Genomic DNA, 54986 nt, shown 5'->3' on the forward strand with positions numbered 1-54986 from the left:
CGGTCAGCGCCCCAAGCAGCATCTTGTGGTCGTCGACGAGAGCGAGTCGAATTCGGTTGTCTATGTCCGGCACTGGTAATCCCATCCTGTGAACTGCTTGGTGTGCATGCTATTGGTCTGCCGGGTTCGCTACGACGCACTCTATCTCGACCCGCAGGCTCGAGTTCTGCGTCGAATCGATGAAACGCCCCACCTTGCCGATCGCGTCCCAGGTCGCCGGGTCGACCCGGTTCCGGGAGACGCCGGTGGTGGTGATCACGAGCGGCACCGTGATCGTCTTCGAGCCCGGCTCCCGCGGAGCGGTGACGGGGCCCAGGGTCAGCTGCGCAGTCGGACTCGCCTTGCCCTGATCGTTGACGAGAAGCCACACCGCGGCGAGGAGTCCGTCCCGCTGCTGCGGGCCGAGCAGACCGGCCAGGCTGCCGCGGTCGGCGAGCGTGACCGACTTGCCCAGCTGCTCCGACTCCGTGATCGCGTGATACAGCCAGGTCTCCCGGCGGCCCTCGATGAGGTGAAGCCGCAGTTCCGTGGCGAGCGACGCCGCGATCGACGCCGTCTTCGGGCCGAGCGGGAGGGGGATCCGCCCGTTGGAGACGGAGTCGAGCAATTCCTCCGCGGCGAGGTCGAGTCTGGCGAGCTCCTCCGACGCGAGCATCCCCACGGCGAACCGCGGCGCGGACACCGTGCTCTGCACGAGCACCCGGTCGAGCTCGAGCTGAACTATGCGTCGGAATCGGCGGATCACGAACACCCCGAAGAGGGCGGGCATCACGGCCACCGCCACGGCGATGATCTGCGCCGGTGTCGTCAGCGGGGTGAGCTTGGTGGTGAGCAGGATGGCGGCCACGAGGCAGAGCCCGAGCAGGGCCGCCGCGGCGAGGATCTCCCGAGCCCGCCGCAGGGTCAGCGCCGCCAGCAGGCCGAACCCGGCGGAGATGGATGCCGTGGCGAAGGTGCCGACGTCGTGCAGTGGCCAGATGGCGACCAGGTCGAGGCCGACGACGGCGGCGAGCGAGAGAAGGTAGGTGCCGAACATCCAGTTGGGCATGCGTTCGCCCCGGGTCGAGATGGACACGGCCACCGCGATGATCGCGATCGCGTAGATGATCCACGCGGCGGCGACCGGCAGCACGTTGGGGTAGTCCTGGAGACGCAGCACGAACATGCCGACCCCGTACAGTCCCTGCAGCCCGGCGAGTGCCGTCGCCCCGATGCCGAGGTAACCCGTTCCGAGACTCGCCCCGCGCGCGCTCGCCTGGCGCATGGCCCGACCGGCCGTCGAACCGGCCGGTACCCCGCCGCGATTGCGCCTGCCGAGGATGATGCCGAGGGTGTTCTCCTCCGGCCGCGCGTACTCGCTCACTTAGGCACCTCGAGGACGACGGTCGTTCCGGCCCCGGGTGACGAGAAGAGCCGCGCGTTGCCACCCACGTCCTTGAGCCTGCCGACCACCGAGTCCTTGAAGCCGAGGCGTGCCTCGTCGATGTCCTTGAGATCGAAACCGACGCCCGCGTCGGTCACCATCGCCCGCACCGTGAATTCGTCGTCGGTGATGGTGACGTGGGCGTCGGTGACGCCGGAGTGCCTGCGCACGTTCTCGAGGCACTCGGCGAGTGCGAGCAGAAAGGCGTCGAGCACCTCGCTCGGCAGCAGCACCTGGCCGGTGCCGTGCCAGCTCACCTCGAGGCCCATGCGGCCGAACCGTTGCTTCACCGACTCCAGGGTGGTGCCGAGCGCGCTCTCCTCGACCGGTTCGAGGTTGTAGACGCCCGACGACTGCGGAACGGGGCTCGCGCCCAGCCTCAGCTGACGGAGCAGTCGCGCATCCTCTCCCGCCTGCTGCTGCAGGGCAGAGGCGGCGACTCCGACCCCCGAGTGGGCGAGCAGGGTGAGCGTGGCGAGCACGGTGTCGTGCAGCAGGCGCGCGCCCTGGCGACGCTGGGCCTCGGTCTCGCTGGCCTGGCGCTCCGCGCGATGAGCGCGGCCGATGCTGTAGATGCGGCGGGCCGCTCGGGGCACGCTCGCACCGAGCCAGTAGCCGAACACCGTGGCGAGCAGCCAGCCCAGCAGGATCGCGGCGAGCTCGGGCGAGAAGAAGTTCGGGGCATCGATGAGTAGCCCGGAGAGGGTGGCCGTGGCCACGAACGACAGCACGAGCAGGCCGAGGCGTCCGATGCCGTTGACCAGCACGATCGCGAACGAGGCGATCGCGCCGGCGGCGAGCGGCACGATGGCCGTTCCGATCGACGCCGCGGGCGGCGCGCCGATCTGCAGTTGCACGACGATCAGGATCGCGAGCCCCGAGGCCACGCCGAGCAGCACCCAGACGACTGACTGGTTCACGCCGACTCGGTACTGGCAGAGCGCGAGCAGCAGGAAGAACGGCACCACCGCGATGTAGGTGGGCAGATCCAGGATTCCGGGAACGCTGAAGCACAGCAGGGCGACTGCGGTCGAGCCAAGGCCGATTGCCCGAGCGGCACGCTGTAAAAGGCGATCGCGCTCTTTGGCGATGAGTTCCACGTAAGCAATAGTCACACACTGGCACCTAAAGTGGGGGTTAGACACCGCTCGGCACGGCACGCAGATCGCGCTACTTTTGCCTAAGTAACAAGTAAGGAACAAGAGGGGCTCAGCCGAGACATCGGACACCACGGTCACAGCCAGACCGTCCCGGGGGATGCGCCGGGGGGAGCCGCGGGAGACCGTGGCCCCCTCGAGCCGGCATCCGGCTACTCCGGGGTGAGCCAGCCTTCGCGGATTCCGTGGCGGCGGAGCAGGATCTTGGTGCCGAGATCCACGCCGATCTCGCGGTATTTCCTGCGCCCGCGCTTGATGTAGGACTTGACAGTCTCTTCCGTGGTCCCCATGTCGCTCGCGACCTCGCGGATGGACCGGCCGGAGGCGTAGAGAGTGAGGGCCAGGTGCTCCTGCTTGCCGAGGCCCGGGTCGTCCGAGGTGGAGATCTCGGCGAGGGCACCGGTGAGGTGCGAATTGCGGAACTGCTTGCCGTCCGCTGCCGAGCGGATGGCGGCGATGAGCTCGTCGGCGGATTCGGTCTTCGGCACGAAGGCGAGGGCACCGGCCCTGATGGCGCCCTGGATGGACGACGAATCGGCGTGCCGGCTCATCACCACCGTTCGGGTGCCGGCGGCGCTGAGGGCGCGCACCTTGGTTCCGATGGCGATGCTGTCGTCGAGGTTGAGGTCGAGCACCGTGACGTCGGTGGGGAAGGCGGGATGGGACAGCAGTCCGGACCAGGTCGACTCGCTGATGACCACCGTGATGCCGAGCCGGCGGGCGGCGATGTGCGCGGCGATCCCGTCCACCACCAGCCGGTGGTCGTCGACGATGGCGACACTGATGGCGGAGGGCACTTCCCGCCTGGTCGTGACAGCCAACGCTTCCTCCCGGCGGTCCGTGTGATCGGGTAATGCCACAGACCGCTCTGTACACCGAGCATAGTCAAGGTGATAGGAACTCGCTTGTACCCCGTTCAGGAGGCGAGCAGCCGCGCGACTTCCGTTCCGACGAGGTCGTCTTCGATGAGGAAGCCGTCGTGCCCGAATTCGGAGTGGATGACGACGGCCGTGCCGCCGTCGATGTTGTTGGTGAGACGGCTCGCGATCGCCACCTGGTCGGCCACGGGGAAGAGCCGATCGCTGTCGATGCCCAGCACGAGGCTCTTCGCGGTGACCGCGGCCAGTGCCGCGGCGCTGCCTCCGCGGTCGCGCCCGATGTCGTGCGAGTTCATCGCCTGCACGAGAAGGATGTAGCTGTTGGCGTCGAAGCGACGGGTGAACTTGTTGCCGTGGAAGTCGAGGTAGCTCTCCACCGCGAACTTACCCTCGGCGCCGAGCGGACTGATGCTTGACTGCCAGCTGCGTTGGAACCGGTCGTTGAGCTCGGTGGGGGAGCGGTAATTGAGAAGCGCCATGCGCCGGGCGAGCGCCAGGCCACGGTACGGGCCATCGCCGTCCGCCGCCTCGTAGTATTCGCCATCCGCGAAACCGGGGTCCATGTGGATCGCCTCGATCTGCACCGAGTTGAGCGCGATCTGGTCGGCGCTGCTCAGGATGGGGGCGGCGATGATCGCCACTCGCTCGAGCCGATCCGGATGCCCGATCGCCCACTCGAGGGACTGCATGCCGCCCATCGACCCGCCGATCACCGCCGCCCACCGGTCGATGCCGATCGCGTCGGAGAAGGCGACCTGGGCCGCGACCTGGTCGCGGATGGTGAGGTAGGGGAAACGAGGTCCCCATTCGCGGCCGTCCGGGGCGAGGGACGCCGGGCCGGTGCTGCCCTGGCAGCCGCCGAGCATGTTGGGGGCGACGACATGCCAGCGGTCGGTGTCGATGTACTTGCCCGGACCGATGATGCCGGACCACCACCCAGCGGTGGGGTGGCCGTGGCCGGGGGCGCCGAGCACATGGCTGTCTCCGGTGAGGGCGTGCAGCACGAGGATCGCATTGCTGCGGTCGGCGTTGAGTTCACCCCAGGTCTCGTAGGCGATCCTGGCGAACGGCAGAGATCCGCCGCGCTCGAGCTTCTGCTCGCCGATCGACACGAACTGGCGATCGCCGGGCGCGTCGCCCTCGCGCCAGGCCCCGGTCGCCGACGGCTTGCCGATGATGGCCCTCACGTTGGCCTCGGTGACGAAGCTCGATGGGACCGTGTCCTCGGGTGTCTGCCAATCCATGTCTAGGCAAGTATCCCCAATAGCGCGGGGCCCGATGTCATTGTTACGACATCGGGCCCCGGCAGGGCGGGCGCGTGGCCCCTCGGTCAGGCGATCTGGGAGGAACTCGTCGCGGTCCGTGCCGCGGCGAATCCGGCGCTCAGATCGGCGATGATGTCGTCGATGTTCTCGAGGCCGACCGACAGGCGCACGAGGCCCGGGGTGACGCCCGAGGTGAGCTGCTGCTCCGGGGTGAGCTGCGAGTGGGTGGTGGACGCCGGGTGGATGATGAGGCTGCGCACATCACCGATGTTGGCGAGGTGGCTGAACAGCGTCACGCTGTTGACGAGGGCGCGGCCGGCCTCCACCCCACCCTTGAGCTCGAACGACAGAACGGCACCGACGCCCTTGGGGGCGTACTCGTTGGCCTTGGCGTACCACGGGCTCGATGGCAGTCCCGAGTAGTTGACCGAGGCCACGTCCGGGTGGTCTTCCAGCCACTCGGCGACGGTCTGCGCGTTCTCCACGTGACGCTCGATGCGGAGGCTGAGCGTCTCGATGCCCTGGATCAGCTGCCACGCGCTCGCCGGGGCGATGGCGGAGCCGAGGTCGCGCAGCAGCTGCACGCGCGCCTTGATGATGTACGCGATTCCGTCGCCGAGCACCGTCGTGTAGCTCGCGCCGTGGTACGAGGGGTCCGGCTCGGTGAGGCCCGGGAACTTCTCCACGTTCTTCGACCACTCGAACTTTCCGCCGTCGACGATCACGCCGCCGATGACCGCACCGTGGCCGCCGAGGAACTTGGTGGCCGAGTGCACGATGATGTCCGCGCCATGCTCGAACGGACGGATCAGGTAGGGGGTGGCGATCGTGTTGTCCACGATCAGCGGCACGCCGGCGCCATGGGCGATGTCGGCGACGAGCCGGATGTCGAGGATGTTGACCTTGGGGTTGCCGATGGTCTCCGCGAAGAAGAGCTTCGTGTTCGGACGAACGGCGCGCGCCCACTCGTCGGCGTCATCCTGGTTCTCCACGAAGGTGGTCTCGATGCCCAGCTTGGCGAGGGTGTACTTGAAGAGGTTGTACGTTCCGCCATAGATCGACGAGGACGAGACGATGTGGTCGCCGGCCTGGGCGATGTTGAGCACCGCGAAGACCTCGGCGGCCTGGCCGGAGGAGACGAGGAGGGCCGCGGTGCCTCCCTCGAGCGCCGCGACGCGCTCCTCGACGACGGCCTGGGTGGGGTTCTGGATGCGGGTGTAGATGTTGCCGAACTCGGCGAGGGCGAAGAGGTTCTGGGCGTGCTCCGCGCTGTTGAACACGTAGGAGGTGGTCTGGTAGATCGGCGTGGCGCGAGCATTGGTGGTCGGGTCCGGCGAGGCTCCCGAGTGGATCTGCTTGGTCTCGAACTTCCAGTCGGCGGCGTTGTCGCTCATGTCGGGTGCTCCTTGGTCGGTGTGCGGCGCTGGTCGCGATTCTCTGGCAAACAAACGCCTCGTGGCATGCAGCCTAGGAAGCATGGCTGGGAGACGGCAATGGGCGCGACACACGGCGTAATGATTTCGGCCGACCGAATTGTTCGACGCGACTAGTCGTGCGAGAGTAGTCGCGTGTCATCCATCCGCCTCTTCATCCTGGGCTCGCTCGCGCAGCGCGGACCCATGCACGGGCACGCCCTGCTCCTGCTCGCCGAGGAGGAACACATCGACGAATGGACAGACTTCGCGGCGAGCGCCGTCTACGGGGCCATGAAACGCCTCGCGGCCGAGGGGCTCATCGAGGGCGAGCGGCTGGAGAAGCAGGGGAACTACCCGGAGCGGCAGGTCTACCGCATCACGGTCGACGGGGTCCGGGCACTCGACCAGCTCCGGCTGCACGGGCTCACCGAGATCGTGATCAAACCCGACCCCCTCGACCTCGCCCTCGCACGGCTCGACCCGGAGCGGCTCGATCGGCTGCCGGCGCTGATCGAAGAACGCCTCGGTCGCCTGCGCGCCACCGCCGAGACGAACGAGGCGCACCTCGAGTCCATCAGGCAGCACCTCACCCTCGCCGAAACCTGGTCCATGCGGCATCAGCTCTCCCGCTGGCGCGGAGAGATCGCCTGGCACGAACAGCTCCTCGCAGCACTACCCGACATCATCGCGGACGAACTGTCCAGAAGGGACGCCCCTCATGAGTGAGACCGCCGCGGCCGGGGCTCCGGCCCTGGCCGTCGCCCCCCGCCGAGCCTGGCAGGCCCTCGGCGTGCTCCTGATCGGGATGTTCATGTCCCTGCTCGACGCCACGATCGTGAACGTGGCCCTGCCGACCATCCGCACGAGCCTCGACGCGAACGAGGCGACCCTGTCCTGGATCATCTCCGGGTACGCCCTCGCCTTCGGACTCGTGCTCATCCCGGCCGGCCGCCTCGGCGACCGGTTCGGCCACAAGTGGATCTTCTTCACCGGTCTCGCCCTCTTCACCGCCGCGAGCCTCGCCTGCGGCCTCGCGCAGGACAGCACCCAACTCGTCGTCGCGCGGGTGATCCAGGGCCTCGCCGGGGGAATCTACCTCCCGGCCGTGACGGCGTTCATCCAGTTGCTCTTCCCGCCGCGAGTCCGAGGCAAGGCCTTCGCCATCATGGGCGCGGTCATCGGTGTCTCCTCGGCTCTCGGGCCGATCGTCGGCGGCCTGCTCATCCAGGCCTTCGGCGAGAAGGAGGGCTGGCGATACGTCTTCGACGTCAACCTGCCGATCGGCATCATCGCCCTTGTCGCGGCCGCCTTCCTGCTGCCGCGGGGCGCCGCGGGCACGAGGAGCTCCGGCGGGGGCGACTGGATCGGCCTGCTGCTTCTCGCCGGCGGCCTAGTGGCCATCCTCGTGCCGCTCATCGAGGGGCAGACCGTGGGCTGGAAGCCCTGGACGTTCATCTCGCTCGGTGGTGGAGTGGCGCTGATCGTGCTCTTCGCGTTCTGGGAGGTCTTCTACACGAAACGGGGCAAGAGCCCCCTCGTACCACCGCACCTCTACAGCCACCCGGCGTTCACGGGAGGCACCATCCTCGCCCTCGTCTATTTCGCGGCCTTCACGAGCATCTTCTTCTCCATCTCGATCCTCTGGCAGTCCGGGCTCGGGCACACGGCGCTCGAGTCTGGCCTCGTCTCCATCCCGTTCGCGATCGGCAGCATCGTCGGCGCCTCGCAGAGCAACCGGTTCGCGGCACGGCTCGGCCGCACGGTGCTGGTGATCGGGGTCGGGATGCTGACCGTCGGCCTGGCCGCGGTGTGGATCATCCTGCTCACCGTTCCGGCCGCGGATCTGACCAACTGGGCGCTGCTGCTGCCGCTCCTCGTCGCCGGGGTGGGAAGCGGCCTGTTCATCGCGCCGAACGCGCAGTTCATCGTCGCGACGGTCGACCCGCAGGAGGCCGGCGCCGCGAGCGGAGTGATCGGCACGATGCAGCGGCTCGGCAGCGCGATCGGGATCGCGGTGATCGGCAGCGTCTTGTTCGGCACCCTCGTGATCGAGAAGCCCACCTTCACGGGTCGTCCGAGCGCCGCCGAGATCAAGGCCGCCGTGGCCCAGAACGTGGCCATCGGTTTCACCGCCAGCGCCGCCTCGGCGATCGCGCTGAGTGCGCTGTTCGCCCTCGTCGCGTTCAGTCTCGTCTTCGCCCTGCCGAAGCGGGTCAACCGCGGCTTCGCGGAGTAGCGGCTACCGGCTGCGCCGCGACCCGGTGGGGTCTGTGCCGTGCGGCAGTCGGGGCGGTCGTCACCCGAGAACCCCAGCCGCGCTACGGTTGAGACGAACCGACCGAGGGAGTGGATGTGGCCGAGCGACGTGTAGTGGTGACCGGGGCGAGTTCGGGCATCGGGGCCGCGACCGTTCGACTGTTCCGCGAACGCGGCTGGAGCGTGGTCGGCGTGGCTCGGCGCACGGACCGGCTCGAGGAACTCGCGGCCGAGACCGGGTGCGACGTCTTCACCGCCGATCTGACGGACCAGGCCCAGGTCGACGCGCTGCGCGACCATCTCGCCGGCCTCGGCGCCGTGCACGCCCTCGTCAACAACGCCGGCGGCGCCTTCGGCATGGCTTCGGTCGAGGCGAGCGAAGCGGAGGACTGGGCGCGGATGTTCGACGTCAACGTCGTCGCCGTCAAGCGCGTCACGAGTGCGTTGCTACCCCTGCTGAGGGCCGCGGCGGCCGCGGACGGCCACGCCGACATCCTCACCGTCACCTCCATCGCCGGTCACGTGGCCTACGAGGGCGGGGGCGGCTACAACGCCTCCAAGTTCGCGGCCCGCGCCCTGGTCGCGGTGCTTCGACTCGAGCTCGCTGGCGAGCCGATCCGCGTGCTCGAGATCGCGCCAGGGATGGTCAAGACCGACGAGTTCTCGCTCGTGCGCTTCGGCGGCGACCGGGCGCGCGCCGACTCGGTGTACGAGAACGTGCCGAATCCGCTCCACGCGGAGGACATCGCCGAGGCCATCGTGCACTCGATCGAGCTGCCCGGCCACGTGAATCTCGACCTGGTGACCATCAAGCCGGTCGCGCAGGCGGCGCCCCACAAGGTGATCCGGGGCGAGCTGCGACCGAAGGGCTACTAGCCCCCGGCGACCTCGTCGAGCCGGGCGAAGGCGAGCGCGGCGAGGTAGGCGGCGGCGGCCGGCAGCACTCCGTCGTCGAACCTGGCGAGGTTCGAGTGGTTGTACGGAGCGGTCGCCGGATCGAGCTCAGGCGGGCACGCCCCCACGAACACGAAGGCCCCAGGCACGGCCCCCAGGATGGCGGCGAAGTCCTCCGCGCCGCCGATCGGGGTCGGCATCTCGCGATAGCCGTCCGGGCCGAACATCTCCACGGCCACGCGCTCCGCGAGCGCGGCGTGTTCCGCGGCGTTGACCACCGGTTCGGTCACCGAAAGGAATTCGACGTCGGCGGTGAGGCCGTGGGCCGCGGCGATTCCCTCGACGAGTTCGCGGCTGAATCGCTCGACGTTGGCCAGGCTCTCGAGCGAGAATGTGCGCACCGTCGCGCCGAACGACGAGGTGCTCGGGATGACGTTGTTGGTTCCCTCCTCGCCGCCGCGGATCCAGCCGACGGTGACGATCACCGGGTCGAAGGCGTTGAACCGGCGGGTGACCATCGTCTGCAGCCCCGTCACGATCTCGGCGAGCGCCTGGTTGGGATCGAGCGCCAGGTGCGGGGCCGAACCGTGGCCGCCGGCTCCCCGCAGGGTCACGTCGAGAATCGCCGATCCTGCCATCAGCGGGCCAGGGCGCGTGGAGACGACTCCGCTCGGCGCCGCGGTGGTCACGTGCACGGCGTAGGCGCCGACGAGTTCGCCGCGTGCGAGCTCGAGCGCGCCCTCCTCGAGCATGCGGTCCGCGCCGTTGTCGCCCTCTTCCCCGGGCTGGAAGAGGAACAGCACCTCCCCGGCGAGCCGGTCCTTGTGGGTCGCCAGCAGATGGATGGCGCCGACCCCGATCGCGGCGTGCAGGTCGTGGCCGCAGGCATGCATCCTGCCGGGGATGTCCGAGGTGAACTCCTCGCCGGAATCCTCGGTGAGCGCGAGCGCGTCGAGGTCCGCGCGAAGCACCACCGTGGGACCGGGCAGGTCGCCGACGATGCGCACGACCGCGGAGGAGATGCTCGGGGACTGGTGGGTCTCGAGCCCGAGTTCGCTGATCGACGCGAGCACCCTGGCGAGGGTCTGCGGCAGGTCGAGTCCGAGTTCCGGCCGGCGGTGGATGTCGCGGCGGATGGAGCGCAACGGCTCCCGGTAGTTGGCGGCCTCGACGGCGAGTTCCCTCAGATCCATGCTGACAGTCTCACTCACCGCGCGTCCCTCACGAAACGCCCGATCACGAAACGCCCGATCACGAAACGCCCGATCACGAAACGGCCGGCCGCCGGCTACGCGACCGGGGGCCGAGAGGCCGTCGGTTCGGTCAGGTCGGCCGCCGAGGCATCCGTCTCGTCGTCGAGCGTGTCGGCGAAGGCGAGCTTCGGCACGAAGAAGAGCAGCACCGCCGCGACGAGCGCCCCCACCCCGCAGATCACCCAAACGGTCATGTAGCCGGCGAGGCTCGACGCGGTGGACCCGACCGCGGTGAGCACCCCGGCGGCGAGCACGATGCCGAAGACCGCGGAGGCGAAGGAGCCGCCGATGGTCTTGGTGGTGTTGGTGAGGGCCGCCGCGATGCCGGTCTGGCCGCGCGGGGCGGCCGCAGCGGCCGCCGCCGGCAACGCGCCGACGAGGGCACCCGATCCGAGCCCGGCGACGCACATGTTGAGGAACACCTGCCAGGTCTCGAGGTGGAACGGCAGGAAGAGCAGGTAGCCGATCGCCACCAGGAAGGCCGCAATGATCAGGGCCACCCGCGGGGAGAGTCGACGGGAGACCACGGGGAAGAGCAGCGCCCCCACGATCATCGAGATGAGGTAGACGCCGATCAGGGTGGAGCGGTCGGCGGCGTCGAGGCCGAGCCCGTAGCCGTTCGCCTGGTTCGTGCCGGCGTAGGCGCTCAGCGGCGCCTGGGCGCCGAGGAGGCTGATGCCGATGAGGGCCGCGGTGAGCTGCACCGGCCACATGTTCGGCTGGCGCAGCACGCGAAGGTCGATCGCGGGGTCCCGGTGCCGCAGCTCGACGATTCCGAAGGGCAGGAACACGAGCACCCCCGCCACGAGGAGCAGGTAGACCCACCAGGTGGCCGGACCGTTGAGCCGGAGGAAGGTGAGTCCGGAGGTGATCAGCAGAAGGGCGATCGTGAGAAGGCTGAACCCCACGACATCGAGGGACCTGCCGGGCAGGGGAGTCGACTCCGGCACGCCGAAGAGGATGGCGAAGAAGACGAGCGTGACGGCGATCGCCGGCACGGACAGCGTGAGCGGCACGTTCTCGCCGAACCAGCCGAAGACGCGGCCACCGAGCAGGGCCCCGACGATGGCGCCGGTCTCGAGCGCCACGACGAGGAACCCGGCCGCCCGACGGGTCTGCGAGGCGCCTCGACCGGTGCGCCGGCCCCGGTCGAAGATCAGGGCGACCTCGAGCGGGAGCCAGACCACGTAGAACCCCTGGAGCGCCCAGGCGGCGAGGAAGGTCCAGAAGTTGTCGGCGAACACGAGCGCCCAGCTCGCGAGTGCCGTGAGCACCGTGGAGACGAGGAGGATGCGCTTGTGGCCGAACATGTCGCCGAGTTTGGCGAGGATCGGCACCACGAGGGCCGAGACCAGCAGTTGGGCGGCCTCGAACCAGTTGAAGTCGGCGTCCCGGATGCCCAGGTACTTGACGAGGTCGCTGATGAGCGGCACGTAGTAGCCCTGCAGGATTCCACTGACGATCTCGACGAGGAAGAGATAGCCGATCAGTCCGAGGGTGATGGCGCCTGACTTGCCTCGAAGGGTGCTCATGAACGGATGCTACTGGCTGGGTCGCCGACGCGGGTGCCGGTAGCGTTGGCACATGGCAAATGTCGAGCGCGAGATTCTGGGTTGGGACGAGTTCGGGGGCGCGGTACGCGAACTCGCGGCGACGGTGCACGGGAGCGGCTTCGCGCCGGACATCGTCGTGGCGATCGCGCGCGGCGGGCTGTTGCTCGCCGGAGCCATCGCCTACGCGCTCGACGTGAAGAGCTGCGGGGCACTCAACGCCGAGTTCTACACGGGCGTCGACGAGCGCCTGGACGAGCCGATCATCCTCGCCCCCATGCTCGACGAGGAATCGATGCGCGGCAAGCGGGTGCTCCTGGTGGACGACGTCTCGGACTCGGGGCGCACCCTCGCCATGGTGCTCGCCCTGCTGGTTCGCGCGGGTGCCGAGGTTCGCACGGTGTGCCTGTACTCGAAGCCGGCGACGGTGCTCGAGCCCGACTACGTCTGGCGCAAGACCTCGCGCTGGATAGCCTTCCCCTGGTCGTCGCTTCCCCCCGTGACCGCGTAGGCGATGGCGCCGCACCCGCTCGCCGAGCTGATCGACCCCGGGTGGGCCGCCGCCCTGCAACCCGTGGCGGGCACGATCGCGTCGATGGGGGAGTTCCTGCGCTCCGAGGACGCCGCCGGCCGCGGCTACCTCCCGGCCGGGGGCGCCGTGCTGCGCGCGTTCGAGTACCCGTTCTCCCAGGTGCGCGTTCTCATCATCGGCCAGGATCCGTACCCGACTCCGGGGCATCCGATCGGCCTGTCGTTCGCCGTGGACCGCGCGGTGCGCCCGGTGCCGCGCAGCCTGCAGAACATCTACCGGGAGCTGCACGACGACCTCGGCATCGTGGCGCCGCCCCACGGCGACCTCACCGCGTGGTCCCAGCGGGGAGTGATGCTGCTCAACCGGGTTCTCACGGTGCGACCGGGGGAGCCCGGGTCGCACCGCCGGCGCGGCTGGGAGGCGGTGACGGAGGCCGCGATCCGTGCCCTCGTGGCGCGTGGGACGCCCCTCGTGGCGATCCTCTGGGGCAAGGATGCGCTCGCTCTCGAGCCGATGCTCGGAGACACTCCCATCGTGAAGTCCGCGCATCCGAGTCCCCTCTCGGCCTCCCGGGGGTTCTTCGGCTCCCGGCCCTTCAGCCGCGCAAATGCCCTGCTGAAGGCCCAGGGCGCCGAGCCGATCGACTGGTCGCTCGGGCCGCAGCCGCCGGTGGCGAACCGGACGTAGGATTTGCTCATGCTCGAGGAGGAATACCAGGCGACCCACCGGCCCAAGGAGGCCCAGCGCAACCTGCCGCCGTTGCAGGTGCCGTTCGAGTACACCATCCGCGACGCCCGCCTGCAGGACCTGCCGGACGTGCGTGAGATCTACAACCACTATGTGGCCAATTCCACGGTGACCTTCGACGAGAAGCCCATGACGCTGCGGGAGATCCGGTCGAAGTTCCAGCACATCGTGAAACTCGGCATGCCCTTCCTGGTCGCGGAGAGCCCGAGCGAGCAGATCCTCGGTTACGCCTACGTCTACCCGTGGAAGGAGAAGGCGGCCTACCGGTTCACGGTGGAGAACTCCATCTACCTGCGCGCGGCGGCAACGAGCAAGGGGCTCGGCAAGGCCCTGCTCGCGGAGCTCATCACGCGTTCCAAGGCGGCCGGCCTCAAGGAGATGATCGCGGTGATCGCCGACAAGGGGGCAGACGCGTCGATCGCGATCCACAAGAACTTCGGGTTCAAGGAGATCGGCCACATGGGTAAGGTCGGCTACAAGTTCGACCGCTGGCTCGGCACGGTCCTCATGCAGAAGTCGCTCAAATAACCGCTAGGAGCACACATGTCTCTCATCGTCGTCGCCACCCTCACCCCCGCGCCAGGACGCACCCAGGACGTGCTCGACGCGTTCAGCGCCGTGTCGCCCCTCGTGCACGAGGAGCCCGGTTGCGAGCTCTACGCCGCGCACACCGACGGCAACCTCGTGATCATGGTCGAGCGCTGGCGTAGCCGGGAGGACCTGGACGCGCACGCGGCCGGCGCGGCTCTCGTGGAGTTGAACCGGCTCAACGAGGGGGCGCTCGCCGCGGAGACCGTCGTGCACGTGCTGCGCAACGTGCCGATGGGCGACCCGGTGAAGGGCACGATTCAGTAGTCGGCGCCCCGCCGCATGACGTGGGCGATCAGTTCGCCCACGAGCATCGCGGTCGCCGCCGGTCCACGCACGGGGGTGTCGGGCAGGATCGAGGTGTCGGCCACCCGCAGTCCGTCGACGCCGTGCACCCGTCCGTACTGGTCGACGACAGCACCCGGGTCGTCCGCGCCGCCGAACCTCGCGCTTCCGCACAGGTGGATGGCGGTGCCGAGGTGGCCGAGCGCCCACGCGTCCAGGCGGGAGTCGTCGTCGAGCGTCGAGTCGTCGAGCTCGGAGAGCCGGCGGAAGAGGCGGGAGAACGCCTCGGTGCGCAGCAGCGCGACGGCCGTGCGGATGGCCTGTCGCATCCGGCGGCGGTCACTCTCGGTCGAGAGGTAGTGGTAGTCGATCCGCGGAGGAACGGCGGGGTCGGCCGACTCGAGGCTGATCCGGCCGCGCGAGGTCTCGGCCTGCACGGCGACGAGCATCGCCAGGTCGCCCTGGTGCGCGACCTGTTCGGCGAACCGTCGGAGTGAGATGCCGCGCAACGCCGAGACCGATCGCCGGGGGTGGCGAAGCAGGGTGCCGAGAGCGCTCGCCGTCGCCGCGCGGCGCCCGGTGAGCAGGTAGCCCATGGGCTTGATGAGGGGCAGGATCTCCAGGTCGCCTGGGCCGCCGACCCCGGCCGTTCCCGATTCGGCCGTCCCGGTCGTGGCCGAGTCGAAGTTGAGGCAGGACGCCATCGACTGGCTCGTGCGGTAGTCCACGACGTGGCGCCGCGGCTGCCAAAGCACCGGGATATCCGGGTGATCGCTGAATCCGTCGCCGACCCCGGGCAGATCCTTCACCACGGTGATCCCGAGCTCCTCGAGGTCGACCCGCGGGCCGATTCCCGAGACGAGGAGCAGGTGGGGAGACTTGACTCCTCCCGCACACAGCACCACCTCGCGGGCGCGGATCACCGAGATCACGCCGGCGGTCTGCACCTCGACCCCCACCGCCCGGCTGCCCTCGAACACGACCCGCCGCACGCAGCTGTCTCCGCGCACGGTGAGGTTTCCGCGCCCCCGGACCGGATTGAGGTAGGCGATGCCGGTGTTGACGCGAATCCCGTCCTCCACGTTCATCGGAAGCGGGCCGACCCCCGGGTCGCCCTGGTCGTTCTTGTCTGGTTCGCGCGCGAAACCGAGCTCCGCGGCGGCGGCCGCGAAGGCGACGGTCACCGGATGGTCCTGCGCCGGCCGAGTCACGGGAATCGGTCCAGACCCCCCGTGCACCGCGGTCTCGCCGAACTGCCGGTCGGCCTCGATGCGGCGGTAGAACGGCAGCACTCGGTCCCAGGTCCACTCGTCGTTTCCGTCGGCCGACCAGCGGTCGAAGTCCTGGCGCCTGGCGCGGATGAAGTACGCCCCGTTGATCGTCGTCGAGCCGCCGAGGATGCGCCCGCGCGCGATCGAATAGGGAAGGCCGGGCGTGAGGTGCCCGAGGAACGACCAGTTGGCCGGATGTCCGGGAGCGGCCCCACGCACGGTTCCGGAGTCGAGGAGGTCCGCCGGAAATTCCTCGGTGCTGCCGGGCACCGGGCCGGCCTCGAGCAGCAGCACGGTGCGCCCGGGGTCCTCGGTCAGCCGCGCGGCGAGCGGCGCCCCGGCGGCGCCCGCCCCCACGACGATCACGTCGAAGGGCGTCATCCGTGCTCGCGGAGCCGGAAGGCGCTGTCGAGGGTGCGGAACGCGGCCGCGAGCAGCTCCAGAAGGTCCGCATCCTCCGTCTTGAGCCATTGCTCGTAGGCCGACAGGGAGACGGCGAGGAAGGCCCAGGCGATGGCCTGCGGTTCGAGGCTGTCTTCCGGCACCTGGAGCCGGTCGGCCACGAACTCGGCGACGACCTGTCGCCAGGAGGCGTACCGCAGAGTCGAGTGGGCGAGGAGCGAGGGTACGTGCAACAGCAGCTCCATGCGCTCACGGTGGTACGGGATCTCCGAGGCCGGTAGTCGGTTGAACTCGATCACCGAGGCGCAGAGCGCCTCGACGAGCGGCAGGTCGCTCGGCAGACTGGCGAGGTGCTCCCTCATGCGCTCGAGCAGTGTCTCGAAGTCGCCCCACGGCAGGTCGTTCTTCGACGGGAAGTAGCGGAAGAAGGTGCGTCGACCGATTCCGGCGGCCGCCACGATGTCGTCCACCGTCGTGCGGTCGAACCCGCGCACGCGGAAGAGCTCGAGGGCCACATGGCTCAGTTCGGCGTGGGAGGTGGACGGTTGCCTGCCCATGCGTGAGGTGGTCTTCAGTTCGCCCGTCGTACTCAACTTCCGCTCACCCCTTCCATTCGGCACTCGGTGTCATTAGTATCATCCACATCACAGGAATTCGCCGTCGTCGTCGGTTTTCTACCATGAGGAGCATCCCATGAGTGTCAGTGAGAATAAGGATTTTGGCGCACGGACTGACGCAAATGATGCGTCGGATGCCGGGGCCGTGATCGAGGCCGATTCGCTCGTCGAAGAGGTATCGATCGACGGCATGTGCGGCGTCTACTAAGTCCGTGACATGTCGTCGATCGATCTCGACACCGCGTGGGACCTCCATCCGAAGGTCTCGGTAAGGCCGGAACCGTTCGGCGCACTGCTCTACCACTTCGGTACCAGACGCCTCTCGTTCCTCAAGGACCGCACCCTGCTGAGCGTGGTGCAGGGGCTGGCCGCCGCCCCCACCGTGCGCGCCGCGTGCGCCGCGGCCGGCATCGACGATCACGACCTTCCGCGCTACCACCGCGCACTCGGCGTGCTCGCCGACTCCTCCATGGTCATCGAGAGGCACCAATGACGCTGCTCCAGCCCGCCACCCGGCCGACCCGCCTGGTCGACCTGTTCGAATATGGGCTCGATGCCCCGATCTGCCTCACCTGGGAGCTCACCTACGCGTGCAACCTCTCCTGCGTGCACTGCCTCTCGAGTTCCGGGCGTCGCGATCCGCGCGAGCTCACGACGGCCGAGGCCAAGGCCGTGATCGACGAGCTCCAGCGGATGCAGGTGTTCTACGTGAACATCGGCGGCGGGGAGCCAACGGTGCGGCCCGACTTCTGGGAGCTCGTCGACTACGCCACGGACCACCAGGTGGGGGTGAAGTTCTCGACAAACGGAGTGAAGATCTCCCCGGAGGTCGCGCGCCGGCTGACGGCGAGCGACTACGTGGACGTGCAGATCTCGCTTGACGGGGCGACCGCCGAGGTGAACGACCACGTGCGCGGCCCCGGCTCCTACGACACGGCCCTGCGCGCCATGCAGAACCTCTTCGACGCCGGGTTCGAGGGGTTCAAGATCTCGGTCGTCTGCACGAGGCAGAACATCTGTCAGCTCGACGAATTCAAGGCCATCGCCGATCGCTTCAAGGCTCAGCTTCGCCTGACCAGGCTGCGGCCGTCCGGGCGGGGCGCCGATGTGTGGGACGAACTGCATCCGCTGCCGGAGCAGCAGCGCGAACTCTACGACTGGCTGGTGCTGCACGGCGAGGAGGTGCTCACCGGAGACTCGTTCTTCCATCTCTCGGCGTTCGGCGGCGCCCTCCCCGGGCTCAACCTCTGCGGGGCGGGCCGGGTGGTGTGCCTGATCGACCCGATCGGCGACGTGTACGCGTGTCCCTTCGCGATCCACGAGGAGTTCCTCGCGGGCAACGTGCGCTCGCCGGGCGGCTTCCAGACGGTCTGGAAGACCTCCGAGCTGTTCCTGCGGCTCCGTAATCCGCAGAACGGCGGCGCATGCAGCTCATGCGCCTTCTTCGACAGCTGCAAGGGCGGCTGCATGGCCGCCAAGTTCTTCACCGGATTGCCCATCGACGGGCCGGACCCCGAGTGCGTGCAGGGCTACGGTGAGCAACTGCTGAAGAACCGCCCGCAGAAGGGCGGGCTTCCCCAGCCGTCTGACGACCACTCCCATCGCACGACGAGGGCGCCTCGGCCGGTTCCGATCACCCTCTCGGTGCGGCGGGTGGACCGACCTCCGGTGAGCGCGTGCGCCGAAGATCCGCTCGCCGGGTTCGAACCCGTCCGGTAGCGGGCCGCGACCGACCAGAACCTCACAAATCCACAACCCGAACAAAGGAGCAGGCAATGGGGCGTGTAGAAGGAAAAGTGGCATTCATCACCGGTGCGGCGAGGGGACAGGGCCGCAGTCATGCGGTGCGACTCGCGCAAGAGGGAGCCGACATCATCGCGATCGACATCTGTGAAGCCGTCCCGGGAGTGGGCTACCCCGCCGCGACCGAGGAAGACCTCGCCGAGACGGTGCGGCAGGTCGAGGCTCTCGACCGACGCATCATCGCCACCAAGGCCGACGTGCGAGATCGCGCGGGGCTCAAGGCGGCCATCGACACGGGCGTCGCCGAACTCGGCCACCTCGACATCGTGCTGGGCAACGCCGGGATCTGCATCCTCGGGCCGTGGGACGAGATCACCCCGGAGGTCTACCAGACCACCATCGACATCAACCTCACGGGCAACTGGAACCTCATCCAGCTGACCGCGCCGCACCTCATCGCGGCCGGCGGGGGATCGATCGTGCTCACCAGTTCCGCCGCGGGGCTCAAGGGTCTGCCCTTCCTCACGCCCTATGTCACCTCCAAGCACGGGGTTGTGGGCCTCATGCGCGCCTTCGCCTCGGAGCTTGCCGAGTACAACATCCGGGTGAACACGGTGCACCCCACCGGCGTCGACACGCCGATGGGAGCCGACCCCAGCATGGGAGAGAAGTTCGGCGAATGGTTCGCGGCCCATCCGAAGCTCGGAGGAATGATGGTCAACATGTTGCCGGTCGAGGTCACGCAGCCGGTGGACATCAGCAACGCGGTGCTCTTTCTCGCCTCCGACGAGGCGCGGTACATCACGTCACTCGCGATGGCGGTCGACGCCGGAAACACCCAGTACTGACCCGACAAGAAGACAAGAGGACGACAGAACGAAGGAGGACACGCAATGGGGCGGGTAGAGGGAAAGGTTGCATTCATCACGGGCGCCGCGCGGGGCCAGGGGCGCAGCCACGCGCTGCGGCTCGCGCAGGAGGGCGCCGACATCATCGCGGTGGACATCTGCGCGCAGATGGACTCCGTGCCGTACGCGATGTCCACGCCGGACGACCTCGCGGAGACGGTGAAGCAGGTCGAGGCCCTCGACCGGCGGATCGTCGCCAGCGAGGCCGACGTTCGGGATTATGGCGCGCTCAAGTCGGCGCTCGATGCGGGGGTCGCCCAGCTGGGCCGCCTCGACATCGTGAGCGCGAACGCGGGAATCGCGAGCTTCGGGATGCTCGAGGACATGAGCGAGGAGACCTGGCAGGAAATGCTCGACGTGAACCTCACGGGCGTGTGGCACGCCGCCAAGGCGGCGATCCCGCACCTCAAGGCGGGCGGCCGAGGCGGGTCGATCATCCTCACGAGTTCGGCGGCCGGGCTCATGGCCTACCCGGGGGCCGGCCACTACGTGTCAGCGAAGCACGGGGTGGTGGGTCTCATGCGCACGCTCGCGCTCGAGCTCGCGCCGGACATGATCCGGGTCAACAGCCTGCATCCCACCCAGGTGGACACCCCGATGATCATGAACGAGGGCGTGTACAAGCTCTTCCGGCCCGACCTCGAACACCCCACCAAGGCCGACTTCGAGCCGGCCTCGCAGGCGATGAACGCCCTGCCCATCCCCTGGGTGGAGGCCGTCGACATCTCGAACGCCCTGCTGTTCCTGGCGTCGGACGAGGCGAGGTACATCACCGGGGTCACCCTGCCCGTGGACGCGGGCGCCGTCATCAAGTAGAGAGCAACAACCCGAGCAGTTCAGAGGTTCAAAGGAGAACGGACATGGGAAGAGTAGAGGGAAAGGTCGCATTCATCACGGGCGCCGCGCGGGGCCAGGGGCGCAGCCACGCGCTGCGGCTCGCGCAGGAGGGCGCCGACATCATCGCGGTGGACATCTGCGCGCAGATGGACTCCGTGCCATACGCGATGGCGACGCCGGATGACCTGGCCGAGACCGTGAAGCAGGTGGAGGCCCTCGACCGGCGCATCGTCGCCGTGCAGGCCGACGTGCGGGACTACGGCGCGCTCAAGTCGGCGCTGGATGCGGGGGTGGCCCAGCTGGGCCGGCTCGACATCGTCTCGGCCAACGCGGGAATCTTCAGCTTCGGCACGTTGGAGGAGCTCTCCGACGAGCAGTGGAAGGACATGCTCGACGTCAACCTCACCGGGGTCTGGCACACCGCGAAGGCGGCGATCCCGCATCTCCGGGCGGCCGGCGGAGGCTCGATGATCCTCACCAGTTCCGCCGCCGGGCTCATGGGGATGGGCAACATCGGGCACTACGTCTCGGCGAAGCACGGCGTGGTCGGACTGATGCGCACCCTGGCCCTCGAGCTGGCGCCGGACATGATCCGGGTGAACAGCATCCATCCGACCACGGTGAACACCGACATGATCCAGAACGCGGCGGCCTACGAGCTGTTCGCCTCCGACCTGCCGGTGGCCGAGCGCACGCGCGAGGTGCTCGCGCCTCGGTTCCAGTCGCTCAACGCGCTGCCGATCCCGTGGGTCGAGCCGGTGGACATCTCCAACGCGGTGTTGTGGCTCGCGTCCGACGAGGCACGCTACGTCACGGGGGTGACGCTGCCGGTCGACGCCGGCGTGCTCGTCAAGTGACCGACATCTCGGACACGCGCGCCAGGGTCGCCTCGCACATCGTCGGCCGCGAGCGTGAGCTCGAACTCACGCTCGCGGCCGTCGCGGCCGGGCGGGAGATCGTGCTCGAGGGGCCTCCAGGCACGAGCAAGACCACCATGCTGAAGGCGATCACCCAGGAGTGGGGCATCCCTCTGCTCTTCGTCGAGGGCAACGCCGACCTCACGCCGGCAAAGCTGGTGGGGCACCACAACCCGGCGCGAGTGCTTCGCGAGGACTACAGCGCGGACAACTTCGTGGCCGGGCCACTGGTCGAGGCGATGCAGGAGGGCGGTTTCCTCTACATCGAGGAGTTCAACCGGGCACCGGAGGACACCCTCAACACCCTGCTCGCGGCGATGGCCGACCGTTCCATCGCGGTGCCGAGGGTCGGCATCATCGTGGCGCGCCCCACCTTCCGGGTGATCGCCTCGATGAACCCGTACGACAACGTCGGAACCACCCGGCTGTCGACGAGCGTGCACGACCGGCTCAACCGGCTGTCGATCGGCTACCAGGACGAGGCGGGCGAGCGCGGGATCGTGGCGCTGCGCACGAGCGTCTCCGGAACGCTCGGCGAACGTTTCATCCGCGACGCCGTCGCGGTGACGCGAGCCACCAGAACCCATCGGGACCTGCGCCAGGGCAGCAGCGTGCGCGGAGCCATCGACTGCGTGCTCATCGCCCGCGAGCTCGCCGCGCTGCGAGGCGTGACGTCTCCGGACGACGACGAATACGCCGCCCTGTTCTACGACGCGATGGTGGTATCGCTCTCCGGCCGGATCCACCTCGACGAGGCGGCGGAGACCACGCCGGAGCGGGTGCTGCGGGAGATCTGGGAAGACCACTTCGTGCTGCAGCCGGCGATCGCCGAACCGGGCTGAAGGGATGTCGAGGCCGACTCGCCGGTGACACGCGAGCCCGCGGTGAGGCGGCAGACCCGCCCGCTGCGGCGCACACCGAAGCAGCTAGAGGAGGAGCCCACCGTGTTCGAACCAGTGGCAGGCACCGGCGGCATGGCACTGCGCGCCGAGGGTTCGGGGCGCGACCGCGCCCGGCCGATGCCGGCGGGCTCGGCGCCCGGCATCACCGACGAGCTCGCCACCCTCGTGGCGGCCGAGGTCGACACGGTGGAGGCGGACCCCACGGTGCGCGCGAGGGCCAGGCAGATCGCGGCGCGGCTCGCCGTGCGCCGCCCCCGCGCCGACGCCTCGGCGCATCGCGGATCGGGCACTCTCGCGAGCGTTCCCTACCGCGGAGGGTCGGACGACATCGATCTGGACCGAACGATCGAGGTGCTCGCCGAGCGACCGCTGCCGGAAGACGAGGACATCATCGTACGGGAGCGCGTGCGCACGAAGCGCTCGGTCGTGCTCGCGGTCGACGTGTCGGGGTCGATGAAGGGGGAGCGCGTGCACACCGCCGCCGCGACCGTCGGGGCGCTCTCCGCCGAGTTGCAGCACGATTCCCTCGCGGTGATCGCCTTCTGGTCGGACGCGGCGATCCTCCTGCGCCTCGGCCAGCCGGTGAAGCCGATGGAACTGCTCGACACCATGCTGCGCATCCCGGCGCGCGGGCTCACCAACGTGGCGTTCCCGCTCGAGCTCGCCGCCCAACAGCTGGCACGGGTGCCCGCCCGCGACGCGCGGGTGCTCCTGCTGTCCGACTGTGTGCACAACGCCGGCCCTGATCCGCGGCAGTTCGCCGCGCGCCTGCCGCGCCTCGACATCCTGCTCGACGTGAGCGGCGAGAAGGACATCGAGCTCGGCCGGGAGCTCGCGAGGGCCGGCCACGGCACGCTGCGCCTGATCCGCACCCATCGCGACATCGCCCCGGCGCTCAGCGCCTTATTCAGCGCGTGATGGCGCTATCCACGAAGAGAGAGGTTACCCCGTGAGCAGGAATGGCTGGTTCGAAACGGTCGCCGAGGCGCAGAGACGTGCCAAGCGGCGCTTGCCGAGGTCGGTCTACGGCGCGCTCCTCGCCGGGTCGGAGAAGGGGGTCACCTACAGAGACAACACCGCGGCGTTCTCGGAGCTGGGGCTCGCCCCGCACGTGGCTGGCCATCACGCGGTGCGGGACCTCAGCACCACGGTGATGGGGGAGTCCATCTCCCTTCCGGTGCTGATCTCCCCGACCGGCGTGCAGGCGGTGCACCCCGATGGCGAGGTCGCGGTCGCGAGGGCGGCTGCCAACCGGGGAACCATCATGGGGCTCAGCTCGTACGCGAGCAAGCCGGTGGAGGAGGTCGTCGCGGCGAACCCGCAGACCTTCTTCCAGCTCTACTGGTCCGGCTCCCGGGACGCCATCGTCCGCCGGATGGACCGCGCAAGGGCCGCGGGTGCGCGGGGGCTGATCGTGACCCTCGACTGGTCCTTCTCCAACGGTCGGGACTGGGGGAGCCCGGCGATTCCGGAACGAATGACCCTCAAGGCCATGGCGACCCTCTCGCCGCAGGTGATCACCCGCCCGCAGTGGCTCCTGGCCTACGCGAGAACGCTCCGCATCCCCGACCTGACGACGCCCAACCTGACCGAACCCGGCCAGGACGCCCCCACCTTCTTCGGGGCGTACGGCGAATGGATGCAGACCCCACCGGCCACCTGGGCGGACGTCGCCTGGCTGCGCGAACAGTGGGGCGGACCGTTCATGCTCAAGGGGATCTCGCGCATCGACGACGCGAAGCGGGCGGTGGACGCCGGGGTGACCGCGATCTCGGTCTCCAACCACGGCGGCAACAACCTGGACTCCACTCCCGCCACCATCCGGATGCTGCCCTCGGTGGCGGAGGCGGTCGGCGGTCAGGTGGAGATCGTGCTCGACGGCGGGATCCGCCGGGGGAGCGACGTCGCGAAGGCCCTCGCCCTCGGCGCCCGGGCGGTGATGATCGGCCGGGCGTACCTCTGGGGGCTCGCGGCGAACGGCCAGGCCGGGGTGGAGAACGTGCTCGACATCCTGCGCGGCGGCCTCGACTCGGCAGTGCTCGGGCTCGGCCATGCCTCGATCCACGAACTCGGTCCTGACGACCTCGTGATTCCGCCGGGCTTCACCCGCACGCTCGGCGCGGCCGCTGCGGTGAAGAATCGACCGCTGCGGTGAAGAATGGGTAGCGCCGTCGTTGACGCGTCGAGGGGAGTGCCGTGACTAATCGGTTGGCCGAGCGGGCGTGGGTCGCCGTGCCCGAGGGTGCGCTCGTGCTGGTGCCCGTCGGGTCGACGGAGCAGCACGGACCGCATCTTCCCCTCGACACCGACAGCCGGATCGCGACGGCCGTCGCGGAGGAGGCCGCCCGGCTCCATCGCGGGGCGGGCCCGGTGCTCGTCGCGCCGGTACTGGCCTACGCGGCGAGCGGCGAGCACCAGTCCTTCCCCGGCACGATGTCGATCGGCCACGAGGCCCTCGAGGTCGTGCTGACCGAACTCGTGCGGTCGCTCTCCCTCTGGGCCCGACGCATCGTGATCGTCAACGGGCACGGCGGCAACGTCTCGACCCTCGCGCGCACCGTCCCCCGACTCGTCGCCGAGGGGCGCGACGTGGCCTGGCTGCCGTGCGCGGCCGAGGGCGATGCCCATGCGGGCCGCACCGAGACTTCCCTCATGCTGCACCTCGATCCCGGAGCCGTGGACCTGTCCGCCGCCGTGGCCGGCAACGTCGTGCCCGTCGCCGAGCTCATGGCGTCTCTGACCGCGCACGGCGTGCGGTTCGTCTCCCCCTCGGGGATCCTCGGAGACCCGACGGGCGCGAGCGCCGACGAGGGACGCGCCATCCTCGAGGCGATGGCGGAGGATGCCGCGCGCAGGATCGACGCGAACAGTGCGGACGCCCAGGGCCGCCTTCGCGACCCGGCGCCCCCGTGACCCAGCCGGCCGCCCCGCCCGATCTCCCCCTTCCCCCCGGATTCACGGTGCGGCTCGGGCGCACTGTGCGGTCCACGGACGGGGGGCGCGCGCTTATCGGCGGGGCCCCCACCCGGGTGCTCTACCTCACCCCCGCCGCGGTGGGGATGATCGAGGATCGGGTGCTGACCGTGACGAGTGCCGCGACGGCCGCCCTGGCCGACCGCCTGCTCGAGACGGGGATTGCCGACCCGGTCGTCGACCGACTGCCGAGGGCCGATGAGAGTCGGCTGACGGTGGTCGTGCCGGTGCACGGGCGGCCCGCCGCCCTCGACCGGCTGCTCGCGAGCCTCGGGCCGAACGCGCGGGTGGTGGTCGTCGACGACTGCTCGCCGGCTCCCGAACCGATAGCTGCGGTGGTCGTCGCCCACGGTGCCGAACTCGTGCGCCTCGAGGCCAACCTGGGGCCGGCCGGCGCCCGCAACGCCGGGCTGGCGCGGGTGACCACGGAGTTCGTGGCCTTCATCGACGACGACGTTGTCGTCGAGCCGGGCGCCCTCTCCACCATGCTCGGCCACTTCGCCGACCCGCGGGTGGCGCTCGTCGGACCCCGCATCCTCGGCACCACCGATGAGGAGCACTCCAACTGGATCGGGCGCTACGAGCAGGCGCGGTCGTCGCTCGACCTGGGCCGCCACCCCGGCATCGTGCGGCCACGCGCCCCCGTGTCCTGGCTGCCCGGCGCCTGCCTGGTCGCCCGGGTCTCGGCCATCGGCGAGGGCTTCGCTCCCGGACTGCGGGTGGCGGAAGACGTGGACCTGGTCTGGCGGCTCGCCGAGCTGGGCTGGCGTGTGCGCTTCGAGCCGGCGGCGAGCGTGCGGCACGAGCACCGGGTGACGCTCGTCGACTGGCTGTCTCGAAAGGCGTTCTACGGAACGGGCGCGCAGGCGCTCGCCGCGCGCCATCCCCGGAGCATCGCCCCGGTGGTGCTCGCCCCGTGGAGCGTCGGCGTGATCCTGGCCCTCCTCGCCCAGAGGCGCTGGTCGATCCCGGTTGCCCTGGGCATCTCGGCCGTCGCTGCGGCGCGCATCGCCCGCAGGCTCGGCCGCAGCGAGCACCCGGCACGGGACGGCGTGTGGCTCGTCTCGAACGGCGTGGTCGCGGCGCTGGCGCAGGGGGCCGCCCTGCTCCTGCGGCACTGGTGGCCGCTCGCCGCGGTGGGCTGCCTCGTCTCGCGCCGGATGCGCCGCGCGGTGCTGGTGGCCGCGATCGCGGACGCCGCGCTCGAGTACCGCCGCACTGACGCGCGGCTCGAGGCGCGGATCGACCCCCTGCGGTTCGGCCTGGCCCGGCGTCTCGACGATCTGGCCTACGGCGCCGGGGTGTGGCTCGGGGCGATCAGGGGCCGGTCGTTCGCGCCTCTCCGCCCCGACATCCGGGTTCGGGACTCACGCTCCGAGGGCTGACGTCGCGCTCTCAGCCCAGCGCGGCGGCGGCCTCGAAGATGTCCGCGAGCGCCGCCTCGATGCCGGCCACCGTGGACGGTTCCCCGCTCCAGAGGATGCGCAGGACGAGCCCGTCGATGGCGAGCGCCGCGACCCGCGACCCGCGCCCGCCGCCGAGCGCGTTCTCGAGGGCGCGGTACCACCGTTCCGCGGCGTCCCGCAGGGCCTCCCGCCGCATGGCGAGGAAGAGCAGTTCGTACTGGGCGATGACCGCGGCGCGCCTCGTGTGCGTCCAGTCGTGCAGCATCCGAGCGACCTCTCCGATGCCGGGGGTCTCGAGGCGGGCGAAGAGCTCGACCTGTTCCTCGGTGGCCTTGAGCAGCGCGCTCACGAGAAGATCGTCGATGTTCGAAAAGTAGTAGGTGGCCGCGGCGAGCGGAACCCCGGCCTCGGCCGCGACGGCCCGATGGGTGACCGCGCCCGGCCCGCCGCGCTCGAGAACGCGAACGACGGCGTCGAGCAGGGCAGTCCTCCGCGCCTCGCCCTTGGCCGTGCTGCCGGCCACGATCAGTGCCTTCCGCCGAGTTCGAGCATCGTGACTCCGCCGACGACGAGCAGCACCCCGCCGATCTGCACGAGGGTGAGGCTCTCGTTGAAGAGCAGCCAGCTGATCAGCACGACGAGAACGACCCCGATCGCCGCCCAGATCGCGTAGGCGATGCCCAGGGGCACGCCGGCGCCGAGGCTCAGGGAGAGCAGGGAGAAGGCCGCGACGTAGCCGACGACCACGACGATGTACGGCACGACCTTGTTCCCCTCGCCGGCCGTGAACCGGAGTGCGGTCGTGCCGATGACCTCGGCGACGATCGCTCCTGCCAGAAACAGGTATCCCATGGGGTTTCCTCTCAATTATGGTACAAATGTACCAGAATGGCGCGGATTAGGCTCGGATCATGACCGAATCCCGCGTGACCCAGCTTCGACTGGTGGCCGAGACCGATGACTACGACGCCACCGTCGCCTTCTATCGAGACGTGCTCGGCCTCACCGAGCAGGAGTCGTACAGCGGCGAGGGCGGCGCGCAGGTGACGATCCTCGGCATCCCGCGGGCGACGCTCGAGATCGCCAACCGCGCCCAGGTGCGACTCATCGACGACGTGGAGGTGGGTCGTCCGGTGAGCCGCCCGCCGGCCCTCAGCATCCGCGTGGCCTTCGAGGTGCAGGATGCCGCCTCGACCACCACCGCGCTCGAGGCGGGCGGGGCCGAGGTGCTCGCCGCGCCGACCCGCACCCCGTGGAATTCGCTCAACGCGAGGCTCGAGGCGCCGGGGGGACTGCAGATCACCGTCTTCCAGGAGCTCGATTCGTGACCGCTACCGTCACGAAAGTTAGCAATCCGTAAAGAAGATCGGGATGTCGTGGGCATTGCCTAGGGTGGCATCACGTCAACCGCGGGCCTCCCATCCGGGTGGTCCCGGCGAGGCGAACGTGTAAGAAAATCGGGGCCGGGCCGGGTGGGTCATCATCACCGGGGCCGGCCTCGTCCACGGGCTTTCGCCTCGCGCGGTGCGCGCGTGCGGTGCGTCCCCCCGGTGCGTGTCCCGGGTGCTCCGGCGCTACAGTCATTGAATGCGAGAAGCCCCGCGCCAACGCCCGGCGAACGCCGAACTGCTCGTCACCCTCGCCGGTCACGTCAAGGCGAGACCCAGGGCCGTCTTCGAGGCCATCGACGCCAGGCTCCGCCCTGCCGAGACCTCGGGCACCCTCTACACCGCAGACCCGTTCGCCTTCCTGATCATCGCGCAGGGCGGCTGGTGGTACCGGGGCGAGTACCGCGTCGTGCCGGACCAGTACGGGTCGCACGTGGAGCACTACATCCTCAACGTTGCACAGAGGGCCCCGCTGCTCGGCCGCCTCACCGGCCGCTCGGTTCTCAGGAACGCCCCCGCCGAGTTCGAGAAGCTGCTGAGGCGGCTGCGCGCCGAGCTCGAGTGACCATTGCGGAGCCGGCGCCGCCGGGGTGATCTGGCGGCTCTAGGCTCGAGGGGTGTTCGAACTCCATCACCTGACCGCTCAAGAACAATGGGACTGGCTGCAGCGCGGGGAGGTGACGCCCGTCGAACTCGCCGAGCATTACCTGGAGCGCATCGAGCGGCTGGACGGCGGCCTCGGCGCCTTCGTGACCGTGACCGCGGATGCGGCGCTCGAGCGGGCGCGCGCCGTCGCCGAGACGGTGCCGAGGACCGCGCAGCTCTGGGGACTTCCGTTCGGTGACAAGGACCTGGTGAACCGCGCCGGTGTCCCCACCGGATTCGGTTCGCGCCTGATGCGCGGCTTCGTTCCAGACACCTCGGACGAGATCGTCGAGGTGCTGGATGCGGCGGGCGGGGTGAGCCTCGGCAAGACGAACGCGCCGGAATTCGGTCTGCCGAGCTACACCGAGAGCCTCGTCGCCCCACCGGCGCGAAACCCGTGGGACCCCTCGCTGGGCGCGGGGGGATCGAGCGGCGGCGCAGCGGTCGCCGTGTCCGCCGGGCTGCTGCCGTTCGCTCCCGGGTCCGACGGCGGAGGCTCGGTGCGCATCCCCGCCGCGGCCTGCGGGCTCGTGGGTCTCAAGCCCTCGCGCGGACTGGTGCCGAGCGGCACCGGCCTCGACAAGCTCGCCGGGCTCGTCGTGCCCGGGCCCCTCGCGCGCACCGTCGCGGATGCCGCCATGATGCTCGACGCGATGGTCGCCGGTGGCGACTACCCGTTCTCCCTCCGCGCGCCCCGCTGGGACGGCGGCGCCCTGCTCAACGCCGCCGTGCGGGGCGAGGGCCGGTTCCAGCTGGGGGTGATGACCAGCTCGCCGTGGGACGACGCCTACGACGTGCGGGTCTCCGTCGAGGCATCCGACGCGCTCGCCATCGCCGTCGCCGAACTCGATGCCATCGGGCATGGAATCGAGGAGATGCGGCTCGAGCCCGACCCGAGCTATGCGCCGAACTTCCGCACCATCTGGCAGGCCGGGGCGTCCGGCATCCCCGCCGAGGGCGCCGAGCTCGACTCGCTCGAGCCCCTCACTCGCTGGCTGGTCGAGCGCGGCCGGGCAATCTCGGCGCGCGAGCTGATCGCCGCCCTCGCCGCCCTGACGACCTTCGAACGGTCCATCATCCGCCAGTTCTCGCGTTTCGACGCCGTGCTCACCCCGGCTCTCGCACTGACACCGCGACCCGTCGGCTGGTACGACGCCGAGGATGCCGAACTCAACTTCGCCCAGCAGGTGCAGTACACGCCGTTCACCTCCTTCGCGAACGTGACCGGACTCCCCGCGATCACGCTTCCCGTCGCCCAGACCGCGGACGGCATCCCGATGGGAGTGCAACTCGTCGGACGGCCGGGCGGCGAGGCGACCCTCCTCGCGATCGGCGCCCAGCTCGAGCGCCGGCTGCTCTGGCAACGGCGGCACCCGCCGCAGTGGTAGCGGGCGTCACAGGGCGAAGTCGGCGAGGGCAGACCCGTCGAGCGCGAAGCGCCAGTTGCCCGGCCGGAACACGTACACGGGCTCGTTGCCCAGGTACTTCTCGGTGTTCGTCGTCGTCCAGCTTTCGCTTCCGTCCGGGGCGACCTTCGCGACCCATCCTTCGGCGGTCAGCCTCTGTTTCTGGGCCATCGCCTGGGCAGCGGTGATGGGCGAATATCCGAGCACCACACTCGCATCGCTCTCGGGGTATCCCCACTGGCACAGGATGCCTCCAAGGTCGAGAAAGGCCGCCAGTTCGTTTCCCTCCTCGCGCATCCTCGTCGCGAAGCCTTCGGTGAACACCGAGCCGCCGGACGTCAGGCGGGAGAGCGCGGTCGGGGTGACGAGGGTGTCGCAGGCCAGCGACGCGGTCGGCGTCGGAGTGAGCGACGGGCCGGGACTCGCGGACGACACCGAGGGCGACGCGGGTGGCGTCGGCGTCTGGGCCGACCACGTGCAGGCCGAGAGGGCGAGTACAGCCAGGGCCACGATCGCCGTGCCGACTCCGCTCCGTCGCATGGTCATCCCCTTACCGTGAGGATGACTCTAGGGAGTGATCGGCCGGAGGGCCAGCTTCGTTACGCAAGCGATAGCGGGTGGCTACACACCGACGAGCGCGGCGCTCTCCTCCCACAGCCGGGCGGCGACGGCGTCGTCCGACGCGAGTCGGTGGGTGCGGCCGTTCGGGGTGAGACCGTCGAAGTAGGTGCCGCTCGGCGCCCCGACGTCGTCGACCGAGGCGAGGTGCACGAGGGGAGCGGCACCCTGCTCGGGGCTGATTCCGAGGCTGCCGCGACTGACGAACTCGCCGAACCGCTTGAACGCCGAATCGCTGCCGAAACTCGTGATCACGTAGCCGGGGTGGAACGAGTACGCGGTGAGGCCGGTCCGGGCGGTGCGGCGGGCGAGTTCGCGGATGAAGAGGATCGTCTCCAGCTTTACCGTGGCGTATTCCTGCCAGCCGCCGAGCCAGGCGCGTCTCTCGAACTGCAGGTCGTTCAGGTCGAGGTGCGCGAACCGGTTCGCGACGCTCGCCGTGGAGATCACCCGCGCACCGTTCTCCACGAGCCTCGGCAGGAGCAGGTTGGTGAGCAGAAAGGGGGCGAGGTGGTTGTGCTGCAGGGCCCGGTCGAGGCCGTCAGCCGACCGGCCGCGCTTCGACACGAGGCCGCCCGCGTTGTTGGCGAGGGCGTCGATGCGTGGATACCGCGCGAGAAGGCTCGCGGCGAGGGCCCGCACCTCGTCGAGGCTGTCGAAGTCGGCGACGAACGGCGCGCCGCCGACGCGGGCGGCGACGGCGTGGGTGCGCTCCGAGTTGCGCCCCACCACGGCGATGTGCGCCCCTCGCTCGGCGAGGGCGATGGCGGCCGCCCGCCCGACGCCGGAACTCGCGCCGGTGATGACGATCGTGCGTCCGTGCAGGTCACTCTGGGTCACCGATATCCGCCATTCTCCAGTCCGGCCTCGATCTCGAAGCGGTTGTCTGCCGCGTCCTGCCCGGCCGCGACGTAGAGCGGAATGAAGGCGCCCGTAGTGCTTCCATTGTGCACGGTGCACCGCCTCGTGCCGGAGCACCGCCGGGCCGACGTGATCGTGGGTGAGGTAGACAGCACCCACCGTGGTGCCGCCCCGGCCGAACGCCCACCGCGGACAGCCCGCGGCCACGATGAGACCGCCCCGGCCGTGCAGCCGACCGCGGCTGAGGATGCCGCCCCAGACCAGCGCGCACCCGGTGGCGAACCAATAGCCCGGCCGCGCGACGACGGGGGAGAGCAGCAGCGCTCGCGCCCCGGGCACGGACCTCGCCCACGCCTCGAGCCGCACGGCCGCCGCGGTCGCTCGCGCCATCATCCGGCTCATCGCTCCTCGGCCCATTCGTCACCCCACCCTAGGACCGCGCGCGCACAATCCGTTCAGCCGGCAGGCAGGGCGAGCCAATACAGTGACAGCATGGCCGTGAAGCTGGAACGCGTGGCGATGGTGTCGATGCACACCTCGCCGATCGCGCCGGCCGGCACCGGGGATTCCGGCGGAATGAACATCGCCATCCTCTCGATCGCGGCCCAACTCGCCCACCGCGGCATCGAGGTGGACCTGATCACCCGCGCGATCGACCGTCCGGCGGTGACCGAGGTCGCCGAGGGCGTCACCCTGCACGAGCTCGCGGCCGGCCCCGTCGGCGAGCTTCCCAAGAGCCGGCTGCCCGAGGTCGCCGACGAGTTCGGCGAGGCCGTGGCCGATCTCGCCGGTCGCGTCGAGGGACGCTACGACGTGGTCCACGCCCACTATTGGCTCAGCGGGCTCGCGACGCTGCCGGTGGCGCTCGAACTCGGGCTCCCCTTCGTGCAGAGCTTCCACACCGTGGCCGCGATGAAGAACCGCACGCTCGGCGCCGGCCAGCCGGCCGAGTCCGAGCAGCGGGTGCGCACGGAGATGTACCTCGCCAATCAGGCGAGCGCGATCGTCGCCTCCTCGTCCGCGGAGGTCACCGCCCTCATCGACGACGTTCGCGCCCCCACCGAACGGCTCTGGGTGATTCCGCCGGGGGTCGACGTCGGGCTCTTCTCTCCCACTCGGACGGATGCCGCCGAGCTCGCGGTGCGTGAGCAGCTCGCGATCGCCCCCGGCCGCCCGATCATCGCCGTGGTGGGCCGGGTGCAGCAGTTCAAGGACCAGGAACTGGCCATCCGGGCGCTCGCCGAACTGCACGCGATGCGCGGCTGGGCACCGGTGCTCGTGATCGCGGGGGACGCGACGCCGGGCGACGAGGGCTACGCGGCCTCTCTGCGGGTGCTCGCGACCGAACTCGGCGTGCGCGACGACGTGCGGTTCGCCGGGGCGGTCTCGCGGGAATGGCTCGCCAACGTGCTCGCGGCGGCGACGGTGACCCTCGTGCCGTCCCGCTCGGAGACCTTCGGCCTCGTCGCCCTCGAGTCGGCCGCGAGCGGCACGCCGGTGGTGGCGTTCCGCGGGGGCGGCCTCGTCGAATCCGTGTCGGCCGGAGTCTCCGGTTTGCTCGTCGACTCCCGCGAGCCCCGCGTCTGGGCGGTCACGATCGCGCAGTTGCTCGATGACGCGGCGGGGCTCGAGACCCTGTCGCTCAGCGCCCGACACTTCGCGGAGGGCTTCACCTGGGCATCGTCGACCACCGCGCTCATCGGAGTGTATGCCGGTCTGCTGTCCTAGGGCCGCTCTGCTGTCCTAGGGCCGACCGTAGGTCTCGAGCAGCCGCAGCCAGATCTCGTTCATCGTGGGGTAGGCGGGAACGGCGTGCCAGAGCCTCGAGATCGGCACCTCCCCGACGATCGCCGTGGTCGCCGCGTGGATCATCTCCGAGACGTCCTGGCCCACGAAGGTCACCCCGAGGATCACCCCGCGCTTCTCGTCGACCACCATGCGGGCCCGACCGGCGTAGTCGTCCGCGTGCACCGAACTGCCGGCGACCCAGCCGAGGTCGTAGTCGACGACGCGGATCTCGTAGCCGGCCTTCGTGGCCGCCGCGGCGGTGAGTCCGGCAGCGGCGACCTCCGGGTCGCTGAAGGTCACCTGCGGAACGGCCTGGTGGTCGGCGGTGGCCACGTGCGTGCCCCATGGCTCATCAGAGACGGGCTGGCCGGTGGCCCTCGCCACGATCACATCGCCGGCGGCCCGGGCCTGGTACTTGCCCTGGTGGGTGAGGAGCGCGCGGTGGTTCACGTCACCGCAGGCGTAAAGCCAGTCGAACCCGGAGACGAGCATGGTGTCGTCCACGTGCAGCCAGTCGCCGGGGGTCAGGCCGATCGTCTCGAAGCCGAGATCCGAGGTGCGCGGCGTGCGGCCGATCGCCACCAGCACCTCGTCGGCGACGAGGGTCGAGCCGTCGCCGAGGGTGAGCTCGACGCCAGACTCTGTGCGCCGAACCGAGCTCACCGACGCGTCCAGGCGCACGTCGGCGCCGAGCGCCGCGAGGCTCTTGGCGACGATCTCCCCGGCGAACGGCTCCTGGTTCGAGAGCAGCGAGCTCCGCGCCACCACGGTGACCCGGGTGCCGAAGGTGGCGTAGGCGGTGGCCATCTCCACGGCGACGACGCCTCCGCCGAGGATCGCGAGGCTCGTCGGCGCCTTCTTGGCGCTCGTCGCGTCCCGGCTGGTCCAGGGGCCGGCCTCGGCCAGTCCCGGGATGTCGGGCAGCAGGGAGTCCGAGCCGACGCTCACGGCGACGGCGTGACGGGCCGTGTACACCGTCTCGCCCACGGTCACCTGCTTCTCGCCGGAGATGCGGGCGTGGCCGCGCACGAGGTCGATGCCCGCTCCAGCGACCCACGCGACCTGGCTGTCGTCGTTCCAGTCGTGGGTGAAGGAATTGCGGCGGGCGAAGACGGCCGCGACATCCAGCTCTCCGACGGCCTCTCGTGCACCGCCGACGGCCTTCGCCGCCCGCAGCGCGATTCCGCTGCGCAGCAGCACCTTCGACGGGATGCAGGCCCAGTACGAACACTCGCCACCGACGAGCTCGCTCTCGATGATGAGGGCGGTGAGGCCGCCCTGCACGGCGCGGTCGGCGATGTTCTCGCCCACCGCGCCCGCGCCGATCACGATGACGTCGTAGCTGGTTTCGGTCATGGGCTTCTCCTTGGCGTCGATTCAGCGGCCGACGAACTCGGCCTCGGTGCGGGTGACGAAAGCGGTCATTCCGATCCGGGCGTCCTCGCTCGAGGCGAGCCGAACCAGGGCGGGCTGCAGCGCCGCCTCGGCCGCCGCATCCCCCTCGCGCACGGCGAGCCTCGCGTTGGCGAGGGCGGCCTGCACGGCGAGGGGCGCCTGCGCGGCAACCCGGCGGGCGAGTTCGAGGCCGCGGTCGAACTGGGTTCCGTCTGGCACGACCTCTTGCACCAGTCCGATGCGGTGAGCCTCCGCCGCGTCGAAGCTGTCGCCGGTGAGGATCCAGCGCATGGCGTTCCCCCAGCCCACGGCCCGCGGGAAGCGGATCGTCGCCCCGCCGAACGGCAGGATGCCGCGAGCGACCTCGATCTGGCCGAAGGTCGTCGACTCGGCGGCGACGGCGATGTCGCTGGCGAGGATCAGTTCGATTCCGAGGGTGAGGCAGGTGCCCTGCACCGCGATCACCACCGGCTTCGAGAGCTGGCGCCCCGACACCTGCCAGGGGTTGATGCCGCCGTCCGGGGCGATCTCCAGTCCGTCCGCCCCGATGCGCGGGGCGACGTCGGCGAGGTCGAGGCCGCCGGTGAAGTGGTCGCCATGCGCGAACACGAAGCCGACCCTCAGCTCGGGATCGTTCTCGAGTTCGCCGTAGGCGACCGCGAGCTCGGACAACAGCCGGTAGTCGGCCGCGTTGCGCTTCTCCGGACGGTTGAAGCCGATCCTCAGAACGTGGCCGTCCCGCTCGACGGTGATACGTGGGGTCTCGGTCAACGCTGGCCTCTGTTCGGTCGGTCGGATCATCCCATGCTACGGCGGGCGGCGGTCGGCCGTCAGGTGCTGCTGACGGCCCCGATGATGCGCAGGATGCTGCCGAGGTCGTCCCCGGCGGCCGTCGCGTTGCGCGGAGCGAATTCGGTGATGCCGGCGCCGGCCAGCGGCAGGGCCGCCTTCACCGCCGCGATGACCTCGAGCAGCGACTGGAGCGTGACCCCGAACGGCTCCGGGAAGCCGAGGCCGGTGAACTCCGCAGGGTCGAGCACGTCGAGGTCGACGTGGAGGTAGACCGAGGTGGCCCCTGAGGCGGTGAGCGCGTCCCTGATCGACTCGGCGGTGAGCTGCTCCGGCGCGATCAGGCGCACGCCGGCCGAGTCGACGAAGGCAGCCTCGGCGTCGTCGAGGGCACGGGTTCCGGCGAGGATCAGCCGGCCGACCTCGAGCGGTGTCGTCGGGGTGAGCGACGGGTCACCCTCGCCGAGGAGAGTGCGCAACACCATGCCGTGGAAGGCGTGACTGGGCGAGGACTCTGCCGTGTGCAGGTCGGGGTGGGCGTCGAGCCAGACCACCGCCATGGCGTCGTTGACGGCGGCGGCGTGCTGGATCGAGGCCAGCTCGACCCCGCAATCGCCGCCGATCGTCACCGCGAGGCCGCTGATCGAGCCGAGGGCGATGAGCTGGGCATCCCGCACCGCCTGCAAAGAGCTCAGGCGACTCACCCGGGTGCCCTCGTCGTTGCCCGCGCCGAGCGGCACGTCGATCAGCACAGTGGATGTGGTGGGCAGATCCCCGCGGATCGCCTCCGCCCCATCTACCAGTCGCATCGCGCGCGATGAGCCAGAGCCTTGCCATTGGGGGACGACGAGAAAAGTGGCAGCCACACGTCCAGTATGGCTGCCACCGAGGGATTGCGAGTGATCGTTAGAGCGTGCGCGGCGCGATCGCGAGGTTCGCGACGAGCTCGGCCGCGTTCTGGCGAACGACATAGGCGGGGCGGTCACGCTCGAAGCGCCAGCTCTCGGAGAGCGGGCCGACGTTCACCGCGTCGAAACCGAACTCGTCGTAGAGCCTCGTGAGCAGCTCCGTGGCATCCTCGAAATCGGACGAAACGCCCAGGGCGCGGCGGTTCGGCGTGCCGGCCGGGCGCGAGTCCGCGGTGATGTCGGCCGAGGTGATGTGATTGAACCCCTTGACCACCCGCGACTGCGGCAGGTGCTCCTGGAGCAACCCGGAGACCGTCGCGGTGCCGTTGTCGAGCGCCGCATAGTGGCCGTCACGCTCGAAGTAGTAGTTGTTGGTGTCGATCACGACCTTGCCGGCGAGCGGCTCGACCGGCACGTCCGCGTAGTTCTTGAACGGCACCGTCACGACCACGAAGTCGCCGGCCTCCGCCGCCTCGACCGGGGTGGCCGCCCGAGCCTTCGGTCCGAGCTCCTCGATGAGCGCGGACAGGGTCTCCGGTCCGCGTGAGTTGCTGATCACCACGTCATAGCCGTTCTCGATCGCCTTGCGCGCGAGCTGGCCGCCAATGTTTCCTGCACCGATGAATCCGATTGTTGTCATGGCGACTCCAACTGACCGGCCGAGGAATTTGTTCCCGGCGGAGCGTCAGGCTCCGGAGGTGATCGCCGACGGCGGCGGCGAGCCCGCCTTGAGGGCGGCGAGTCGAGCGTCGAGCTCGACCTCGTCGTCCGAGGCGTCGAGCTGTTCGAACTGCGCGTCGAGACTGGATGCCGCGAGCTCCTGCTGGCCCATCACCACGGCCTCCTGGCGGCGGATCTTGTCTTCGAACCGGCTGATCTCGCTGGTCGGGTCGAGCAGGTCGATCGACTTCACCGCGTCCTGCACCTGGCGCTGGGCATCCGCCGTCTTCGACCGCGCGATGAGTTCGTCGCGCTTGGACGACAGCTGGCTCAGCTTGCCGCGCATCGCGTCGAGGCCCTTCTTGAGCTGGTCGACCACCGCCGTCTGGGACGCGATCGTCGGCTCGGCATCCCGTGCCTCCTTCTCCGCGGAGAGCTGACGGCCGAGGGCCACCTTGGCGAGGTTGTCGAACTTGTCGGCGTCGACCGTGTTGCCGGCGGCGCGAAGCTCGTCCGCCTTGCGGCTCGCCGCGAGTGCCTTGTTCCCCCAGTCGCCTGCGTTGCGCACGTCTTCCGCGTGGTCCTGCTCGAGCAGTCGGAGGTTGCCGATCGTCTGGGCCACGGCGCCCTCGGCCTCGGCGATGCTGTTGGTGTAGTCCCGCACCATCTGGTCGAGCATGAGGCCGGGGTCTTCCGCCGAATCGATCAGCGCGTTGATGTTCGCCTTCGCGAGCTGGGCGATCCTGCCGAAGATTGACTGCTTTACCATTTCTCTTCCTTCCCGTTGTGAATCGTTTGCCCGTTGTGAATCGTTGGCGGCAACTAGAACCTGCCGCCGCTCGACCGTCCGCCGCCGCCGAATCCTCCGCCGCTCGACCGACCTCCGCCGGAGCCGCCGAAGCCCCCGCCGAATCCGCCGCCCCCGAATCCGCCCCCGCCGAATCCGCCCCCGCCGAATCCGCCGAACCCGCCTCCGCCGAAGCCCCCGCCGCGCCCGCCACCGCTCAGGAGCCCGCCGATGATGCCGCCGAGGATGGCGCCCCCGATTCCGTTGAGGCCGGACCCGCCGCCCGCGCCGGGGCCCTGGAACGAGTCGACGTCGTCCTGGGCCGCCGAAAGGGCCTCCCTCGAGAGCCGGATCGCGGCGGTCGCCTCGGTGAGCGCCTGCACCGGGTCGGTGGAGGAGAGCGAAACGGCGACCTCGAGGTGCCTGGTGGCCTCAGAGACCCGCGTGCGGGCCGTGCTGCCGACTCCGCCGCGACGGGTCGTGATGAAGTCGTTGGCGGCGGAGATCTGGCTCGACGCCGTGCTGATCGCGGAGGGCAGTTGGGCCGCCGCCGTGCGCACCTTCTCCTGCTCGTCGCGCACCGCGTCGAGCACCCGGTCGAGTTGCGCGTTCGCGGTGCCCAGCGTGCCGAGGCTCGAGAGCGGGTCGCCGGCGTTGCCGGCTTCGGTCGCGGCGGCGAGGGCGGTCTCCGCGGCCGCGATCGACGGGGCCAGCTCGTCGGATGCCGCCGCCGGCAACGCCTTCGCCGTCGCGAGGTCCTGGCGGGTGTCGGTGATCGCCGCGTCGAGCTTCGACTTCGCGTCGGCGAGCCCCAGCGCGAGGGAGTCGATCGCGTCGAGAAGCTGGGCGGTCTGGCCGAGGCTCGCCTGCCCCGCCCGCACGTTGACGGCGGCCGTGCTCAGGTCGTTCTTCGCTAGCGCGTCCCGCGCCGTCGCTGCCGTCGTGTCCACGAAGGCGAGGAGCTTGTCGGCCTGCTCCGGGTTGGTGGCGACTGTCGCGAGCGCCTTCGGCGAGTAGGACGAAGCGAGACCGGCGAGCTTCTCCCGGGAGGCGGCGAGGCGGGTGGCGGCCGCCGAGGCATCCGCCACCACCTTCTCCAGGTCCTGGGGCGCCGACTTCTCCAGCTCGCGCAGGTCGTCGAAGGCGTCGGCCTGTTCGTCGAGCTCGCGGTCGGCGGTCTCGCACAGTTCGATGATCCGCGTGGTCATCGCCCGCTTCTCCTCCGGGGTCTCCGGCACGGCGTCGTCGAGCTTCTGCTTGATGGCGAAGGCCTCCTTCACCTCGGCCTGCGCCTTGGCGAGAGTGGCGCTGAACGGGGTGGTGACCTCGTTGCCGAACTGGGCGATCGCGAAGCCGAGCTCCTGCTCGCTCGACTTGAGCGAGTCGTCGAGCTGCACGAGCAGGCTGCTCGCCTTCGCGTCGAGCTGGTCGAGGGAGAGCTGCGCCGTGCGGGCGGCGGCGAGTTGCCCCGCCCTTCTGCGGCGCGAGCGGATGAACAGGACGAGGCCGAGGCCGAGGAACAGCAGCACGATGATGACGACGATCGTGACGAGGGCGGCCTGGAGGGCGCCACCGGCGATGGCGCTCCCGGTGCCGCCCGATCCGGTCCCGTTCGACCCGGTGCCGCCCGATCCGCCGGCCATCGCGGCGTCGAAACCGTCGGCGGCAGCGATCGCGGCGCCGGCCCAGTCATCGGCCTTCAGCTTCGGCACGACCTCGTTGGTCTCGATGGAGTCCGTCTGCTGCGCGCTGAGCGGCACGGACCCGTCGTAGAAGACGTTGTAGACGCGGTCACTCACGGCGACCGCCAGGAGGATGTTGTTCTTGCCGAGCCCGTTCTTCCTGGCGGTGGCAGCGGCCCAGGCCTGCGGATCGCTCACCCCGGTGAAGCTGTCGACGTAGACCACGAAGAGCTGGACCTTGCTGTCCGCGTAGAGCTTGTCGATGGCCGAGTTGACCTCGGCCTGCCGGCCGCCGAGGGCACCGACCTGGTCGACCACATACCCGCCGGCGAGGTCGACCGGGGGAGTGGCGACGGCGGCGGTTGGTGCGACCAGGCCGATTCCGAGCGCAATGGCCACCGCCGCCAGGGTGGCGAAGAGTCGGTTGCGCATCGAGAGTCGGATGATCTGCCCCTTTGCCGCACGGGTGAATTTTAGGATTCTACCGACACCCGATGTGGCGATGGGGCTAAAGAGGTTAATTCACTTGAGCCTGAGGGAACTGAGCGGTCCGGTCACGAGGTCGGTCGTCACGGGGTCCCCCTCGGTCACGAGATCGATCGCCGCCGAGACCTGGTAGACGCCGGGCGCGACGTGTGGCAGGTCGGTGCGGAAGCTCCCGGCTGAATCGTCCTCGATGCCGCAGGTCACCGGCACGAGGGTGGCACGATAGCTCATCGACGCCCCGGGTTCGAGGTCGACGACGGCGGCCATCGCGATCATCGGGCCATTGCTGTGCCAGAGGGTGATGCCGTCCCTCGAGAGGGTGATGGCGGGCGAGGCCGCCGTCGTGCCGCGCACGCGCGTCGACCCCGTGTTGGTGAGCGTGACCGTGCCCGGCACGCTCTCCGCCGAGGCCGACGCGGCGGGGAAGTCGGCGGTGAGCACCAGGCCGGCAGGGTTGGGGGCCACCTGCGCAAGCTCTCTGCCGCAGGGGTTGAGCTTCTCGGCCGGGGCCCGCTGGATGCCCGGAGCGCCCGTGGCGATCTCCGGCGCGGTCGCTCCGGAGTCGGAGGCACCCGATCCGGCACTCATGGTCGACGGAGGCTGGAAGACTGCCCGCAGGCCGGCGACGCTCGCCACGCCGATGCCCGCGACGGCGAGGGTCGTCGCGCTCCCCAGCGCGAGTTGCTGGCCCAGGCGGCGGCGGGAGCTTCGGCGGATCACGGTCGCGGTGTCGATTCCGCGGGCCGGAGTGGCGGCCGCGCACGCGAACAGGTTCTTCAGGTCAGACTCTGTGGACATGGGGGGCTCCCTGCGCGCTATCGATGGGCTTGGTGGTCGACTGGTGCGTGTCGGTTGGTTCTGCCGCGGCTGGCCCTTCGGCCAGCGCGACCGCCATCTTCGCGAGCCCGTCGCTCAGGTAGCGCTTCACAGTGCCCGGGCTGATGGCGAGCCACTCGGCGATGTCGTCGACCTTGAGGTCTTCGTAGTAGCGCAGCACGAGGCAGGCGCGTTCGCGGGGGCTCAGCTTGCCCAACTCGCCGTGCAGGTCGAGTCGGCTCTCGGCAGCGGGCACGGCGGAGTCGTCGGCCTCCGGCACCACGGTGAGATGGGCGATCTTGCGCCAGCGGGTGGTGCGGCGTCCTCCGTCGAGGTAGGTGTTGAGGATCGCCCGGCGCACGTAGGCCTCGGCGCTCGTGACGGTGAAGCCGTTGCGCAGCCGGCCGAACGTCTTGACCAGGGCGTCCTGCACGAGGTCGGCCGCGTCATCCGGGCTCCCGCAGATCAGGTGCGCGTAGCGCGTGAGGGCGTCACCCCGCTCGGCGACGAGGGTCGTGACGACGTCCCGCCAGCCATCGCCGTGTGCTGCCTGCTGCGTTGCCACTCGTGTCCCCTTGCCTGCGTCGGTTCTACTCTCTACCCCCTAAGAGTCGGTTCTACTCTCTACCCCCTAAGACGCACGGCGCGCGCAAAACGTTGTGTCTGGTCCCTTCCCGCCTCCGCCGCACGCCTCCGCCGCACGCGCTCGCCGCACGCGCGACTGTGCCCGTTTGTCGTCTCCGTGCCACGTCGAGCGGGCACAGAAACGACAAACGGGCACAGTCACGAAACGGGCACTACCAAACGGGCACAGTCACCCCACGGGGCGGTCCGCCTGCCCGGGTCAGTTCTCCCTGGACAACTTCAGACGGCGGCGGATGTCGGCAAGTTGCGTGGTGAGCGCCTCCGGCAGCCGGTCGCCGAAGCCGGCGAAGAACTCCTCGGTCGAGACGAGCTCCTCGAGCCACGCCTCCGGGTCCACCTCGAACAGTTGCTCCCACTGTGCAGCGGTGATGTCCAGGCCCTCGGTGTTGATGCCGTCGGCGACGGGCTTCCAGCCCAGAGGGGTGTCCGCGCCGGCAGCCCGGCCGTCCACGCGATCCAGGATCCAGGCCAGCACGCGGGAGTTCTCCGCGAAGCCCGGCCAGAGGAATCCGCCCTCGTCGTCCTTGCGGAACCAGTTGACCTGGAAGATGCGCGGCGCGGTGCCGCTCGAACGCAGCTTCGCGCCCATCTCGAGCCAGTGCGACCAGTAGTCGGCCATGTTGTAGCCGCAGAACGGCATCATGGCGAACGGGTCGCGGCGAAGCTCGCCGACGGTTCCCTCGGCCGCCGCCGTGCGCTCCGACGACACGGTCGCGCCCACGTAGACGCCGTGCTCCCAGTCGCGCGCCTCCACGACGAGTGGCACGTTCGTGGCGCGGCGCCCGCCGAAGATTATCGCGTCGATCACCACTCCGTCCGGGTCGTTCCAGTCTCCCGAGATCGACGGGCACTGCGCGGCGGCGACGGTGAAGCGAGAGTTGGGGTGGGCGGCGAGGGTGCCGGATCCGGGGGTCCAGTGATTGCCCTGCCAGTCCATGAGGTGGTCGGGGGTCTTCTCCGTGAGCCCCTCCCACCACACGTCGCCGTCGTCGCGGAGGGCGACGTTCGTGAAGATGGTGTTGCCCCAGAGCGTCTCGATCGCTGTGGCGTTGGTCTTCACTCCGGTTCCGGGAGCGACGCCGAAGAAGCCTGCCTCCGGATTGATCGCGCGAAGGCGCCCGTCGGGGCCGGGCTTCAGCCACGCGATGTCATCGCCGATGGTTTCCACGGTCCAGCCGGGGATCGACGGGGTGAGCATCGCGAGATTGGTCTTGCCGCAGGCCGAGGGGAACGCGGCGGCGACGTGGAAGGCCTTGCCGCGGGGGTTGGTCACCTTGAGGATGAGCATGTGCTCGGCGAGCCAGCCCTCGTCCTTCGCGATCACCGAGGCGATTCGCAGCGCAAACGACTTCTTGGCGAGCAGGGCGTTTCCGCCGTACGCCGAACCGAACGACCAGATCTCGCGGGTCTCCGGAAAGTGCGAGATGTACTTGGTCTCGTTGCACGGCCACGGCACATCGGCCGCTCCATCGACGAGGGGAGCGCCGACGCTGTGCACGGCGGGAACCCACTCGGTGTCAGCGGTGATGAGCCGGAGCGCATCCGTGCCCATGCGGGTCATGATGCCCATGCTGGCGACGACGTACGGCGAGTCGGTCACCTGCACGCCGAGCTTGGCGAGCGGGCTGCCGAGCGGACCCATCGAGAACGGGATGACGTACATGGTGCGTCCGCGCATGCTGCCGTCGAAGAGCTTGGCCAGCACCGGGCGCATCTCTGCCGGCGAACGCCAGTTGTTGGTGGGGCCGGCGTCATCCTCGTCCTCCGAGCAGATGAAGGTGCGGGCCTCGACACGGGCGACGTCGCTCGGGTCGCTCCTGGCGAGGAAGCTGTACGGACGGTGTTCCGGATTCAGGCGCAGGATGGTGCCGGCGTCGACCATGATCCTGGTGAGCCGGTCGTACTCGACAGCCGAGCCGTCGCACCACTGGATGGCGTCCGGCCTGGTGACGGCGGCGATCGACTCCACCCACGCGACGATGCGGGGGTCGGCGAAGGCCGGAGGGGTGGAGGCTGCGGGCGACGGGGCGGGCGTGAGGTTCTGCGCGGGCGCCGAACCGTGGCGGGTGGGGGTGAGTGTCATTGCGAACCGTCCTCGAGGTGGGAGAAAATCCTGTCGTGATGCAAGCCTGCGCCACATTTTCGGCATCATTCGAGAAAAGTGGGTTTAAAGAATGGCATTTCTTTCACTAATATCAATTCCATGACCGATCTCGCAACGCTGGGCCAACGCATCCGTCACTTTCGAAACGAGGCGGGTCTGACTCTCGATCAGCTGGGCAGCGCCGTCGGCATCGCGGGCAGCCAGCTCTCGCTGATGGAGAACGGACGGCGGGAGCCGAGGCTCTCGCTGCTTCAGGGGATCGCCGGAACCGTGGGCGTGCCGGTCTCCGACCTGCTCAGCGAACAGCCGCCCACGCCGCGGGCCGCCCTCGAGATCGAGCTCGACCGGATGCAGAAGTCGGCCGTGTACCAGGGGCTGGGGCTTCCGGCCATCCGGCCCTCCCGCACGATGCCCGACGAGACCCTCGCCTCCCTCGTCGGGCTGCACCGAGAACTGGCCAGGCGGGCCCGCGAGGCCATCGCGACTCCCGAGGAGGCGAGGCGGGCCAACACCGAGTTGCGCCAGTTCATGCGCACCCAGGACAACTACATGCCGGAGATCGAGGAGCTCGCCGAGGAGGCGGTGCGCGGCGTCGGTCACGTCAATGGCGCCCTCACCCACCGCTCGGTCAACCTCATGGCGAAGAAGCTCGGGTTCGAACTCATCTTCGTCAATGACCTCCCGCACTCCACGCGCTCGGTGACGGACCTCGAGAACGGCCGGATCTACCTGCCGCCGGCGTCGATCCCCGGCGGCCACGGCCTGCGGTCGATGGCCCTGCAGGCGCTCGCACACCGGTTGCTCGACCACCAGGAGCCGTCGAGCTACGCGGAGTTCCTGCGCCAGCGCCTGGAGATCAACTACTTCGCCGCGGCCTGCCTGATGCCGCTCACCCAGTCGGTCGAGTTCCTCTCCGCGGCCAAGGCGGAGCGCAACCTCGCGGTCGAGGACTTCCGCGACGCGTTCGGGGTGACCCACGAGGCGGCCGCGCTGCGCTTCACCAACCTGGCGACCTCCCACCTGGGGATGCCCGTGCACTTCCTGCGAGTCGGCGAAGACGGCGCCCTCTACAAGGGCTACGAGAACGACGGGCTCCAACTGCCGACCGACGTGACGGGCTCCACCGAGGGCCAGCTCGTCTGTCGGCACTGGAGCGCTCGCACCGCCTTCGGGCGGGCGAGCCGCACCACCGAGTTCTACCAGTACACCGACACACCCACCGGTACCTACTGGTGTTCCACCCAGACCGGCACGGCGTCGAGCGAGGAGTTCTCGATCACCTTCGGCGTGCCGTTCGCCGACTCCAAGTGGTTCCGCGGGCGCGAGACCACCAACCGCGCCACGTCGACCTGTCCGGACGAGAATTGCTGCCGGCGCCCCGCCGCCGACGTCTCGAAGCGCTGGGTGCACAAGGCCTGGCCGAGCGCCAAGCTGCACGCGCACATCCTCGCGCCGCTGCCCTCCGGCACCTTCCCGGGGGTGGACGACACCGAGCTCTACGCGTTCCTCGACGCGCACTCGGGGGAGTAGCGCCCCGCCCCGGTCTCGGCTGCGGCGAGCGGGTTGTGCGACCGGGCGAAGCCCCGTGGAGAGTCGCGCGGCCGGCTGCGGCTAGGAGTTGTCGACGAGCTCGCGCGCGGATGCCGCTGCCGCGCCGGCCTCGCGCAGCCAGCGGACGGGATCGGCCATGGCCGCATCGGCCGAGCCGGCCAGGTCGGCGAGTGCGGCGGCCCAGAGCGCGCTGCCATCGGCGGCCCGCGGAGGCACGGCCAGTTGCCCCGCGATCACGGCGACCCGAACTCCGCGGTCGCCGGCGAGGCCGATGAGCATGCCGACGATCTTTCCGGTGCCGGATGTCGCGTCGAACCGCCCCTCGCCGGTGACGAGCACGTCGGCCCCCGCGATCGCCTGCGGCACCCCGGCGAGGGCGGACAGGTAGTCGGCCCCCGCCTCGATCCCGGCCCCCCAGGCGGCCGTGAATCCGTAGGCGGCGCCCCCGGCCGCCCCCGTGCCGGGCAGCGAGGGGTCGGCGCCGAGCAGGCCGGCGAACCGGGCGAGGGCGGCGTCGAGCAGCGCGACCTCGGCCGGACCGGCACCCTTCTGCGGACCGAACACCGCCGCGGCGCCGGTGGGTCCGAGCAGGGGAGCGGCGACATCGGTGAGCAACGTGACGCCGCCGGAGGGCGGAGCCAGGAGGGCCGAGCGGTCGAGCGATCGGAGAGCGGCGAGCGCGCCGCCGCCGGCCCCGAGCGGCGCGTCGCCGCGCAGGCCGAGGGCCGCCAGTGCGCCGGCCGCGCCATCCGTGGAGGCGGAGCCGCCGAGACCGATCACCAGCCGGGATGCCCCGGCGGCGAGGGCCGCGCGGATGACCTCGCCGAGTCCCACCGTCGTGGCGCCGAGCGGGTCGAGCTCGGCCATGAGCGGCAGGCCGGACATCTGGGCGAGTTCGACGACGGCGATCTCACCCGGAAGTTCGAGCCAGACGCCGGGGGTCGCGCGCCCATCCGGCCCGGTCACCGGACCGACGTCGTGGCGACGCGCGCCGGGCACCGCCGCCGCGATCGCGTCGAGGGTGCCCTCCCCGCCGTCGGCCTGGGGGATGAGGGAGACCGCGTCCGTCGGGCGCACGGACAGCCAGCCCTCGGCGATCGCCGTGGCGACCTCGAGTGCACCCAGCGAGCCCTTGAACGAGTCGGGGGCGATGACCACTCGGAGTCGATCGGCCATTGCTGTCTTCCTCACCTGGGCGGTTGCGTCCCGCACCACAGGGTATTGCAGAAGCTCCGCCCCGGTCAGCGCCTCCCTCGAGCTCGCTACAGGTGCGCGCCGCAGCGGCGAACGGCCAGGAGCGTGAGCGCGCGGGCGACGGCGAACAACTCGTCGAGGTCCACCTGCTCGCGCGGCGCATGCGCGAAATTGACGTCGCCCGGGCCGAAGTGCAGGGTGGGGATGCCACCGAGCCCCGAGTACAGCCGGAGGTCACTCCCGTACGGCGCCGCGGTTCTTTCCGGGGCCGCGCGCCCCGAGAGGGTCGTGATGGCGTTCGACACCTCGTCGATGAAGGCGTGATCGTCGGCGATGTGCCCGCTCGCGAACTGCCCGCCGGGCCAGGAGACCACGGCCGGGTAGTCCCGCAGCCAGGGGTCGGCGGCACAGGCGTCTCCGACCGCTCGCTCGAGGGCGGCGCGGGCGGCCGCCGGGTGCTCGCCCAGTTGCACGCCCATCCGCCCCTCCGCCACCAGGAGGTCGGGGACGCTGCTGGCCCAGTCCCCGGATCGCACCCGCCCGATGGAGATCGGATACGGCAGCGTCGTCGTGCGGAAGCGCGGGTCCGGCCTCGCGTTGCGCTCCGCCTCGAGAGCGGAGAGTGCGGCGTTCACCGGGAGGAAGGCGTCGAAGGCGCTCATGCCCTGGAGCCTCGTGCTGCCGTGGGCGGCCCGACCGTGAATCGCGAGGGCGAAGGTGAGGGCGCCCGCGCACGCGGTGACGATGCGATTGCTCGTCGGTTCGGTGAGCACGGCGGCGTCACCGCGGTGCCCGCGCAGCATCGTCCCGAACGCGCCGAGGCCGCCGTCCTCCTCGCTGATCACGGAATGGATGGCGAGCGGACGCTCGAGGGTGACGCCGGAGACGAGGATCGCGCGAAGCACGGCGAGGTTGGCCGCGACGCCCGCCTTCATGTCGCACGCGCCCCTCCCGTGAAGCACCCGGCCCCGGATCGCCCCGCTGAACGGGTCGCCATCGTGCCACTGCTCGCGATCGCCGGTGGGCACCACGTCGATGTGACCCTGCAGGACGAGCGCGGGCGTGCCGTAGCCCGTGGTTCCGACCACCCGTAGCCCTCGGTGCGCCCGGTCTCCTCTCCGGGGAAGCCCGGGTCGGCGCGCAGCTCGTCCAGGTCGAACTTCCAGGCGTCCACATCGAGGCCGCTCTGTTCGAGCAGTGTCGCCTGGGCGTGTTGAAGCTCGGACTCGGCATCCGTGCCCGTGACGCTCGGAACGCGGATGAGCGCCACGAGGGTGTCGACCAGCGTCTGTTCATCGAAGCTGTCCAGCACGCGGGACTCGATCGGGGTGAGTTCCATCGCTGAATCCTAGTCGCGCGTCGGACGTGCGATGCGTGGTCCGTCAGTAGGCCTGGGGCTGGCTGAAGAGGCCCAGCGGGTCGTACTTCGACCGGATGGCGGCGAGGCGACCGGCGTTGCCGGCGAAGTAGGCCTTTGCCGGGTCGGTGAGGGTCGCATCCGCGTAGTTGACGTACGCCCCGTGCCCCCACGAGCCGATGAGCGAATCACGAAACCCGCGCACGTAGGCGTCGAACGGGGCGGGGTCGCCGCCGTTCACGAAGGTCGCGGTGTACTGCACTGTCGCGAGCGCCGTGCGGTGCGGGAAGGCCGTGGCGTCCGGCGCGACGTCGCCGACCGCTCCGCCGAGGGCATCGATGGAGATGCCGCCCTCCTTCAGGCCGGGAAGCCCCCGCGCGGCCGAGACGTGATCGGTGATGGCCCGGATGCCGGCGGCGTCGAGCGCCGTGTACGCCACGTGGGAGGTGGCCGAGAATGACTCCCGGGTGAGCCTGCCGCCGGGGCCGGTCTGGCATGCCGCGACCGGAATATCGGAGCAGCCGGCGTAGCTGGCCATCGCGTCCCGGTAGCTGTGCTGTGAGACGCCCCGGGTGCGCGGCGCCCCGGCCGAGGCGAGGAACGGGGCGAGCACGGAGTCGAGGGCGGCCGGGTCGCCCAGCCAGGTGCCGGAAACGAAGACGCGGGGGCCGGCCGTGTATGCCGGCCCGTTGAGCAGCTTCAGCGTGGACCAGAGGCGGGCATCGGCCGCGGGCGCCCAGGCCTGCCACGCCGTGATCACGGCCGACGCGGAGGCGAACGCCCAGCTCAGCGAGAACATCGTCACCTCGGGCGCTGGTTTGGTGGCGAAGGTCAGGGCCGTGACGACGCCGAGGTGGCCGCCGCCTCCGCCGCGGCACGCCCAGAAGAGGTCGGGGTTCGTGATGGCGTTGGCGGTGAGCACTCGGGCGTCCGCCGTGACGATCTCCACCTCGGTGAGCGAGTCGCAGGTGAGCCCGTAGGCGCGCACGAGCACGCCGACGCCCCCGCCGAGGGTGAGGCCGGTGATGCCGACGGTGGCGCAGGAGCCGCCCGCGATGGCCCGGCCGTGGGCGCCGATCCCGTCGTAGACCTGGGCGAGCGACGCGCCGGCCCCGATCCGCACGGTGTTGTCGGCGGCGAGTGCCACGGCCGTCATCCCGCGGCTGTCGATCACGAGGGACGGCTTCACCCCGGTGCCCGCCGCGCCGCCGGCGGAGTATCCCGGGTAGCTGTGGCCGCCGGAGCGGAGGGCGATCGGCAGCCGGTACCTCGTGGCGAAGGCGAGGCCGGCCGCGACATCCCGCGCGTCGCCGGCGGTGAGCACGGCGAGCGGCCGCGCATCGTCCCAGCGGGGATTCTCGGTCACCCTCACCGAGTCGTAGTCGGCGTCTCCCGGCCGGGCGAGCGATCCGCCGATCCGTGCCGCGAGCGCCGACCAGTCGGGTGGACCGACCGGAGTCGCGGTCGGGGTGGGCGCGGGTTCCGGCGCACAGCCCGTCGCGACGAGGCCGACGGCTCCCGCCGCCCCCGCGGCGAGGAAGCGACGACGGGAGAGGGGGCTCACCGCTCCATCGTAGGCTCGGGCCGCGCTGGGGCCGGGTCAGTGACCGATCGGATGATCCGTGATCCCGCCGAGCGCGATGCCGAACGCGAGCCAGAGGGCGGTGATCGGGACGGGCGCGAATCCGAGGAGTGTGCCCCAGAGCGCCTCGGTGTGCCGCAGACCATTCAGGCTTCTCGCGGTGCGCAGCGAGAGGAACCCGAAGACGATCGCGAGCAGCGCCGGCAGCCAGCAGAGGAACGGACCGGCGACCGGGATGAGCGAGAGCGCGGCGCCGGCGATGCCGAGGTAGAGCGAGGCCGGGGCCAGGCGGTTGGTGCCGCGCGGCGCGTCGTGGTCGTCGACGTCGGCGATCGGCTCGCCGGCGGTGAGGGAGGGGAGGCTCGGCTGCTGGTCGCTCATGGGGCGAGTTTGTCATCCGGAGCGGCCGCCGCCAATCTCCGAGCCGCCGTGTCGTGCGGCGGATCAGCCGCCTGGGGGCGGTGCGGGGGGTACCGCGACGACGGTCCCGTGCACCTCGCAGACGGCGGCGAGGGTGTTGTAGACGGTGCCGAACTGGCGGAGGTTGCGGTGCACGAGGTCGACCCGTCGCTGTTCCTCCCCGGTCACGATGCGCAACTCGTATTCGATTCCGACAAAGCGGGGTGGCGCATCCTGTCGCCGTGCGCGGACGGTGACCTCGGCGCTGTCGTAACGGAAGGGCAGCATGGAACTCGCCCGCTCGAGGTTCTTGATGAGGCAGGCGGCAAAGGCCGACGCGAGCAGCTCTGCCGGTCCGGGGTCGCCAGACGGTTCACCCGCCGGCCAGCGCGCGTCGATCGGGATGTCGCGGAGGCCCGCGCGGACGGAGGCCGAGCCTCCCGCGGTGCTGGTGCCGTGGACCTCATAGGACAGTGGTGCTGGGGTCACGAAGGGCCTCTTCTCGTCTGGACGGCGCCCGGCCGCCCTGCGCTGTCGCCCGGTCGCGCGCGCATTCTCGTGGGTTGATCCTCGTCCCCCTCGCCGTGGCGCCGTGGGGACAAAGTCCCGACTCCGTTCCCGACCCCGACTGCCGATTCCCTCGCGGCGGGATTCCCTCGCGGCGGGGAAACGACGTCGTGGCGGGGGTTACGACTCCCTCCGCGAGCACATTTCCCCGCCGCGAGATGGCATATCTCCCTCCGCGGGCAGGTGTCCCCGCCGCGGGGTGGCCAGACTCCCTCCGCGAGCACGGGCAGCCGCTCCGGACCTCGGCCGGGAAGCCGGGCTGGGCTGCCGGGCGAGTCGCGCAGCGCGCCTAGTCGACGCCGGTCACCCGGCGGCGTTCGAGCAGGCGCGCGACCGCGATCGATCCGGCGACGGCGATCATCGCCGGCACGAGCATGCCCGGCTGCTGGTCGGTGAACTCGAACACGAGCACCAGGGCGGTGATCGGCGCCCGAAGGGATGCCGCGAGAAAGGCCGCGGCCGCCACCAGCACGAACGACCCGACCGGTGTGCCGGGCCAGACGTGGCTCCAGACGGCGCCACCGACCATGCCGAGGGCCGCGCCGATCGCGAGAGACGGTGTGAGGGTGCCTCCGGATGCGCCGCTGCCGATGGTCGCGAGAGCGACGACCGCCTTGAGCACGAGCAGGAGGGCGATGGTGGCGGTGGGCAGCGCCACGTCGAACGCCACCTGCCCGAGCGCGCGGCCGTTGCCGAGGAGTTGCGGAAAGGCCAGGGCGACGGCTCCGATGCCCGTGAAGACGAGCGGCATCACCACGGCGAGCCGCCATCCCGTCGGCCGGTGGTCCCTGGCGAGCTCGACGGCGCGCACGAAGCCCGCGCCGGCGAGTCCGAGCACCGGTCCGGCGAGGCAGGCCCAGACGATCAGCGACGGCGTGACCGGCAGCGAGGGCAACGCGTAGAGCGGCTCGTTCGGCACGACGATTCTGGCGACGAGGGTCGCGACGGCGGACGTGGCCAGCGCCACGATCACGGCCGTGATGCTGAGGTCGAGCAACAGCACCTCGAGGGTGAAGATCGCCCCGCCGAGCGGCACGTTGTACACCGCGGCCAGGCCGGCCCCGGCCCCCGCGGCCACGAGCATGCGCCGGTCGCGCGCGCTCAACCCGGCCCGGTCGCTCAGCCAGGAACCGAAGAGGGCGCCGAGCTCCCGGGGGGCCAGCTCCCGGCCGATCGACGCGCCGAGCCCCACGATGACGATCTGCAGGGCGGCGTGCAGCAGCGCTGAGAAGCCGGGCATCCGGGCCCCGTCCACGACGTCGGCGACGGGCACCACGGCTCGGCCCCACCGCCGGAGCGCCCACCAGCCGACGCCGCCGATGACGCCGGCCGCGGCGAGGGCGACGACGCGGCGCCAGGGTTCCGCACCGAGCACGCCCTCGAGAAAGGTGCCGTCGGAGTATCCGAAGGCCAGGTGCTGGGTCACGCGCAGCAGGAGGGTCACGGCGATTCCGGCGACTCCGCTGCCGACGCCCACGAGCACCGTGACAACGGTGAGCCGCATGAACCAGGATGCCCGGGTTCTGCTCGTCGCCTGCGTCACGATTCGATCGTATGGGTCGAGGCGGCTCACGGCCGACGTTCACCCCGGGCGCGGGTAAACTTGCCGCCGGTGGGCGAGGGACGGTTGTCGCCTCGATCCGTCACGTCAGGTTCAACGGCGCCGTGGTGCGCGAAAGAGAGTGGCCGTGTTTCCCGCGAGCATCCCCAGCCCCCCGATCAGCTCTTTCGAAGTCGGACCGCTGACCATCCACTTCTACGCCCTCTGCATCCTCACCGGCATCGTCATCGCCGTCTGGCTCACCCAGCGCCGGCTCAGCCGGCGGGGCGCCGAGAGCGGACTCGTGCTCGACGTGGCCCTCTGGGCCGTGCCGTTCGGAATCGTGGGCGGCCGTTTCTATCACGTCGTCACCCACCCGGGCGACTACTTCTTCCCCGGCGCGAACCTGCTCAAGACGCTCTACGTGTGGGAGGGGGGCCTCGCCATCTTCGGCGCGATCATCTTCGGCGGCATCGGCGCCTACATCGCCTGCCGGCGCCGCGGCCTTCGCTTCACCGCCTTCGCGGACGCGCTCGTGCCCGGACTGCTGTTCGCGCAGGCCTTCGGCCGCTTCGGCAACTACTTCAACCACGAGCTCTTCGGCGGGCCGACCACGCTGCCCTGGGGCCTGCAGATCGAGTCGACGAACGCCGCCTTCCCTCCCGGTCTGCCGGCCGGCACGCTGTTCCACCCCCTGTTCCTCTACGAGATGATCTGGAACACGATCGGCGCGTTCCTCATCATCTACCTCGAGCGTCGCCTGCGACTGCACTCCGGCAGAACCCTCGCGCTGTACTTCATCTGGTACGGCGTGGGTCGTGCCTGGTTCGAGTCGCTGCGGCTCGACCCCACGGAGTTCGTCTACCTCGGCCTCAAGGCCAATGTGATCGCCGCCCTGCTGCTCGCCGTGCTGGGCGTGATCGTGCTCGTGGTGCAGGCGCGCCGGCATGTGCCGAGGCCCGATGGGCCCTACCTTCCCGGCCGGGGGCCGGCTGCCAGGGCGGATGCCGTGGCGGCGTCGGACCAGACTGCCGAGATTGCCTCGCCGGACGAATCGGGCGCCGCCCATGTCGGCGCTCCGCCGGCACCGCCGGTGGCGTCGGGCGAGGACCCCCAGCCGTAGTCCGGGCGCGGCGCTATCCTCGGTGCACGTCGTAGCTGAGGTGAGCGAACTGCCCTCGCTGTTCGACGCTCCGAAGCGACAGCGTTCTGGCGCCGACCACCCGGGGAAGCAGCGGGGCGCCCCCGGTGACGGCCGCGGGGGCGATCGAGACCTGGATCTCGTCGAGGGCACCGGCGTCGAGGAACTGGCCAGCGAGATCCCCGCCGCCCACGACCCAGACGTCGCGTTCGCCGGCGGCGTCGATGATCGCCGGGAGGGCGTCCTGGACCGGTCCGGCGACGAACCGCACGTCCGCGCCTTCCGGCACCGGCAGGTCGCGGGAGGTGAACACGTAGGTCGGCCGGTCTCCGTAGAAGCCGGCCCACCTGTGCGGTTCTTCGAGCAACCGCTCCTGGCGGAGCACCCACTCGTAGGTGGTCGAACCCTCCACGAACACCCCGATTCCTTGCAGGAACGACTCGAGCTCGCCGCCATCCGGGCTCTCCACCTCGAAGAGCCAGTCGAGAGAGTTGTTGTCGTCGGCGATGAACCCGTTGAGGGTGCTCGCGGTGTTGTAGATCACTCTGGCCATGGTCGGAACCCTAGCCGCGGCCACCGTCAGGCCAGGGTGAGGAAGAGTTTCTCCAGTTCGTCCACGGTGAGCGAGTTCTCGCCGCCGTCCTCGGTGAGGCACTGGCGCATGGCGCTCGAGACTATCGCGAAGCCCGCCTTGTCGAGGGCGCTCGAGACCGCGGCGAGCTGAGTGACCACGTCCTTGCAGCTGCCGCCGGACTCCACCGCGGCGATGACTCCGGCCAGCTGGCCCTGAGCGCGCCGCAGCCGATTGAGGATCTTCTTCTGCTCGGCCGCACCGTCGGCCGGAGTGAGTGTTGTGCTGGACATCAGACCGTTCCCTCTCGTCCGTTCTTGGCCACGACGCGGCCGCCGGCCCGTTGCCAGGCCGTCATGCCGCCGCGCACCGAAGACACCTCGAAGCCCTTCGCGGCGAGGGTGCGCGCCGCGGCCGCCGAGCGGGCGCCGGATCGGCACACCGTCACGATCGGAACGCCGGCGGGCAGTTCGGACGACTTGCGATCGATCGACTCGACGGGCATGTGCCTCGCCGCCGGGGCATGGCCGGCATTCCACTCGCCCTGGCTGCGCACGTCGACCAGGATCCCGCCGGACTCCGTGATCTCACGGGCGGCCGAGCCGTCGATGGTCGCGTACGGTTTGCCGAACAGCTTGCCGAGAATGCTCATTGCTGGTCCTTTCTTGATGATGCGGTGGGTCTGGATGATGCGGTGCTGAGTCAGGCGAGGGCCGGCACGGCCGCGAAGGCGGAGACCCCGGCGAGCCAGGTGGCGTAGCCGCCGTCGAGGTTGCGCACATCGAAGCCGTGCTGGCCGAGGAGCCGAGCGGCGGTGTGTCCGCGCTGGCCCACCTGGCAGTGCACGATGAGCGAGCCGACCGGCAGCTCGTCGAGACGTCCGCGAAGCTCATCGAGGGGCACGTTCACGGCGCCCGGGATGTGGCCGGCCGCGAACTCGTCCGGTCGGCGCACGTCGATGAGCCGGGCCCCGGCCTCGCGCTCGGTGTCGAGCTCGTGCCACTGGATGCTGCGGGTGGCACCGGAGGCGAGGTTGTCCGCGACGTAGCCGAGCTGGTTGATCGGGTCCTTCGCGGAACCGAACTGCGGCGCGTAGGCGAGCTCGAGCCGGCTGAGACCGGAGGCAGTGATGCCGCCGGACATCGCCGTGGCGATCACGTCGATGCGCTTGTCGACGCCGGCCCCGCCCACGATCTGGGCTCCGAGGATGGCGTCGCTCTCCGGGTCGACGAGCAGCTTGATGTGCATCTGCTCGGCGCCGGGGTAGTAGGTGGCGTGCGAGTCGGGATGGGTGTGGATCACTCGGTGGGCGCGTCCGGCGGCGGCGAGGCGACGCTCGCTCCAGCCGACCATGGCGACCGTCGTCTCGAACAGCCCGACGATCGCCGTGCCGAGCGCGGGTTCGACCGGCAGGGGCACGCCGGCGATGCTGTCCGCGGCCGCCCGGCCGTGGCGATTCGCCAGGCCGGCCATCGTCACGAGGATCCCGCCCGAGTCTGCATCGGTCGTCACGGCGTCCATCTTTTCGGCGCCATCGCCGACCGCATAGATCGCCGGGTCGCTCGTGCGCTGTTCGGCATCCACCCACACTCCGCCGCTCGATCCGATGGCGAGGCCGGCGGCCGCGGCGATCGTGGTGTCGGGATGCACCCCGCTCGCGTCGATGATGATCGAGGCGGCGACAACGGTTCCGTCACTGAGCGTGGCCACGCCGTTCTCGGCCGCGACGACGGTCGTGTTCGTGCGCACGTCGACGCCGTGCGCCCGCAGCTCCCGCTCGACGAGAGAGGACATCTCCACGTCGAGCGGGCGCAGAACGTGCGGTCCCCGCTGCACGAGGGTGACATCGAGGCCGCGCCGCACCAGGTTCTCGACCGCCTCGACCCC

General features: G+C 70.2%; 58 protein-coding genes (2 of these 58 running past the window's edge). 24 read left to right on the plus strand and 34 right to left on the minus strand.

Annotation, left to right across the window (positions count from 1 at the left end):
- The 6 genes from FVP33_RS07200 to FVP33_RS07225 form a co-directional block, all read right to left on the minus strand.
- A protein-coding gene (locus FVP33_RS07200) for a response regulator (protein ID WP_281289371.1) crosses the window boundary here: on the minus strand, positions 1-73 show its beginning. It extends 602 nt beyond the left edge of the window; 73 of the gene's 675 nt are visible here — the first part of the coding sequence; its start codon is at positions 71-73; the stop codon falls past the left edge of the window.
- A 36-nt stretch (positions 74-109) separates the two neighbouring features.
- Positions 110-1363: a hypothetical protein gene (locus FVP33_RS07205; RefSeq protein WP_147782928.1), complete on the minus strand. Its 1254-nt coding sequence runs from the start codon at positions 1361-1363 to the stop codon at positions 110-112.
- Complete coding sequence (locus tag FVP33_RS07210) at positions 1360-2523, minus strand: sensor histidine kinase (RefSeq protein ID WP_147783221.1); 1164 nt, start codon at positions 2521-2523, stop codon at positions 1360-1362. The genes FVP33_RS07205 and FVP33_RS07210 overlap by 4 nt, the downstream gene beginning before the upstream one ends.
- A gap of 209 nt (positions 2524-2732) precedes the next feature.
- A complete protein-coding gene (locus tag FVP33_RS07215) occupies positions 2733-3401 on the minus strand; it encodes a response regulator transcription factor (protein ID WP_147782929.1) in 669 nt (222 codons plus the stop codon).
- A 95-nt stretch (positions 3402-3496) separates the two neighbouring features.
- Positions 3497-4702 (minus strand): homoserine O-acetyltransferase MetX, encoded by a 1206-nt coding sequence (metX, locus tag FVP33_RS07220; RefSeq protein ID WP_147782930.1) that lies wholly within the window; start codon positions 4700-4702, stop codon positions 3497-3499.
- Positions 4703-4788: 86 nt separating this feature from the next.
- Positions 4789-6117 (minus strand): bifunctional o-acetylhomoserine/o-acetylserine sulfhydrylase, encoded by a 1329-nt coding sequence (locus FVP33_RS07225; RefSeq protein WP_147782931.1) that lies wholly within the window; start codon positions 6115-6117, stop codon positions 4789-4791.
- 174 nt (positions 6118-6291) lie between these two features.
- Here FVP33_RS07225 and FVP33_RS07230 point away from each other — a divergent pair, with 174 nt between their 5' ends.
- The 3 genes from FVP33_RS07230 (at position 6292) to FVP33_RS07240 (ending at position 9270) form a co-directional block, all read left to right on the plus strand.
- Positions 6292-6864, plus strand: coding sequence for a PadR family transcriptional regulator (locus FVP33_RS07230; RefSeq protein ID WP_147782932.1), 573 nt, complete (start codon positions 6292-6294; stop codon positions 6862-6864).
- On the plus strand, positions 6857-8374 hold the full coding sequence (locus FVP33_RS07235; protein WP_147782933.1) for an MFS transporter: 1518 nt from the start codon (positions 6857-6859) through the stop codon (positions 8372-8374). The genes FVP33_RS07230 and FVP33_RS07235 overlap by 8 nt, the downstream gene beginning before the upstream one ends.
- A gap of 116 nt (positions 8375-8490) precedes the next feature.
- Entirely contained in the window at positions 8491-9270 is a 780-nt protein-coding gene (locus tag FVP33_RS07240; protein ID WP_147782934.1) for an SDR family NAD(P)-dependent oxidoreductase, read from the plus strand.
- On the opposite strand, the gene FVP33_RS07245 is transcribed toward FVP33_RS07240, so the two are convergent.
- Both FVP33_RS07245 and FVP33_RS07250 read right to left on the minus strand, forming a co-directional pair.
- Positions 9267-10481 (minus strand): M20 metallopeptidase family protein, encoded by a 1215-nt coding sequence (locus FVP33_RS07245; RefSeq protein ID WP_147782935.1) that lies wholly within the window; start codon positions 10479-10481, stop codon positions 9267-9269. The genes FVP33_RS07240 and FVP33_RS07245 overlap by 4 nt on opposite strands.
- Before the next feature lie 95 nt (positions 10482-10576).
- The gene (locus FVP33_RS07250; protein WP_147782936.1) at positions 10577-12073 is read right to left on the minus strand and encodes an MFS transporter; all 1497 of its coding nucleotides are present in this window, start codon (positions 12071-12073) and stop codon (positions 10577-10579) included.
- Positions 12074-12125: 52 nt separating this feature from the next.
- On the opposite strand from FVP33_RS07250, the gene FVP33_RS07255 reads away from it, so the two are divergent.
- From FVP33_RS07255 to FVP33_RS07270, 4 genes are read left to right on the plus strand one after another with little or no spacing between them, the layout of a single operon-like run.
- Positions 12126-12602: a phosphoribosyltransferase gene (locus tag FVP33_RS07255; protein ID WP_147782937.1), complete on the plus strand. Its 477-nt coding sequence runs from the start codon at positions 12126-12128 to the stop codon at positions 12600-12602.
- Positions 12603-12605: 3 nt separating this feature from the next.
- Positions 12606-13310, plus strand: a complete 705-nt coding sequence (locus tag FVP33_RS07260) for a uracil-DNA glycosylase (RefSeq protein ID WP_147782938.1) — start codon at positions 12606-12608, stop codon at positions 13308-13310.
- A gap of 9 nt (positions 13311-13319) precedes the next feature.
- Positions 13320-13898 carry a GNAT family N-acetyltransferase gene (locus tag FVP33_RS07265; protein ID WP_147782939.1) on the plus strand — a complete coding sequence of 193 codons (579 nt, stop codon included), beginning with the start codon at positions 13320-13322 and terminating at the stop codon, positions 13896-13898.
- A gap of 15 nt (positions 13899-13913) precedes the next feature.
- Positions 13914-14225 carry a putative quinol monooxygenase gene (locus tag FVP33_RS07270; RefSeq protein ID WP_147782940.1) on the plus strand — a complete coding sequence of 104 codons (312 nt, stop codon included), beginning with the start codon at positions 13914-13916 and terminating at the stop codon, positions 14223-14225.
- On the opposite strand, the gene FVP33_RS07275 is transcribed toward FVP33_RS07270, so the two are convergent.
- On the minus strand, positions 14219-15895 hold the full coding sequence (locus FVP33_RS07275; RefSeq protein WP_147782941.1) for a GMC family oxidoreductase N-terminal domain-containing protein: 1677 nt from the start codon (positions 15893-15895) through the stop codon (positions 14219-14221). The two genes, FVP33_RS07270 and FVP33_RS07275, sit on opposite strands and share 7 nt — an antisense overlap.
- On the minus strand, positions 15892-16509 hold the full coding sequence (mftR, locus tag FVP33_RS07280; protein WP_222706642.1) for a mycofactocin system transcriptional regulator: 618 nt from the start codon (positions 16507-16509) through the stop codon (positions 15892-15894). The genes FVP33_RS07275 and mftR overlap by 4 nt, the downstream gene beginning before the upstream one ends.
- A gap of 100 nt (positions 16510-16609) precedes the next feature.
- Between mftR and mftA the strand changes: the two genes are divergently transcribed.
- The 11 genes from mftA to mftF all read left to right on the plus strand — a co-directional run bounded on the left by mftA (position 16610) and on the right by mftF (position 26198).
- Positions 16610-16741, plus strand: coding sequence for a mycofactocin precursor MftA (mftA, locus tag FVP33_RS07285; protein WP_147782942.1), 132 nt, complete (start codon positions 16610-16612; stop codon positions 16739-16741).
- A 9-nt stretch (positions 16742-16750) separates the two neighbouring features.
- Entirely contained in the window at positions 16751-17026 is a 276-nt protein-coding gene (gene mftB / locus FVP33_RS07290; RefSeq protein ID WP_147782943.1) for a mycofactocin biosynthesis chaperone MftB, read from the plus strand.
- Positions 17023-18252 carry a mycofactocin radical SAM maturase gene (mftC, locus tag FVP33_RS07295; protein WP_147782944.1) on the plus strand — a complete coding sequence of 410 codons (1230 nt, stop codon included), beginning with the start codon at positions 17023-17025 and terminating at the stop codon, positions 18250-18252. Before mftB ends, mftC begins: the two co-directional genes overlap by 4 nt.
- Before the next feature lie 56 nt (positions 18253-18308).
- Positions 18309-19124, plus strand: a complete 816-nt coding sequence (locus FVP33_RS07300) for a mycofactocin-coupled SDR family oxidoreductase (protein ID WP_147782945.1) — start codon at positions 18309-18311, stop codon at positions 19122-19124.
- 45 nt (positions 19125-19169) lie between these two features.
- Entirely contained in the window at positions 19170-20000 is an 831-nt protein-coding gene (locus FVP33_RS07305; RefSeq protein ID WP_147782946.1) for a mycofactocin-coupled SDR family oxidoreductase, read from the plus strand.
- Between the two features lie 44 nt (positions 20001-20044).
- On the plus strand, positions 20045-20878 hold the full coding sequence (locus FVP33_RS07310) for a mycofactocin-coupled SDR family oxidoreductase (protein ID WP_147782947.1): 834 nt from the start codon (positions 20045-20047) through the stop codon (positions 20876-20878).
- On the plus strand, positions 20875-21780 hold the full coding sequence (locus FVP33_RS07315) for an AAA family ATPase (RefSeq protein ID WP_222706643.1): 906 nt from the start codon (positions 20875-20877) through the stop codon (positions 21778-21780). Before FVP33_RS07310 ends, FVP33_RS07315 begins: the two co-directional genes overlap by 4 nt.
- Before the next feature lie 102 nt (positions 21781-21882).
- Positions 21883-22758 (plus strand): vWA domain-containing protein, encoded by an 876-nt coding sequence (locus FVP33_RS07320; protein WP_222706644.1) that lies wholly within the window; start codon positions 21883-21885, stop codon positions 22756-22758.
- 31 nt (positions 22759-22789) lie between these two features.
- Positions 22790-23995, plus strand: coding sequence for a pre-mycofactocin synthase MftD (gene mftD / locus FVP33_RS07325; RefSeq protein WP_147782948.1), 1206 nt, complete (start codon positions 22790-22792; stop codon positions 23993-23995).
- A 41-nt stretch (positions 23996-24036) separates the two neighbouring features.
- Positions 24037-24753 carry a mycofactocin biosynthesis peptidyl-dipeptidase MftE gene (mftE, locus tag FVP33_RS07330; protein WP_147782949.1) on the plus strand — a complete coding sequence of 239 codons (717 nt, stop codon included), beginning with the start codon at positions 24037-24039 and terminating at the stop codon, positions 24751-24753.
- On the plus strand, positions 24750-26198 hold the full coding sequence (mftF, locus tag FVP33_RS07335; RefSeq protein WP_147782950.1) for a mycofactocin biosynthesis glycosyltransferase MftF: 1449 nt from the start codon (positions 24750-24752) through the stop codon (positions 26196-26198). The genes mftE and mftF overlap by 4 nt, the downstream gene beginning before the upstream one ends.
- Before the next feature lie 10 nt (positions 26199-26208).
- Here the strand turns inward: mftF and FVP33_RS07340 are convergent, their stop codons facing one another.
- Both FVP33_RS07340 and FVP33_RS07345 read right to left on the minus strand, forming a co-directional pair.
- Positions 26209-26742 (minus strand): TetR/AcrR family transcriptional regulator, encoded by a 534-nt coding sequence (locus FVP33_RS07340; protein WP_187270609.1) that lies wholly within the window; start codon positions 26740-26742, stop codon positions 26209-26211.
- A 2-nt stretch (positions 26743-26744) separates the two neighbouring features.
- Positions 26745-27071, minus strand: coding sequence for a DMT family transporter (locus tag FVP33_RS07345; RefSeq protein WP_147782952.1), 327 nt, complete (start codon positions 27069-27071; stop codon positions 26745-26747).
- A gap of 59 nt (positions 27072-27130) precedes the next feature.
- Here FVP33_RS07345 and FVP33_RS07350 point away from each other — a divergent pair, with 59 nt between their 5' ends.
- From FVP33_RS07350 to FVP33_RS07360, 3 genes are all read left to right on the plus strand, one after another.
- The gene (locus FVP33_RS07350; protein ID WP_147782953.1) at positions 27131-27547 is read left to right on the plus strand and encodes a VOC family protein; all 417 of its coding nucleotides are present in this window, start codon (positions 27131-27133) and stop codon (positions 27545-27547) included.
- Positions 27548-27806: 259 nt separating this feature from the next.
- Positions 27807-28172, plus strand: coding sequence for a hypothetical protein (locus FVP33_RS07355; protein ID WP_147782954.1), 366 nt, complete (start codon positions 27807-27809; stop codon positions 28170-28172).
- A gap of 52 nt (positions 28173-28224) precedes the next feature.
- Complete coding sequence (locus FVP33_RS07360; RefSeq protein WP_147782955.1) at positions 28225-29640, plus strand: amidase; 1416 nt, start codon at positions 28225-28227, stop codon at positions 29638-29640.
- 6 nt (positions 29641-29646) lie between these two features.
- On the opposite strand, the gene FVP33_RS07365 is transcribed toward FVP33_RS07360, so the two are convergent.
- A complete protein-coding gene (locus tag FVP33_RS07365) occupies positions 29647-30198 on the minus strand; it encodes a hypothetical protein (protein WP_187270610.1) in 552 nt (183 codons plus the stop codon).
- 81 nt (positions 30199-30279) lie between these two features.
- Entirely contained in the window at positions 30280-31539 is a 1260-nt protein-coding gene (locus FVP33_RS07370; protein WP_246142216.1) for an SDR family NAD(P)-dependent oxidoreductase, read from the minus strand.
- 90 nt (positions 31540-31629) lie between these two features.
- Here FVP33_RS07370 and FVP33_RS07380 point away from each other — a divergent pair, with 90 nt between their 5' ends.
- A complete protein-coding gene (locus FVP33_RS07380; protein ID WP_147782957.1) occupies positions 31630-32865 on the plus strand; it encodes a glycosyltransferase in 1236 nt (411 codons plus the stop codon).
- 15 nt (positions 32866-32880) lie between these two features.
- Here the strand turns inward: FVP33_RS07380 and FVP33_RS07385 are convergent, their stop codons facing one another.
- From FVP33_RS07385 to FVP33_RS07425, 9 genes are all read right to left on the minus strand, one after another.
- Entirely contained in the window at positions 32881-34281 is a 1401-nt protein-coding gene (locus FVP33_RS07385; protein WP_147782958.1) for a dihydrolipoyl dehydrogenase family protein, read from the minus strand.
- 21 nt (positions 34282-34302) lie between these two features.
- On the minus strand, positions 34303-35121 hold the full coding sequence (locus FVP33_RS07390; RefSeq protein ID WP_147782959.1) for a crotonase/enoyl-CoA hydratase family protein: 819 nt from the start codon (positions 35119-35121) through the stop codon (positions 34303-34305).
- A 29-nt stretch (positions 35122-35150) separates the two neighbouring features.
- Positions 35151-35918: an arginase family protein gene (locus FVP33_RS07395; protein ID WP_246142217.1), complete on the minus strand. Its 768-nt coding sequence runs from the start codon at positions 35916-35918 to the stop codon at positions 35151-35153.
- A gap of 97 nt (positions 35919-36015) precedes the next feature.
- The gene (locus FVP33_RS07400; protein ID WP_147782961.1) at positions 36016-36657 is read right to left on the minus strand and encodes an NADPH-dependent F420 reductase; all 642 of its coding nucleotides are present in this window, start codon (positions 36655-36657) and stop codon (positions 36016-36018) included.
- A gap of 45 nt (positions 36658-36702) precedes the next feature.
- Positions 36703-37446, minus strand: coding sequence for a PspA/IM30 family protein (locus FVP33_RS07405; RefSeq protein ID WP_147782962.1), 744 nt, complete (start codon positions 37444-37446; stop codon positions 36703-36705).
- A gap of 53 nt (positions 37447-37499) precedes the next feature.
- On the minus strand, positions 37500-39578 hold the full coding sequence (locus FVP33_RS07410; protein WP_147782963.1) for a TPM domain-containing protein: 2079 nt from the start codon (positions 39576-39578) through the stop codon (positions 37500-37502).
- 90 nt (positions 39579-39668) lie between these two features.
- Positions 39669-40430, minus strand: a complete 762-nt coding sequence (locus tag FVP33_RS07415; protein ID WP_147782964.1) for a hypothetical protein — start codon at positions 40428-40430, stop codon at positions 39669-39671.
- Positions 40414-41013, minus strand: a complete 600-nt coding sequence (locus tag FVP33_RS07420) for an RNA polymerase sigma factor (RefSeq protein ID WP_147782965.1) — start codon at positions 41011-41013, stop codon at positions 40414-40416. Before FVP33_RS07420 ends, FVP33_RS07415 begins: the two co-directional genes overlap by 17 nt.
- 279 nt (positions 41014-41292) lie before the next feature.
- On the minus strand, positions 41293-43176 hold the full coding sequence (locus FVP33_RS07425; protein WP_147782966.1) for a phosphoenolpyruvate carboxykinase (GTP): 1884 nt from the start codon (positions 43174-43176) through the stop codon (positions 41293-41295).
- Between the two features lie 120 nt (positions 43177-43296).
- Here FVP33_RS07425 and FVP33_RS07430 point away from each other — a divergent pair, with 120 nt between their 5' ends.
- Positions 43297-44727 (plus strand): XRE family transcriptional regulator, encoded by a 1431-nt coding sequence (locus tag FVP33_RS07430; RefSeq protein ID WP_147782967.1) that lies wholly within the window; start codon positions 43297-43299, stop codon positions 44725-44727.
- 81 nt (positions 44728-44808) lie between these two features.
- On the opposite strand, the gene FVP33_RS07435 is transcribed toward FVP33_RS07430, so the two are convergent.
- The 7 genes from FVP33_RS07435 to FVP33_RS07460 all read right to left on the minus strand — a co-directional run bounded on the left by FVP33_RS07435 (position 44809) and on the right by FVP33_RS07460 (position 51390).
- Positions 44809-45924 carry a glycerate kinase family protein gene (locus FVP33_RS07435; RefSeq protein ID WP_147782968.1) on the minus strand — a complete coding sequence of 372 codons (1116 nt, stop codon included), beginning with the start codon at positions 45922-45924 and terminating at the stop codon, positions 44809-44811.
- 86 nt (positions 45925-46010) lie between these two features.
- Positions 46011-46973, minus strand: a complete 963-nt coding sequence (locus FVP33_RS07440; protein ID WP_342779859.1) for a M20/M25/M40 family metallo-hydrolase — start codon at positions 46971-46973, stop codon at positions 46011-46013.
- Positions 46874-47281, minus strand: a complete 408-nt coding sequence (locus FVP33_RS19780) for a hypothetical protein (RefSeq protein ID WP_222706646.1) — start codon at positions 47279-47281, stop codon at positions 46874-46876. Before FVP33_RS19780 ends, FVP33_RS07440 begins: the two co-directional genes overlap by 100 nt.
- A gap of 43 nt (positions 47282-47324) precedes the next feature.
- Entirely contained in the window at positions 47325-48863 is a 1539-nt protein-coding gene (locus FVP33_RS07445; protein ID WP_147782969.1) for an FAD-binding oxidoreductase, read from the minus strand.
- A 36-nt stretch (positions 48864-48899) separates the two neighbouring features.
- Positions 48900-49262 (minus strand): hypothetical protein, encoded by a 363-nt coding sequence (locus FVP33_RS07450; RefSeq protein WP_147782970.1) that lies wholly within the window; start codon positions 49260-49262, stop codon positions 48900-48902.
- A 63-nt stretch (positions 49263-49325) separates the two neighbouring features.
- The gene (locus tag FVP33_RS07455) at positions 49326-49769 is read right to left on the minus strand and encodes an OsmC family protein (protein WP_187270613.1); all 444 of its coding nucleotides are present in this window, start codon (positions 49767-49769) and stop codon (positions 49326-49328) included.
- Between the two features lie 367 nt (positions 49770-50136).
- Entirely contained in the window at positions 50137-51390 is a 1254-nt protein-coding gene (locus FVP33_RS07460) for a chloride channel protein (RefSeq protein WP_246142218.1), read from the minus strand.
- 139 nt (positions 51391-51529) lie between these two features.
- Here FVP33_RS07460 and lgt point away from each other — a divergent pair, with 139 nt between their 5' ends.
- Positions 51530-52510, plus strand: a complete 981-nt coding sequence (gene lgt, locus FVP33_RS07465; protein WP_147782972.1) for a prolipoprotein diacylglyceryl transferase — start codon at positions 51530-51532, stop codon at positions 52508-52510.
- A 13-nt stretch (positions 52511-52523) separates the two neighbouring features.
- On the opposite strand, the gene FVP33_RS07470 is transcribed toward lgt, so the two are convergent.
- The 4 genes in view from FVP33_RS07470 to FVP33_RS07485 are tightly spaced (at most 50 nt apart) and all read right to left on the minus strand, a layout consistent with a single transcriptional unit that may run on beyond the window.
- A complete protein-coding gene (locus FVP33_RS07470; RefSeq protein WP_147782973.1) occupies positions 52524-53081 on the minus strand; it encodes a dihydrofolate reductase family protein in 558 nt (185 codons plus the stop codon).
- Positions 53082-53107: 26 nt separating this feature from the next.
- Entirely contained in the window at positions 53108-53392 is a 285-nt protein-coding gene (locus FVP33_RS07475) for a metal-sensitive transcriptional regulator (protein ID WP_147782974.1), read from the minus strand.
- Positions 53392-53751 (minus strand): rhodanese-like domain-containing protein, encoded by a 360-nt coding sequence (locus FVP33_RS07480; RefSeq protein WP_147782975.1) that lies wholly within the window; start codon positions 53749-53751, stop codon positions 53392-53394. Before FVP33_RS07480 ends, FVP33_RS07475 begins: the two co-directional genes overlap by 1 nt.
- A 50-nt stretch (positions 53752-53801) precedes the next feature.
- Positions 53802-54986, minus strand: the 3' portion of a protein-coding gene (locus tag FVP33_RS07485; protein WP_147782976.1) for an FAD-dependent oxidoreductase. It continues 492 nt past the right edge of the window; only the last 1185 of its 1677 coding nucleotides appear in the window; its start codon lies off the right edge, out of view; it ends in the stop codon at positions 53802-53804.

The organism is Lacisediminihabitans profunda (assembly GCF_008040105.1).
Classification (GTDB): domain Bacteria; phylum Actinomycetota; class Actinomycetes; order Actinomycetales; family Microbacteriaceae; genus Lacisediminihabitans; species Lacisediminihabitans profunda.

What these genes read in the sequence shown, in the direction of transcription:
- metX (WP_147782930.1), bottom strand. Translation starts at nt 4,702, where the DNA reads ATGGATTGGCAGACACCCGAGGACACGGTCCCATCGAGCTTCGTCACC.
- FVP33_RS07225 (WP_147782931.1), bottom strand. Translation starts at nt 6,117, where the DNA reads ATGAGCGACAACGCCGCCGACTGGAAGTTCGAGACCAAGCAGATCCAC.
- FVP33_RS07235 (WP_147782933.1), top strand. Translation starts at nt 6,857, where the DNA reads ATGAGTGAGACCGCCGCGGCCGGGGCTCCGGCCCTGGCCGTCGCCCCC.
- FVP33_RS07245 (WP_147782935.1), bottom strand. Translation starts at nt 10,481, where the DNA reads ATGGATCTGAGGGAACTCGCCGTCGAGGCCGCCAACTACCGGGAGCCG.
- FVP33_RS07250 (WP_147782936.1), bottom strand. Translation starts at nt 12,073, where the DNA reads ATGAGCACCCTTCGAGGCAAGTCAGGCGCCATCACCCTCGGACTGATC.
- FVP33_RS07255 (WP_147782937.1), top strand. Translation starts at nt 12,126, where the DNA reads ATGGCAAATGTCGAGCGCGAGATTCTGGGTTGGGACGAGTTCGGGGGC.
- FVP33_RS07260 (WP_147782938.1), top strand. Translation starts at nt 12,606, where the DNA reads ATGGCGCCGCACCCGCTCGCCGAGCTGATCGACCCCGGGTGGGCCGCC.
- FVP33_RS07265 (WP_147782939.1), top strand. Translation starts at nt 13,320, where the DNA reads ATGCTCGAGGAGGAATACCAGGCGACCCACCGGCCCAAGGAGGCCCAG.
- FVP33_RS07270 (WP_147782940.1), top strand. Translation starts at nt 13,914, where the DNA reads ATGTCTCTCATCGTCGTCGCCACCCTCACCCCCGCGCCAGGACGCACC.
- FVP33_RS07275 (WP_147782941.1), bottom strand. Translation starts at nt 15,895, where the DNA reads ATGACGCCCTTCGACGTGATCGTCGTGGGGGCGGGCGCCGCCGGGGCG.
- mftA (WP_147782942.1), top strand. Translation starts at nt 16,610, where the DNA reads ATGAGTGTCAGTGAGAATAAGGATTTTGGCGCACGGACTGACGCAAAT.
- mftB (WP_147782943.1), top strand. Translation starts at nt 16,751, where the DNA reads ATGTCGTCGATCGATCTCGACACCGCGTGGGACCTCCATCCGAAGGTC.
- mftC (WP_147782944.1), top strand. Translation starts at nt 17,023, where the DNA reads ATGACGCTGCTCCAGCCCGCCACCCGGCCGACCCGCCTGGTCGACCTG.
- FVP33_RS07300 (WP_147782945.1), top strand. Translation starts at nt 18,309, where the DNA reads ATGGGGCGTGTAGAAGGAAAAGTGGCATTCATCACCGGTGCGGCGAGG.
- FVP33_RS07305 (WP_147782946.1), top strand. Translation starts at nt 19,170, where the DNA reads ATGGGGCGGGTAGAGGGAAAGGTTGCATTCATCACGGGCGCCGCGCGG.
- FVP33_RS07310 (WP_147782947.1), top strand. Translation starts at nt 20,045, where the DNA reads ATGGGAAGAGTAGAGGGAAAGGTCGCATTCATCACGGGCGCCGCGCGG.
- FVP33_RS07345 (WP_147782952.1), bottom strand. Translation starts at nt 27,071, where the DNA reads ATGGGATACCTGTTTCTGGCAGGAGCGATCGTCGCCGAGGTCATCGGC.
- FVP33_RS07350 (WP_147782953.1), top strand. Translation starts at nt 27,131, where the DNA reads ATGACCGAATCCCGCGTGACCCAGCTTCGACTGGTGGCCGAGACCGAT.
- FVP33_RS07355 (WP_147782954.1), top strand. Translation starts at nt 27,807, where the DNA reads ATGCGAGAAGCCCCGCGCCAACGCCCGGCGAACGCCGAACTGCTCGTC.
- FVP33_RS07365 (WP_187270610.1), bottom strand. Translation starts at nt 30,198, where the DNA reads ATGCGACGGAGCGGAGTCGGCACGGCGATCGTGGCCCTGGCTGTACTC.
- FVP33_RS07370 (WP_246142216.1), bottom strand. Translation starts at nt 31,539, where the DNA reads ATGAGCCGGATGATGGCGCGAGCGACCGCGGCGGCCGTGCGGCTCGAG.
- FVP33_RS07380 (WP_147782957.1), top strand. Translation starts at nt 31,630, where the DNA reads ATGGCCGTGAAGCTGGAACGCGTGGCGATGGTGTCGATGCACACCTCG.
- FVP33_RS07385 (WP_147782958.1), bottom strand. Translation starts at nt 34,281, where the DNA reads ATGACCGAAACCAGCTACGACGTCATCGTGATCGGCGCGGGCGCGGTG.
- FVP33_RS07390 (WP_147782959.1), bottom strand. Translation starts at nt 35,121, where the DNA reads ATGATCCGACCGACCGAACAGAGGCCAGCGTTGACCGAGACCCCACGT.
- FVP33_RS07395 (WP_246142217.1), bottom strand. Translation starts at nt 35,918, where the DNA reads ATGCGACTGGTAGATGGGGCGGAGGCGATCCGCGGGGATCTGCCCACC.
- FVP33_RS07400 (WP_147782961.1), bottom strand. Translation starts at nt 36,657, where the DNA reads ATGACAACAATCGGATTCATCGGTGCAGGAAACATTGGCGGCCAGCTC.
- FVP33_RS07405 (WP_147782962.1), bottom strand. Translation starts at nt 37,446, where the DNA reads ATGGTAAAGCAGTCAATCTTCGGCAGGATCGCCCAGCTCGCGAAGGCG.
- FVP33_RS07410 (WP_147782963.1), bottom strand. Translation starts at nt 39,578, where the DNA reads ATGCGCAACCGACTCTTCGCCACCCTGGCGGCGGTGGCCATTGCGCTC.
- FVP33_RS07415 (WP_147782964.1), bottom strand. Translation starts at nt 40,430, where the DNA reads ATGTCCACAGAGTCTGACCTGAAGAACCTGTTCGCGTGCGCGGCCGCC.
- FVP33_RS07425 (WP_147782966.1), bottom strand. Translation starts at nt 43,176, where the DNA reads ATGACACTCACCCCCACCCGCCACGGTTCGGCGCCCGCGCAGAACCTC.
- FVP33_RS07430 (WP_147782967.1), top strand. Translation starts at nt 43,297, where the DNA reads ATGACCGATCTCGCAACGCTGGGCCAACGCATCCGTCACTTTCGAAAC.
- FVP33_RS07435 (WP_147782968.1), bottom strand. Translation starts at nt 45,924, where the DNA reads ATGGCCGATCGACTCCGAGTGGTCATCGCCCCCGACTCGTTCAAGGGC.
- FVP33_RS19780 (WP_222706646.1), bottom strand. Translation starts at nt 47,281, where the DNA reads ATGGAACTCACCCCGATCGAGTCCCGCGTGCTGGACAGCTTCGATGAA.
- FVP33_RS07450 (WP_147782970.1), bottom strand. Translation starts at nt 49,262, where the DNA reads ATGAGCGACCAGCAGCCGAGCCTCCCCTCCCTCACCGCCGGCGAGCCG.
- FVP33_RS07470 (WP_147782973.1), bottom strand. Translation starts at nt 53,081, where the DNA reads ATGGCCAGAGTGATCTACAACACCGCGAGCACCCTCAACGGGTTCATC.
- FVP33_RS07475 (WP_147782974.1), bottom strand. Translation starts at nt 53,392, where the DNA reads ATGTCCAGCACAACACTCACTCCGGCCGACGGTGCGGCCGAGCAGAAG.
- FVP33_RS07480 (WP_147782975.1), bottom strand. Translation starts at nt 53,751, where the DNA reads ATGAGCATTCTCGGCAAGCTGTTCGGCAAACCGTACGCGACCATCGAC.